This window comes from Streptomyces sp. NPDC054770, assembly GCF_053611985.1.
On sequence record NZ_JBSHBL010000031.1, the window covers coordinates 54,574 to 110,770 of the forward strand.

Below are 56,197 nucleotides of genomic sequence, written 5' to 3' on the forward strand. Positions count from 1 at the left end.
GTGCTTCATGGAGTGGTCTCCGAAGGATTCCGTGCGTGTCCGAGGACGTGTCAGGGAAAGGGAGCGGCCGGACATCGACGAACCGGAAACCGGCCGTCCCCCTTGTCAGGTCCGGACGCTACGGCTCCGCCGCCACTTACGCATCCGAATGCCCGATCCCTGCCCGTGCGGACCACCGCACGGATCCCCAAAGGGCAGTAAAACAGGCCCAGTTGACACTCACCCCGGCCAGACGATCGCCTGCACCTCGCTGTAGGCGTGCAGCGCGTAGGAACCCACGTCCCGGCCGACCCCGCTCCGCTTGAAGCCCCCGAACGGCGCCTCCATGTTCCGGCCGACGGTGTTGATCCCGACCCCGCCCGCCCGCAGCCGCCGTGCCACCCGGAAGGCGCGGGCCACGTCCCCGGACCAGACGTAGTCGATGAGGCCGTAGTCGGAGTCGTTGGCGAGGGCGATGCCCTCCTCCTCGTCGTCGAAGGGGACGACGGAGACGACCGGACCGAAGATCTCCTCGCGGGCCACCCGCATGTCGTTCGTGCAGTCGGCGAGGAGGGTGGGGGAAACATAGAACCCCCGCTCCAGCAGCGGGCGTTCACCGCCGGTCAGCACCGTCGCGCCCTCCTTCCTGCCGAGTTCGACGTACGACTCGACGCGCGCCCGGTGCTCGGCGGTGATCAGCGGCCCGACCACCGTGTCCGGCGCCGCCGGGTCGCCGACCGTCAACCGGCCCGCGTACGCCACCAGTTGGTCCACCAGCCGGTCGTACAGCCCCCGCTGCACCAGCACCCGGGTGGGCGCCGTACAGATCTGCCCGCTGTAGAAGGAGAAGGTCGTCCCGATCCCGGCCACCGCCGAGCCGACGTCCGCGTCCGCGAAGACGACCGCCGCGCCCTTGCCGCCCAGCTCCATCAACTGCCGTTTCATGTCCCGCCCGCACACCTCGGCGATGCGCTGCCCGACGGCGGTGGAACCGGTGAAGCTCACCATGTCGACGTCGGGGGACGCCACAGCCGCCTCGCCGACGGCGGTGGAACGACCGGAGACGACGTTCACCACGCCCGGCGGAGCGCCCGCCGCCTCCAGCGCCTCCGCCATCCGGTAGACGGACAGGGGGTCCTGCGGGGCGGGCTTCACCACCACCGTGTTGCCCATCGCCAGCGCCGGCGCGACCTTGCCCGCCGGGTTGGCCCACGGGTTGTTGTACGAGGTGATGCAGCTGACCACCCCGACCGGCTGGCGCACCGCCAGCGCACCCATGACACCGGCCTTCCCCATCGGCCCGGCCTCGTTGATCTGCGGCGGGATCGCCCACTCGGCGGGCTCGACGGTCGCGTACCGCCGGAACCGGGCCGCGGCCACCCCCACCTGCATCGCCCGGGCGGTACCGGTGGTCGCGCCGGTCTCGGCGCGGGCGAGGTCCGCGTACGCGCCCAGCTGTCCGCGGATGATGTCGGCGGCCCGGCCGAGCACCGCCGCCCGCTCCCCCGCCGGCGTCCGCGACCAGGCCCCGAAGGCCTCCCGGGCAGCCGCACAGGCGGCCAGCACCTGCTCCCGGGAGGCCTCCGGCGCCCAGCCCACGGTCTCCTCGGTCGCCGGGTCGACGACCTCGTAGTGCCCGTCGTCCGGATCCGTCCACCGGCCCCCGACGAACAGCCGCTGCCCGTCCGCCGCCGCACTGACCGGGTGCCCACTCACCGGGTGCTCACCGTCCTGGTGTCCCGCCCGGACCGCAGCACCTTCCCCGGTACGGCACCGCTCACCACGTCGTCCCGGATGGCCTCGACGCCGTTGACCCAGACCGCCCGCACCCCGATCGCCTTCGCGTCCAGGCGCGGACTGTCTCCCGGCAGGTCGTGCACCAGGGTGGCCTGGCCGGCGGCGATCCGCTCCGGGTCGAAGAGCACCAGGTCCGCATGCCAGCCCTCCGCGATCCGCCCCCGCTCCCGCAGCCCGAAGAGCCGGGCGGGATCGTCGGTCAGCATCTTCACGGCCTGCTCCAGCCCGAGCAGTTTGCGGCCGCGCAGACAGTCACCGATGAAGCGGGTGGTGTACGGCGCCCCGCACATCCGGTCCAGATGCGCCCCCGCGTCCGACCCGCCGAGCAGCACGTCCTCGTGCTGCCAGGTCTCGGCGCGCAGCGCCCATGAGGCGGGGTCGTTGTCGGTGGGCATGGGCCACAGGACGGTACGGAGGTCGTCGGCGGCGCAGATCTCGACCAGGGTGTGGAAGGGGTCCTGGTCACGGTCCTGTGCTATGTCACATACCACCCGCCCCGTCAGCCCGGCGTTCGCCTCGCTGTACGTGTCCCCGATGACATACCGCCCGAAGTTCGCCAGCCGCCGGAAGACACCGGCCTCCTTGGAGTGGGCGCGCTCCAGCATCTCCGCCCGCACCCCGGGGTCGCGCAGCTTCTCGATCCGCTCCGGAACGGGCAGCCCGAGGATCGGCCCCCACCCGGGTATCAGGTTCAGCGCGCAGAAGGTCCCGAGCGACATGTTCATCGGCGTGAGGATCGGCATGGTCAGCGCGACGACCCTGCCGCCCGCCTTCCGGGCCCGCTCGCTCGCCTGGAGCTGCCGCGGCACCCGCTCCGGCACGGCGGCGTCGACCGTCAGCACGTTCCAGTTCAGCGGCCGCCCGGCCACCGCGCTCATCTCGGCGAACAGCTCGATCTCGGCGTCGCTGAACTGGTCGAGGCACCCGGCGACGATCGCCTCGATCTGCGTCCCCTCGTGCTCCCCGACGGCCTTCGACAGGGCCAGCAGCTCGGCGGGGAGCGCGTGCCGCGAGGCCACCGGCTGCCCGTCCCCGTCGGAGTGGGTACTGGACTGGGTGGTGGAGAACCCCCACGCCCCGGCGTCCATGGCCTCGTGCAACAGCCGCACGATCTCGGCGAGTTGCTGCTCGCTCGGCTGCCCGCCGACCGCGTCCGCCCCCATCACGTACCGGCGCAGCGCACAGTGCCCCACCATGAACCCGGCGTTGACGGCGATCCGCCCTTCGAGGGCGTCCAGGTACTCCCCGAAGGAGTTCCAGCTCCAGGGCGCCCCTTCCTCCAGGGCGACCAGCGACATGCCCTCCACCTTGGACATCATGCGCCGCGTGTAGTCGGCGTCGGCGGGACGTCCCGGGTTCAGTGGCGCGAGGGTGAACCCGCAGTTCCCGGCGGCGACCGTGGTCACCCCGTGATTCAGCGAAGGCGTCGCATACGGGTCCCAGAAGAGCTGGGCGTCGTAGTGCGTGTGCGGATCGACGAACCCGGGCGAGAGGACGAGTCCGCCGGCGTCCTCGACGGTACGGGATTCCTCGGCGACCGTGCCGATGACGGCGATCCGGCCGTCGCGGATGCCGACGTCGGCGGTGTAGGCGGGCGCGCCGGTTCCGTCGACAACGGACGCGCCCTTGATGACGTGATCGAGCATTGGGCTCACCTCTTGGTATGCGGCGGGACTGCTTGCCTAGGGGCGCGGGGAACTGCGCGACCAGCCACACACGACCCGCACCCGCCTACGACGCTCAAGCCCCTTGACGGAACCGCGTAGTCCGGTGCACAGGATCCGTATCGATCTTCGGAATCACGTGCTCCCCGATCAGCCGAATCGTCTGCAGCGTCTCCTCCTTCGGCACCCCCACCGGCAGCCCGAAGCTCAACTGGTCGGCGCCGGCCTGCTCCCACCGCTTGCACTGCCGCAGCACCTCGTCCGGGTCGCCGCAGATCAACAGCTCTTCTTCCACGAGCAGTTCGACGAACTCGGGCGTGTACTCCGGCAGCGTCTCCGGCCACACCGGGAAGCCCTCGGGCCGCGGGAAGGTGTCGTGGTACCGGAACACCAGCGAGGGGAGGTAGTGCAGCCCCCCGGACGCCGCGATCCGGATCGCCTCGTCGTGGGTCGGCGCACAGATCGCCGTGGTCGTCACCATGACGTTGTCGTTGACGAAGTCCCCGACCGGCTCGGCGTCGACGATCGCGGTCTTGTACTGCTCAAGGACCCACTCCATGTCGGAGACCTTCTGGATGCTGAACCCGAGCACCCCGAGCCCCTTCTTCGCCGCCATGGCGTACGACGGCGGCGACCCGGCCGCGTACCACATCGCGGGGTGCGACTTGCCGTACGGCTTCGGCAGGACCTTCCGCGGCGGCAGCTGCCAGTGCTTGCCCTGGAAGCCGACGTACTCGTCCTGGAGCCACATCTTGGGGAACTCGGCGATGGTCTCTTCCCAGATCTCCTTGGTGTAGTTCATGTCGGTCACGCCCGGGATGAACCCGAGGATCTCGTGCGACCCGGCCCCGCGTCCGCTGCCGAACTCGAAGCGGTTTCCGGTGAGATGGTCGAGCATGGCGACCTTCTCGGCCACCTTCACGGGGTGGTTGACCTGGGCGAGGGGGTTGAAGATCCCGGAGCCGAGGTGGATCCGCTCGGTGGCGTGCGCCAGGTAGCCCAGGTACACGTCGTTGGCGGACAGGTGGGAGTACTCGTCCAGGAAGTGATGCTCGGAGGCCCAGGCGTACTTGAAACCGGACTGGTCCGCCTGGATGACGTACTCGGTCTCCTCCATCAGTGCCTTGTGCTCGGCCAGCGGGTCGGTCTCGGCTCGCTTGCCCACGTATCCCTGTACAAAGAGCCCGAATTCCAAGGCGGTTCACCGTCCCAAGTTCAGGTTGGTCCTAGGAGTGCTACGACTTTCGAGTCCCCACGACTTTCTGACGTAGCGTCAGATTCGTCAATAGATGACGGACCGTCAGATGACACTGACCCCCGCCAGCCACCCCCCGTCGATCACGAACGGCTGCCCGGTGATGTACGACGAGTCGTCCGAGGTCAGGAAGAGCGCCAGCTTCGCCACCTCCTCCGCCCGGCCGATCCGGCCCAGCGGGACGAGCTTGCGGTAGAGCTCGTCCAGCGCGCGGCTCATCTCGGCGGGGTCGGCGGTCGGGTCGAGCCGGGCCGGGTTGGACATCGCGGTGTCGATGGCGCCGGGGCAGATCGCGTTGACGCGTATCCGCCGGCCGGCGAGTTCCAGCGCGGCGACCCGGGTGAGCCCGAGCACCGCGTGCTTGGTGGCGGCGTAGGTGCCCACGGCGGCCATCCCCGTCAGGGCCGTGTAGGAGGCCGTGTTGACGATGGTCCCGCCGTCGTCCAGCTCGGGCGCGACCGTCTTCATGCCCAGGAAGCAGCCCACCTGGTTGACCTGCACGACCTGCATGAACTCGTCGAGGGGCGTGTCGACGAGCGCGTTGAAGCGCAGGATGCCCGCGTTGTTCACCAGCCCGTCGAGGCGGCCGTACGACTTCTTCGCGGCGGCGACGGCGGCCTGCCACTCCGCCTCCACCCCCACGTCCAGATGGACGTAGGCCGCCCCGATCTCCTTGGCGAGGGCCTCGCCCTGGTCGTCCAGCACATCGGCGACGACGACGCGCGCACCCTCGGCGACGAAGAGCCGCGCCTCCTGCTCGCCCTGCCCGCGCGCCGCCCCGGTCACGATGACGACCCGCCCGTCCAGCTTCCCCATGCCACTCCCTCAGGTGAGCCGGGGCGCGACATCGGCCCCGAACGCCTCGATCTGGTCGATGAGTTCGGCCCGGCTCCGACTGCGGAACCGCACCTGGATCTGGTGCACGCCCATCGCGCCGTACGCCCGCAGCGACTCGGCGATGGCCTCCGGGGCACCGGTGAGGGTGCGGCGGCCGACCTCCCAGGCGGGGGCGCCGACGTACAGGGGCTCGGCGATCGCGCCGATCGTGAAGGGGCGGCCGCTGTCGCCGCGCAGGCGCCTGATCCGCTCGATCTGCGCGGGCAGCCGGTCCCGGGGGTCGCCCTGGGGCAGCCAGCCGTCACCCCTGAGGGCGGCACGGCGAACGGCGGCGGGGGACGATCCGCCGACCCAGAGGGGGACGTGCACCTGCGTCGGCCGGGGCCGCTGCCCCAGCCCTTCGAAGTCATACGCCTTCCCGTGGTGCTCCGGGAACTCCTCCGGTCCGAGGGCCGCCCGCAGCGCGTCGATCGTCTCGTCCAGTACGGCTCCGCGCTGCTCGAAATCGACCCCGAGCGTCTCGAACTCCTCCCGTACGTGGCCGGCCCCGACGCCGAGGATCAGGCGGCCGCCCGACAGATGGTCGAGGGTGGCGTACTGCTTGGCGGTCAGCAGCGGATGCCGGAGCCCGACGACGGCGACGTGGCTGAGCAGCCGTACGCGCTCGGTGACGGCGGCGACGTGGGCGAGGGTGGCGACCGGGTCGTACCAGACGGTGCTCATGGCGTCCGCCAGCCGGCGCGGAATGGCCACGTGGTCGCACGCGGCGACGTACGCGAACCCGGCGCGGTCGGCGGCGCGGGCGATCGCGACGAGGTCGGCGGGAGAGGCGGCGGCCTCCCAGACCTCGGCGTAGATGGTGCTCTGGGACTGGACGGGGAGCTGGATGCCGTAGGCGAGGCTTTCCCCGGGCGGGACGGACACGACGACCCCCTCAGCGATGACTGACGGAACGTCAGATGACGACCGCTGGGGCACATCGTCGTAGCTGATGCATCGTCAGACAAGAGGCAGCCCCGACGGAAACCTGTCCGCAGGGGCCGCCCGGGTCGCGCGTCGGGTGTCAGCGGGCGAAGTCGCCGCCGAAGTTGGCGTCGGTGACGGGCGCGCCGAGGGTGACGGGCCCGAACGAGACCGCGCCGGAGGCCGTCGGGCCGGCGGTGGTGGAGCGGAAGGCCCAGACGGCGCCGTCGAAGGTGTTCTCGCCGGGGGCGCCGACGTACAGGTCGGCGCGACCGTCGTTGTTGGTGTCGACGAGCGCGGTGTGACTGCCGAAGAAGTCGTTCTGCTCGGCGGTACCGGGGACACCTGCGGTGTTCTGGTTGAAGGACACGGCACCGGCGCCGGTCAGCCCGCCCCTGCCGCCGCGCAGCACGGTCACCGCGCCCGCCGAGGCGGCCTTGCCGATGCCCTCGTTCGGGGAGCCGGCGGCGACGTCCGCGTAGCCGTCGCCGTTGACGTCGGCGACGGAGATGCCCCAGCCGAAGCCGTCACCGAGCTCGGAGGTGCCGGGCACGCCGGCCGTGTTCTGGTCGATGACCGTCGTGCGGGAGGTGTCGGGCCCGGCCGCCGAGCCGTACAGGACGCCGACCTGGCCACCGATGCGATCCGAGCCGGCCTGGGTCTCCCCCGAGCCGTCGAGGGGACGCCCGATGACGAGGTCCGCGTATCCGTCCTTGTTCACGTCGCCGATGCCGAGGCTGGAGCCGCCGGGGACCCGGCTGCCGTCGGCCTTCTTCAGGATGACCGGGGCGTCGAAACCCTGCTTGGTGCCGTGCAGGTAGGACACGCTGTAGAGCTCGGGCTCCCCGTCCTCGCCGTAGTAGTGGACGAGTCCGACCAGGTCGGTGATGCCGTCGTGGTCGACGTCTCCGGCGGCGACGTCGTCGGTGGCGTAGTCCAGGTCGAAGGAGAGGCCACCGGAGTGCGCGGCACCGGTGGTGCGAGTGAACGGACCCTTCAGCAGCCGGGTCGTCAGGGCCACGTCGAGGTGACCGTCACCGTCGAAGTCGCCCACGGCGGGGTGCGAGGGGTCGACCCGGTCACCCTCGGCACCGGTCGCCACGACCTCGCCGCCGGACAGCCCGCTCTTCCCGCCCCAGACGACGGTCAGCGTGCCCGCGTTCTGCACGGTACCGACGTCCTCGCCGCTCGCGCCGACGACCAGGTCCGCGTATCCGTCGCCGTCCAGGTCGCCGAGGGCGAGGCCGGAGCCGAAGAAGTCCTGGGTCTCGGCGGTGCCGGGTATGCCCGCCGTGTTCTGGCTGATGACCTGCCGGTGCGTGGTGTCCAGCCCCTTCGAGGAGCCGTACACGACGCTCACGTACCCGGCGCGGGCGTGCCCGCCGACCTTGCCCCAGGAGGCGGCGATGGCGAGGTCCACGTAGCCGTCGCCGTTGAAGTCGGCGCGCACGCTCTGGGCGCCGGCCGACTGCGTACCGGCCGCGTGCGCGCTCACGGGTCCGACGACGGCCCCGGCGACGGCCAGGGCGGCCACGAGCCCGAGGCGGGAACGAAACCTGCGCTTGCCCATATGGAACCCAACTCCCGTTGACGAAAAAGCAGTGGACCAACGGAAGGAGTCAAGATCCTCACGCCGTCTCCCGGTACGACTGTCCCGACGGCGCCGGGGTTGCCCTGGAAGCGGGTCGGAGTTTCCCGCCCGTTAACCGGCGGCTCCGGTCGCTGCGGCGGCTCCGGGCCACAGGCCGTCCTCCGTCAGCCCCAGCAGGTCGATCGCGTTCCCCCGTACGATCCGCTCGACCACGTCCGCGGGCAGGTGCCCCATCTGGGACTCGCCGACCTCCCTCGACTTCGGCCAGGTGGAGTCGGAGTGGGGGTAGTCGGTCTCGTACAGGACGTTGCCGACGCCGATGGAGTCCAGGTTCCTGAGCCCGAAGGCGTCGTCGAAGAAGCAGCCGTAGACGTGGCCGGCGAAGAGCTCGGAGGGCGGCCGGTGCACCTTGTCGGCGACGCCGCCCCAGCCCCGGTTCTCCTCCCAGACCACGTCGGCGCGCTCCAGGATGTAGGGGATCCAGCCGATCTGGCCCTCCGCGTACATCACCTTCAGGTTGGGGAAGCGCTCGAACTTGCCGCTCATCAGCCAGTCGACCATCGAGAAGCAGCAGTTGGCGAAGGTGATGGTGGAGCCGACGGCGGGCGGGGCGTCGGCGGAGGTGGAGGGCATCCTGCTGCTGGAGCCGATGTGCATGGCGACGACCGTGCCGGTCTCGTCGCAGGCGGCGAGGAACGGGTCCCAGTCGTCGGTGTGGACGGAGGGCAGCCCGAGGTGCGGGGGTATCTCGGAGAAGGCGACGGCGCGGACCCCGCGGGCCGCGTTGCGGCGGACCTCGGCGGCGGCCAGGCCGGCGTCCCACAGGGGGATGAGGGCGAGGGGTATCTGACGGCCTCGGGCCAGCGGGCCGCACCACTCCTCCACCATCCAGTCGTTGTAGGCCTGGACGCAGAGCAGGGCCAGTTCGCGGTCCTTGGCCTCGGTGAAGGTCTGCCCGCAGAAGCGGGGGAAGGTCGGGAAGCAGAGCGCGGACTGGACGTGGTTGACGTCCATGTCGGCGAGCCGCTGCGGCACGTCGTACGACCCGGCCCGCATCTGCTGGTACGTGATCACCTCCAGCCTGATCTCGTCCCTGCTGTAGCCGACGGCGGTGTCGAGGCGGGTGAGGGGGCGGTGCAGATCCTCGTAGATCCACCAGTCGCCGATGGGGCCGTCCTCGCCGGGCCTGCCCATGACCGGCTTGAAGCGGCCGCCGAGGAAGCTCATCTCCCTCAGCGGGGCCCGGACGATGCGGGGCCCGGTGTCCAGGTACTTCTTCGGGAGGCGGGACTGCCAGACGTCCGGCGGCTCCACGGTGTGGTCGTCGACGGAGATGATCAGCGGAAAGGTGCCGTCCTGGGTGTCCATGGCGCTCACGGTAGCGCCGATCTGACGAACCGTCAGCTATCGGACGACGGTTTGCCGGACCGCCGACCGGAAGTCGCGCGCCCCCGGACCGCCCGCGACGTCCGCCGGGCCCCCGGGCCGCACGCGGCCGCCGGATGGTCCGCGCGGACGCGGATCCGTCCGCGGAATCGTTCCGCCACGAACCGGGCCTGCTCACGGAGGTGACTGCCGTGTGAAGACTGTGTGGACCACCGTGTGTCGCCCTGTGATCGGTGTCTCCCCCGGCTGACGCAACCCGCCCGAACAAGGCAGACTGACGGGGTGAATCGGGATGTCTAGGGGGACCGGCATGGACGGTGGACCACGGGTGCCGGAGCAGCGGCGCGCCCCCTCCTCGGCGGAGGCCGCGGCGTTGCGCTTCAGTGTGCTCGGTCCGGTACGCGCCTGGCGCGAGGAGCAGCCGCTGAACACCGGCTCTCCACAGCAACGTGCCCTGCTCGCCGCCCTGTTGCTGCGCGAGGGCCGGACGGCGACCGCGGCGGAGCTGATCGACGCGCTGTGGGGTGCCGAGCCGCCGTCACAGGCGCTGGCGGCGGTGCGCACGTACGCGTCCCGGCTGCGCAAGGTCCTGGACCCCGGGGTCCTGGTCAGCGAGTCCGGCGGGTACGCGGTGCGCGGGCTCGGCGAGGGCGCCCTGGACCTGGCGGTCGCCCAGGACCTGGCGGCGGAGGCGGAGAAGGCGAAGAGCGCCGGGGACCTGCACCAGGCACGGGAGGTGCTCGGGCGGGCCCTGGCCCAGTGGGACGGCGAGCCGCTGGCCGGAGTGCCGGGGCCGTACGCGGAGACCCAGCGGGTCCGCCTGGAGGAGCTGCGGCTGCAACTCCTGGAAACCCGGCTGGACATGGACCTGGAACAGGGCTGCCACGCGGAGGCGGTGTCCGAGCTGACGGCCCTCACCGCGGCCCACCCCCTGCGCGAGCGCTTCCGCGAACTCCTCATGCTCGCCCTGTACCGCAGCGGCCGCCAGGCGGAGGCCCTCGCGGTGTACGCGGACACCCGCCGTCTGCTCGCCGAGGAACTCGGCGTCGACCCCCGTCCGGGCCTCCGGGACCTGCAACAGCGCATCCTCCAGGCCGACCCGGCCCTGGCGGAACACTCGGCCCCGGCCGCGGAACCCGCCGCCGTCCAGGTCCGCCCCGCCCAACTCCCGGCCACCGTGCCCGACTTCACCGGCCGCTCCGCCTTCGTCGCGGAGCTGGGCGAGGTGCTGGCGTCGGCCGAGGGCCGGGTGATGGCCGTATCGGCGCTGGCGGGCATCGGGGGCGTGGGGAAGACGACACTGGCCGTGCATGTGGCCCACCAGGCCCGGTCCGCCTTCCCGGACGGCCAGTTGTACGTGGACCTGCAGGGGGCGGGCCCGCGGGCGGCGGAGCCGGAGACGGTCCTGGGTTCCTTCCTGCGCGCCCTGGGCACCCCCGACTCCGCCATCCCCGACTCCCTGGAGGAGCGTTCGGCGCTGTACCGCTCGGTCCTGGACGGCCGCCGGGTCCTCGTCCTCCTCGACAACGCGAAGGACGCCGCCCAGGTACGCCCCCTGCTGCCCGGCACGGAGGGCTGCGCGGCCCTGGTCACCGCCCGGGTACGGATGGTGGACCTGGCCGGGGCGCACCTGGTGGACCTGGACGTGATGTCCCCCGACGAGGCGCTGCTGCTCTTCACGAAGATCGTCGGCGTGGAGCGGGTCGCCGCCGAGCGCGAGGCCGCCCTGGACGTGGTGGCGGCCTGCGGCTTCCTGCCCCTGGCGATCCGGATCGCCGCGTCCCGCCTCGCGGCCCGCCGCACCTGGACGGTCTCCGTCCTGGCGGCGAAGCTCGCCGACGAACGCCGCCGCCTCGACGAACTCCAGGCCGGCGACCTGGCCGTGAAGGCCACCTTCGAACTCGGCTACGGCCAGCTGGAACCGGCCCAGGCCCGCGCCTTCCGCCTGCTGGGCCTGGCCGACGGCCCGGACATGTCGCTGGCGGCGGCCGCGGCAGTGCTCGATCTCCCCCTGGAGGCCACGGAGGACCTCCTGGAGGCCCTGGTCGACACGTCCCTGCTGGAATCGGCGGCTCCGGGACGCTACCGCTTCCACGACCTGGTCCGGCTCTACGCGCGTGCGTGCGCGGAACGCGACGAACAGCCCCCCAGCGAAAGCGAGGTGGCCATGTCCCGCCTGCTGGACTTCTACCTGGCGACGGCGGCGGGGGTGTACGCGATCGAGCGGCCCGGGGACCGGCTGGTGAACCATCTGGAACCGACCTCCTACCCGGGCCTCGTCTTCACGTCGCCGCGCGCGGCCCAGGACTGGCTCTACAACGAGGCCAACTGCGTCATGGCGTGCGTCCGGCAGTCCGCCGGTCCCCAGGGGCTGCGCCGAGCCGTCGACCTCCTGTGGGCCGTCAAGGACCTTGCCGAATCGGGAGCCAACGCCCGCGAGTACGAGGTCGCCGCGACGACCGTACGGGACGCCGCCCACGCCGCGAGCGACACCCGCGCCGAAGGGCGCGCCCGCACCACTCTGACCAACGTGCATCTGGTCGCAGGCCGCTTCGACGACGCGGACGCCGAGGCGCGCCTCGCCATGAAACTGGCCGCCGACGCCCACGACCCACTGCCCAACTGCTGGGCGCCCAACGACCGCGGCATCATCGCCATCTACCAGAACCGGCACGCCGACGGCGAGACCTATCTCCAGCAGGCCATCGACAACTTCCGGGCCGACGGCAACGACGTCGGCGAGGCCAGCGCCCTGTGCAACCTCTCCCGAATCCGGCTGGCCATGGGACGGACCGCGAGCGCGATCGAACTCGCCCAGCAGGGCATCGACATCTACGACCGTATGGGTCTGACCCTGCGGCTCGCCAACGGCCGCTACGCGCTGGGTATCGCGCTTACCCAGGCCGGGCGCCTGACCGAGGCGCTCGACCAGCTCACCGACTCGCTGGCCCTGTTCCACGACAACCGGCAGCCCCTGTGGGAGGGCGTCACGCACTTCCGGATCGCCGAAGTGCACTTCGCAGCGGACCGCTTCGCCCTCGCGGCACAGCACGCGGAGCAGGCGATAGCGCTGCGCGGCATCGGCGGCGAGTGGCGTCGCGGGACCGTGCTCACGGTCCTCGGCAAGGCCCTGGCCAGGCTCGGGCAGCCCGACCGCGCGAACGCCTGCTGGCGCGAGGCCCTCTCCATCTACGAACAGCTAGGCTCCGCCGAAGCGACCGAGGTACGCGCCCTGCTGGCCCCGGCTCCGGCCGCGTAGGCCTTGTTCCAGCAGGGGCGCTCGGCGCCGTTCATCGTTCGTTTATCGCGGTTCGACACTCTTACATCCATCGATCCGTCGCGTCGGGGGGCAGGCGGATCGCGGAGGGGCCACACCATTTAGGGTGAACGGCCCGCACGCCCGTCCGACGGCACCCGGGGGAGCTGTCGGACGGGCTACTTCCAGCTTTCAGCACGACTTGCCGGAGTTGATGATCATGCCGCAGGACGAGAAGACCACAGACGTAATCAAGCCGCTCGATAACCACGCCTCCCTCATCGAGGAGGACCTCCTCGACGCCTCGAAGGCGGCCGCCACTGTGACCGCGACGCCGTCCGAGGACGACGACGAGATCACCACCCTGGACAACCACGCGTCGAGCGAGCCGGCCACGGCCGCTCTCCTGGACAACCACGCATCCGGCGAATCCGCCTGACCTCACACGACGGGGGACCGGCCGTGGCGAGCGGCCCAGCACGGGGGATCGCGGGGGACATATCGGCCGCGGCGGCACCGAGGGGGAGCCGCCGCGGCCGACGCGTGCTCAAGGAGAGGTTCAGGTCAATGCGTGGCGTGAACCGTTCGAACCGCTCGAACAGTTCATCCTCTGAATTAACGTCACTTGTGTTCGGACTCCCCTCCCAACAGGAGTAGAAGTGACCCGTACCAAGAAGATCGTGGCCACCGCAGCCCTCGTGCTCGGCGCAACCGCCGCCGCTGCGAGCCCGGCGCTGGCCGAGAACCACGCCACCGTGGTCACTCCGGCCGAAAACCACGCCACCGTAGTCACCCCGGCCGAAAACCACGCCACCGTAGTCACCCCGGCCGAAAACCACGCCACCGTAGTCACCCCGGCCGAGAACCACGCCACCGTGGTCTCGGTGTAAGGCCATAGGGGAACGAGAAACGCTCATCGTCTGACGGGGCCGGTTCCTCAACGGCCCCGCCAGACACCACCTCGCGCATGCCTGCACGGGCCGGCCGACCCCTCAAGCAGCGTCATGGACCTGGTCATGCAGCGGGTGTCTGCGCAGCAAACCCCAGTGGCCGTGACCCGTCACACTTCGCGGCAATCCTTCGGCGTGAAGCCAGCCACAGCAGTGGCAGAGCCGGCGCGATGTCGGTCAAGCTCACCATGCCGCGCCACGCCACATCCCACCTGCGGGTTGCCCAACTCGCACCACACCGTCTTTCCCGCCGCCCCCTGCTCCACACCCCACCGCAGCACCAGGGCGTCCAGCAGGGCCAAGCCTCTTCCGGACTCGTCGGCATCCGCGGCGGAGATCAGTACCAGAAGTGCCCGCGGGTCGCGATCGGTGACCTCGACCCGCGTACGGCCCCCGGACTGAGCCACCCTCACCCGGACCGGGGTCCCCTCGCCCAGATGCCGGATCACGTTGGTCACCAGTTCCATGACGCACAACTGGACTTCGGCACACCTCATGCCCAGCCCCTCCCGCACGGCGCGACGCAGTTCGGGTACCGCCTTCGGGACCGCGAGCAGGTCGAGTTGAAGGCATACGCCGGTCAACTCCCGGCCGCCTTCCGAAGAACCTGCGCCAGCTTCTGAGCCGTTGTGGTGTTGCAGTTGCCGAGCGCGATCAGGCCGGCCTGCGTCCCGTACGACGCGGTGAGGCTCGGCAGGTCCACGCGGAGGGAGGGAAAAGTAATCCCGTGGGCGGCGAGGGCATCGCGGAGGTCCTCCGCGCAGAGGGTCATGTCGTAGGCACTTGGAGCCGAGGAGTGGTGTGGGGGCATGGTCGCGAGCCGCCTTCCCGTGCACTCTGTAGTGAAACGATCACAGAATGCGTCCACCCCGGTACCTTTTGACGAGCTCTCGGCTGCGCAAGCGCAACTGGCAAACGGCGGTGATGAGCTACGCCCTCACACAAGGACCCCGATGCGTCGGCGAACGTCCCCTCCTTCTACGGCGCCGAGTTGCGCTAACAGCGAGAGCCGGCCGGCCTGACCCTGGAACAGCTGGCCGAGGGAAGCTTCAGGGGCGTGCCCTTCCTCAGCCAGATCGAGCGCGAGGAGCGATGCATGCCGCTCGACCTCGCCCGGCACGTCGACAAGGTGCTGAAGACGGACGGGTTTTTCGAGCGCCGCTGCGAAGACGCCCGCCGGGCAAGGCAGTCGGGGCACGCGGAGTACTTCGCGGACGTGGCGGAGATGGAGCAGCGGGCGGAGACCATCGAGGACTGGGCTCCGATGTTGGTGCCAGGGTTGTTGTAGACCCCCGCCTACGCCGAGGCGGTCGTGCACACGTCGCTGCCCTGGCTGACGCCCGAGACGGTCGACAAGCAGGTACGGGCCCGGTTGAAGCGCGCGGAGATCTGGAAGCAGGAGGAACGGCCGTCGTTCTGGGCGGTCCTCCACGAGTCCCTCGTCCGCAAGCCTCTCCTCCCTCCGGCGGAGATGGCGGTGCAGTTGGAGCACATCGCTGAGGTCATCCGCTCCACGCAGGGCGTTCTGCAGATCCTCCCGGAAACGGCACACACCCATCCGTTCATGATGGGCATGATGCGAGTGATGACCTTCTCGGACGCCTCGCCGGTGGCCTATACCGAAGGTCTCCACAATGGCCAACTCATCGACTATCCACCGCTCGTGAAGGACTACCGCAGGTCGTACGATCTGCTCAGGGTCGCGGCACTCCCGCCAGAGACGTCCCTGGCCATGGTCGAACAAGCGGCGGAAGACTACCGAGATGGCAAGCACCGGGATTGACCTGAGCAACGCCGTGTGGCGCAAGAGCAGTTACAGCAACGGCAGCGGCGGTGAGTGCGTCGAGGTCGCCGTGGACATCCCCGACGCCACCCCCATACGTGAGTCGAAGCAGGTCGGTGACGGCCCCGTACTCCTCTTCCCCGACCCCGCCTGGGCCGCGTGCGTGGCGGAGCTGACGCGCTGAGCGCAGGTTCGCTCCGGTCGGTCACGGGGTTGTCCACAGGTTCGCGAGACGGGTCGACGTCTCCGGGACACTGGACTCGTGGAACGCGAGGAACTGGGGTCGCTCGTCGACGAGGGAGTGCTGCTCACCTCGCGCGCGCTGGCGGCCGGGTGGCCTCGGCGCACCCTCTTCCGCCGACTGGAGGCGGAGGGGTGGGGCCGAGTGCGGGCCGGGGCCTGGACTGAACCAGGGGCGCGGATCGACCGGTGCATGCAACTGAAGGCGACCCAGCTCCTCCATCCGAAGTTCGTCGTCAGCCACCGCTCGGCGGCCCGCCTCTGGCAGATCGAGACGCTGAACTCGGATCAGCGCGCGGAGCTGGAGTTCACCGATCCGGAGCTCGGCTTCCGGCAGTCCGTCACCGGCATACGTGTGCATCGGGTCCCTGTCGCCGAGGCCGAGATCGTCGAGCGCCGGGGACTGCGGGTCACCGATGTGCCGCGCACTCTCGCCGATCTCCTCCGCGCTGGCCCCAGGGACGATGCCGTCGTCGCCGTCGAATCCGCGCTCGGCTACCGCCGGGTCGGCACGGAACGCCGGGCTCCGCTCACCGCTCCGGCCGCCGTCTCCCTCGCCCTCGAAGCTCCGCTCCGTGGCGCGGGCAGGGCCCAGACCTGGCTGAGCCTCGTCGACCGCGGCTCCGGCTCCCCCGCCGAGACGGTCGCCCGCCTGCACATGCACGACGCTGGCCTCCGCCCCGAGACCCAGGCGGAGGTGCGGCCCCGGGGCGGCTCCCGCCGTTACCTCGACTTCCTATTCCGGGCCGAGGGACTGGCCGTGGAGATCGAGGGCTACGCCTACCACGGCACACGAGAGGCCCACCGCAGGGACGTCTCCCGCTTCAACCAGATCCTCCAGTGCCCCGAAGTCCGACGCCTGCTCCGCTTCACGGCAGAGGACGTCTTCCACCGCCCGGCATGGATGATCACTGAGATCCACACAGCACTGGCCACCCTCGCCCGACTGTCGTAGAGCGGGAATTGGAGGATCCGTGCCATGGCCAGGTTCCCGCCTGCCCGCGTTCTCTTGGGCTTCGCGTCGCACCGCCGACACGGATCCTCCAATTGACGCGGGCTCAAGGGAGTGAGGGGGCTAGCCGGCCCGCAACTCCCCCTTCACCACCTTCCCGCCGGCGTTCCGCGGCAGCTCCGCCACGAACTCCACCAGCCGCGGCACCTTGTAGTTCGCCATCTCCCGCCGCGCCCAGGCGATCAGGTCGTCGCTCGTGAGGACCGCGCCCGGCCGCCGCACCACGAACGCCTTGCCGACCTCGCCCAGCCGTCCGTCCGGGACGCCGATCACCGCCGCGTCCGCCACATCCGGGTGCAGGCCGAGCAGTTGCTCTATCTCCGCCGGGTACGCGTTGAAGCCGCCGACGATGAACATGTCCTTCAGCCGGTCGGTGATCCGCAGGTTCCCGGCCGCGTCCAGGACGCCGACGTCGCCGGTGCGCAGCCAGCCGTCCTCCGTCAGCGTCTCGGCCGTCGCCGCCGCGTCCTCGTAGTAGCCGCGCATGACGTTGAAGCCGCGGACCAGGACCTCGCCGGCCTCGTCCACCCGGACCTCCGTGCCGGGTATCGCCCGCCCCGACGTGGTCGCGATCACCGTCGGGTCGTCGCCCTGGCGGCACATGGTCACGATCCCGCTCGCCTCGGAGAGGCCGTAGGCGGTCAGGACCGTCTCGACGCCGAGTTCGCCGCGCAGGCGTTCCACGAGGAGGAGGGGGACGACCGCCGCGCCGGTCACCACCAGGCGCAGGGCGGAGAGGTCGTGGGTGTCGCGGGCCGGGTGGTCGAGGAGGGACTGGTGCAGGGTCGGGGGGCCGGGGAGGACCGACACCCGCTCCGCCGCGATGTTCGCGAGGGCCGTCTCCACGTTGAACACCGGCTGCGGGATCATCGTCGCCCCGCGCATCAGGCAGGCGATCACCCCGGCCTTGTAGCCGAAGGTGTGGAAGAAGGGGTTGACGATCAGGTAGCGGTCGCCGGTGCGCAGGCCCGCCAGGTCCGCCCAGACCTCGTACGCCCGGAGCGTCTGGGCGTGCGTGATCATCGCGCCCTTGGGGCGGCCCGTCGTACCGGACGTGAAGATGATGTCGGACAGAAAACCACCGTCCAACGCGCCCTCCCGAGCCGCGACCTCACCGGCCCCCACGCCCTCCCCGCCCGCCAGGAAGTCCTTCCAGGCGCGGAAGTCCGCCGGTGCGTCGTCCGACAGCACCACCACGTCCCGGAGGGCGGGCAGCCCCGGCAGCGGGCCCCGGCCGCCCCCCTCCCCCGCCGCCCTGCGCAGCGAGGCCACGTACGAGGTCCCCAGGAAGGTCCCGGTCACGAACAGCAGCCGGGCGCCGCTGCGGCGCAGCACGTCCGCCGCCTCCGTCCCCTTGAAGCGGGTGTTCAGCGGGACCAGCACCCCGCCCGCCGACACCGCGCCCAATGCCGCGACGATCCAGTCCAGGGAGTTCGGCGCCCAGATCCCCACCCGGTCGCCCGGCTCCACGCCGGAGGCGATGCACGCGGCCGCGGCCCGTGCCACCCGGGCGCCCAGTTCGGCGTACGTGATCCGGGTCCGGCCGTCGACCACGGCCTCGACGTCCGGGTACCGCTGCGCCGCCGACCGCACCAGCCCCGGAACCGTCCCCCACTCCATGTCACCGCGCACAACCGGCCTCCCCGGACGCATAGCTGACTGACCGTCAGATTAGCTGTAGCCTGACGACCTGTCAGCAAACCGCGACAGCCGTGGAGGTACGGGCACATGGCCGGTCTCAGGGGCATCAAGGACGCCACCGCCATCGTCGGGATCGGGCAGACCCCCTTCGCCAAACGGCTCGACGAGGACGAGAAGACCCTCGCCTGCCGGGCCGTCCTCGCCGCCCTCGACGACGCCGGCATCGCGCCCGGCGAGGTCGACGCCCTGGCCTCCTTCACCATGGAGGAGACCGACGAGGTGGAGCTGGCCAAGGCGGTCGGGTTCGGCGACCTGACCTTCTTCAGCAAGGTGGGGTACGGCGGGGGCGGTTCCTGTGCCACGGTCGCGCACCTGGCGACGGCGATAGCGAGCGGGCAGGCCACGGTCGGCGTCGCCTGGCGGTCGCGCAAGCGCGGCTCCGGCCCCCGCCCCTGGACCAACACCACCGTCCAGCTGCCGACCCCCGCCCAGTGGACCCGCCCCTTCGGCCTGCTCCGGCCCGCCGACGAGATAGCCATGCTCACCCGCCGCTACCTGCACGAGTACGGCGCCACCCGCGACCACCTCTTCAACGTCGCCCTCGCCTGCCGCAACCGCGCCAACCAGAACCCCGCCGCCGTCATGTACGACCGCCCCCTCACCCGCGAGATGTACATGACCTCGCGCTGGATCAGCGAGCCCCTCTGCCTCTTCGACAACTGCCTGGAGACGGACGGGGCGCTGGCATGTGTCGTGGTCAGCAGCGAACGCGCCCGCGACTGCCGACGCAGGCCCGTCCACATCCACTCCGCCGCCCAGGGCCTCCCCGCCCAGCACCACGGCATGGTCAACTACTGGAACGACGACCCCCTCACCGGCCCCGCCTGGACCGCCGCCCGCCACCTCTGGAAGCACGCCGACCTCACCCCCGAGGACGTCGACGTCGCCCAGATCTACGACGCGTTCACCGCCCTGATACCGCTCTCCCTGGAGGGGTACGGCTTCTGCGGCCGGGGGGAGGGCGGGGCGTTCACCGAGGGGGGCGCGCTGGAGATCGGCGGGCGGCTGCCGATCAACACCGGCGGCGGGGGGCTCAGCGAGGCCTACGTGCACGGCTTCAACCTCATCACCGAGGGCGTCAAGCAGCTGCGCGGCACCAGCACCGCCCAGGTGCCCGGCGCCGCGACCTGCCTGGTCACCGCCGGCGAGGGCGTCCCGACCTCCGCCCTCCTCCTCACCAACCGGAGCTGAGATGCTGCGACCGGCCACCGACACCGACAGCGCCCCCTTCTGGGAGTACGCGGCCCGCGGCGAACTCCGCGTCCAGGCCTGCGCCGACTGCCACGAACCCCGCTTCCCGCCCCGGCCCTGCTGCCCGCACTGCCAGTCCTTCGCGAGCGAGTGGCGGCCGACGAGCGGGCGGGGCCGGATCTGGTCGTACGTCGTCCCGCACCCGCCGCTGCTTCCCGAGTACGCGGCGCAGGCTCCGTACAACGTCGTGGTCGTGGAACTGGACGACGCGCCCCGGATACGGCTGGTGGGGAACGTGGTGAGCGAGGCGGGCGCCCCCCTCGACTCCCTGCCTCCCGACCGGATCCGGATCGGCGCCCGGGTGCAGGCGGTCTTCGCGGACGGTCTCCCGCAGTGGGTCCTGGAGCGGCCGTGAGCCTCTGCCTGGACACGGACAAGGACACCGGCGTCGCCGTCCTCACCCTCGACCGCCCCGAGCGGCTCAACGCCATCGACCTCGCGACCGCCGGCGAACTCGTGCGTGCCTGGCGGGCGTTGCGCTTCGACGACACCGTGCGGGCCGTCGTCCTCACCGGCGCCGGCGGGCGCGCCTTCAGCACCGGTCTCGACCGGGACGCCGTCGTGCCGCAGCCGTCCTCGCCGTACAGCCAGGACGATCCGCTGATCGCGATCGGTCCCAAGACGAACGACCTGTGGAAGCCGGTGATCGCCGCCGTTGCCGGGATGGCCTGCGGGGGTGCCTTCTATCTCCTCGGCGAGGCGGACTTCGTCGTCGCCGACGAGACCGCCGCCTTCTTCGACCCGCACACCTCCTACGGCATGGTCAGCGCGTACGAGTCGGTGCTGATGGCACAGCGGATGCCGTACGGGGAGGTGGCCCGGATGGTGCTGATGGGCAACGCCGAGCGGATGGGGGCGCGCCGGGCGTACGAGGTGGGGCTGGTGTCCGAAGTGACGTCGGCCGGGCAGGCGTTGGAGGCCGCCGTGCGCTGCGCGACCGCCATCGCCGGGTATCCGCCGCACGGTGTGCAGGGCAGCGTGCGGGCGCTGTGGGCGGCGAAGGAAGCGGCCCGCGAGCGGGGGTGGGCCGCGGCCCCGCACCTGATCACCCTGGGCAACCTGCCCGGCGAACGCCAGGCGGAACTCTTCGCCGACCGCCCGCGTACGACCCCGCGCACCCGCTGATCCACCGCGTGGCGGCACGGGGCACCCGGGCGTACCGTTCGCTGTGGGAGCCGACTCCCACCCCGAGTGACGGCCGCCGTGCACAGCCCTTCCGTGCGACCACTGGTACGACGGCCGTCCCGGGCAGCACCCGACCGCCGAAGAGGGCGCCACTCGATGCCGCCGGGCGGGTGCCGGTCCGTCGTGGCTTGTCGCGCAGTTCCCCGCGCCCCTGGGTCGGCTGCTCCCCGGCCCGCCGAGATGCACTGGCCGCGCCCACGCGGCGAAGCCGCAAATCGAATACGGCCCCGCGCCCCTGGGTCGGCTGCTCCCCGGCCCGCCGAGATGTACTGGCCGCGCCCACGCGGCGAAGCCGCAAATCGAATACAGCCCCGCGCCCTTAAAGGGGCGCTGCAGCAGCGCCCCATCTTTTGCTTTTAGGGGCGCGGGGAACTGCGCGAACGGCCCCCACGCGGCCGCACCCGCCCGTCAGGCGATCCCGGCACTCACGCCGTGCGCGCGGTCCCCGTGCCCTTCTCGGCGTCCAGGGCGTACACGCAGCGGTCCTTGCTGCACGCGTACACCACCCCGTCCCGCACCACCGGCGACCCGGTGATCTCGCCGCCCGTGGCCAGCTTCCAGCGCAGCCGGCCGTCGTCGGCCTTCAGGGTGTAGAGGAGGTGGTCGGTGGAGCCGAAGTGGATGCGGCCCTCGGCCACCGCCGGGGAGCCCACGACATCGCCGCCCGCCTGGAAGCGCCACTTGGGGGTGCCGGTGACCGCGTCCAGCGTGTACAGGCCCTTGCCGCTGCCGACGTGGACATGGCCGGCGGCCACCAGGACCGGTTCGATCGAGGCGCGGGCCTCCGTCGCGATGCGCCAGCGGTCGCGGCCGTCGGTGGCGTCGAGGGCGTACACGGTGCCGAGGTAGTCGGCGAGGTAGATGCCGCCGCCGGTGACGGCGGGGCCGGGTACGTAGGCGGGCGGGGAGAGGAAGACGGCCGGCGCCTCGAAGTGCCAGCGGACCCGGCCGCTCGCGGTGTCGAGGGCGATCACGCGGGTGCCCGCGGAGGCGTACACGAAGCCGTCGTCGGCGTGGGTGAGGCGGACCGGGACGCCGCCGCAGGAGGCCGCGTCGCCGATCGGGTAGGACCAGCGTTCGTCGCCGGTACGGGCGTCGAGGGCGCGCAGGCGCGCGTCCTGCCAGACGTAGACCGTGCCGTCGTGGAGGGAGGGACCGGACTCGGGGGCCTCGAAGTCGGTCTGGGCGCCGGACAGCTCCCAGAGCTTCTGCCCGTTGGAGGCCTCCCAGGCCTGGACGCCGCCGCCCCGGGTGCCGGTGACGAGGGTGCCGCGGTCTGCCTTGAGGGAGTACACCCAGGCGTCCGTGGACAGCCGCCACAGGTCGCCGCCCTCGCGGGCCTCCAGGGCGAACAGGGTGGGGCCGTCGGAGGCGTGGATACGGCCGTCCGCGACCGCCATGGACCAGGCGACGTCGCGGGTCTTGAAGCGGCGGCGGCCGGTGGCCACGTCGAGGGCGTGCACCTCGAAGGAGGTGACGTAGACGAGGTCGCCGTCGACGGACGGGGTGCCCCAGACGTCGTTGGACATCCGGAACCGCCAGGGCCGCCAGCCGGACGCGGTCTCCGGGGGCAGGACGGGCACCGGCGGTACGGCGGGGTCGGCGCCGTTGACGCCGGGGTGCGGGCGGGACCAGCTGGCCACCAGGCCGGCCTCGGGCGGCGGCGCCTTCACGGCGGCGGCGCGGGCGTCGGCGACGCGCGGGCCGGGGCCGATCGGCACCGGGGCACCGGCGAGCCGGACCGGCCCGGTGTCGGGGGCGCCGACGGGGACCGGGGCCGGGACCACGGGGTCGTAGGAGGGCGGCGGGGGCAGGACCGGGCGGCCGGCGCTGCGGGCGCCGGACGGGTTGGCGGAGGGTTTCACGGCCGGGCGGCCGCCGCGCCGTGACTCGATCAGCCCGACCGCCTTCTCCGGCAGCCACGCGGACGCCGTACCGCTGTCGTCGGAGCCGGAGCCGAAGAGGTGGGGTGCCAGCTGGGCCTGGAGGTCGGCCGGGTTGGGGCGGCCCGCGGCCTCCATCTGCATACAGGACTCGATGAGGGGGCGCAGCTCGTCCGGGAGGCCTTCGAGGTCGGGGCCCTCGCGCAGGAGCATGAAGACGGTCTCGACCGGGTTGGCGCCGTGGAAGGGCGGGTGGCCGGTGGCGGCGAAGACGAGCATGGAGCCGAGCGAGAAGACGTCGCTCGCGCCGGTGACGCTGCGGGAGTCCTTGGCCTGCTCCGGGGACATGTAGGCGGGGGTGCCGACCGCGACGTTCGTCATCGTCAGCCGGGTGTTGGAGACACCGGAGGCGATACCGAAGTCGATGACCCGGGGGCCGTCCTCGACGACGAGGACGTTGGAGGGCTTGAGGTCCCGGTGGACCAGTCCGGCGCCGTGGATCGACTGGAGCGCCTCGGCGACGCCCGCGGCGAGCCAGCGGACCGCCTGGGCCGGGAGCGGCCCGCAGTCGTTCACTATCTCTTCGAGGGAGGGCGCCGGCACGTACGCGGTCGCGAGCCACGGCACGGCCGCGCGCGGGTCGGCGTCGACGACGGCGGCCGTGTAGAAGCCGGAGACCGCGCGGGCCGCCTCCACCTCGCGGGTGAAGCGGACCCGGAACAGCTGGTCCTCGGCGAGCTCGGTCCGGACCGTCTTGATCGCCACGCGCCGGCCGGACGCCGAGCGCGCCAGATAGACCAGCCCCATGCCGCCGGCCCCCAGCCGTCCCAGCACCTCGAACGGCCCGATCCGCCGCGGATCGTGCTGCGTCAGCTGATCCACCACTTGCCTGCCACCTCCCCGTACCGGCCTCGTCCATCCACATATGTACGCGACCCCGTGCAGCGTCTCACCACCGCACCGCCGTGGCGGCACGCACCCCGATTCTTCCTGGCCCGGGCACAGGTTGCGAACCCGGTGATTAATCAGGGTGTCTCATGACAAAGTGAGACATTTATCTGCTGAGTGTCTGCCAAGACCCGGCTGTTTCCGGCCTCAGCGTTCCAGCAGTGCGAAGGACGCCCCTTGATTGTCGGTCACGACGGCCACTTTTCCGTACGACGTCTCGAAGGGCGGCGCCTGGACCCGGCCGCCCAGCTGCTGCACGGCCCGCACCGCGGCCGCCACGTCCCCGGTGCGGAAGTGGACGACGAACTGGGACGGCATCCCGGCCGCGAACACCTCGGTCACCGGGGCGCGGCCGAAGTCCGGGTCGGCGTCGGCGCCGAAGAGGGCGTCGGTGAAGAGGTGGCCGTAGAAGGTGTTCGCCGTCTCGGTGTCGCTGGTGTAGAGCTGCGCCCAGGCGAAGGTGCCGGGGGCGTGCCGGACGCCGAAGCCGGGGTGGCGCGCGGCCTGCCAGATGCCGAAGACGGCGCCCGTGGGGTCGGCGGCCAGGGCGGCGGTGCCGAGGTCGCGGACGGGCGCGGGGTCGTTGACGATCTGCCCGCCGGCCGCGAGGATCCGGCGGGCCAGGTCCCGGGCGTCCGGGGTCGCGAAGTACACCGTCCACACGGTGGGCATCCGGCCGTCCCGCTTCCGGGCCAGCCGGGCGACGGCCGCACCGTCGAGCCGGGCCCACACGGCCCCCGCGCCGGCGTCCTCGAAGGTCCACCCGAAGAGCCCGCCGTAGAACCGCTTGCCCGCCTCGACGTCGGAGAGCTGCACGTCCGCCCAGCACGGGACGCCCTCCGCGTATCCGGATGCCCTGTTTTCGGCCATGTCGTCAAAGTAACCGCCCGGCCCGCGCCGCGCAGACCAGCCGCACCCGCCCGGAGTGACCGGCGCTTTCCCTCCTGTTTCCCTTCCGTGCAGTCACCCCGTACACCAGTGCACCCCATTTGCAGTCGGCCGAATCGCGCTCCGATCACCCCTCGGTAAGCTGACGGCATGACAGGACAAGTGCGTACCGTCGACGGCCGCGTGGCCGGCCGGCGTGGGCAGGCGACCCGGCAGAAGCTGCTCGACTGCCTCAGCGAGATGCTCAGCTCCTCCCCTTACCGGGACGTCAAGGTCATCGATGTCGCCCGGAAGGCGGGTACTTCGCCCGCGACCTTCTACCAGTACTTCCCGGACGTCGAGGGCGCCGTCCTGGAGATCGCCGAGCAAATGGCCACCGAGGGCGGCCAGTTGACCGAGCTGCTGGCCGGGCGCTCCTGGGTCGGCAAGGCCGGCTGGTCGACCGCGCAGGAACTCGTGGACGGTTTCCTGGAGTTCTGGCGCAGGAACGACGCGATTCTGCGCGTGGTCGATCTGGGAGCGGCCGAGGGGGACAAACGGTTCTACAAGATCCGTATGAAGATCCTGAACTCGGTGAACAACTCCTTGACCGACTCCATCGCGGAGTTGCAGTCCAAGGGCCGGGTCGACAAGGACGTGAACCCGGCGGCCGTGGCCGGTTCGCTGGTCGCGATGCTCGCGGCCGTCGCCGCGCACCAGAAGGGTTTCCAGACCTGGGGTGTGAAGCAGGCCGAACTCAAGCCGAACCTGGCGCTGTTGGTGCATCTCGGCGTGACCGGGAAGAAGCCCACGAAGTAGCCCGCGCCCTGGGTCCTGTCTGGCAGGCGGTGGTTCACCCCGAGGTGGGCCGCCGCCTGTTCCGCTACGCCGGCAGCGGCCGGTCCCGGACCACGTGCTTCATCACCAGCGTCGAGGTGAGACGCTGCACGCCCGGCAGGGTCGCGAGCCGTTCGTCGTAGAGCCGCTGGAAGGCGGCGAGGTCGGCGGTGGCCACCCGCAGCAGGTAGTCGGGTTCGCCGAACAGCCGCTGCGCGTCCAGGACATGGGGGATGTCAGCGAGCGCCCGCTCGAAGTCGGCGACCGTGTCCCGGTCCTCCTGCCGCATGGACACGAAGACCAGCGCCTCGAAGGTCAGCCCCACGGCGGCCGGGTCCACCACCGCCCGGTACCCGCTGATCGCCCCGGCCCGCTCCAGCTCGCGCAGCCGGCGGTGGCACGGCGAGACGCTCAGCCGCACCCGCCCGGCCAGCTCGGTCACGGTCAGCCGCCCGTCCTGCTGGAGCTCGGCAAGGATTTTCCGGTCCACGTCGTCCATGGGGAAGATTCTCCCCCGAGACAGCCACTCACGAGCAAATTTCGACAACACTTTCGGGCCGATCGCGCCTAATGTCCCCTCCATGGACACCGGACACCTGCTCTCCTTCCTCGCCGTCGACCTGCTGCTGGTCTGCGTCCCGGGCGCCGACTGGGCGTACGTGATCGCCGCCGGGGTGCGCGGCCGCTCGGTGGGACGCGCTGTCGCGGGCCTGATGGCGGGGTACGCGCTGCACACCGCGCTGGCGGTGGCGGGGCTCGCGGTGCTGGTGGCGGGTTCCCCGGGGCTGCTCACGGCGCTGACCGTGGCCGGCGCCGGATACCTGCTGTGGCTGGGCTGGAGCGTGCTGCGCCGCCCGGCGGTGCCGCAGGAGGCGGCGGCCGGGCCGGACGGCTTCTGGCGGGGCGCGGCGATCAGCGGCCTCAACCCCAAGGCGCTGCTGCTCTACCTCTCCGTGCTCCCCCAGTTCCTGGTCACCAAGGGCGGCCACCCGCCCATAGCCCTCCAGACGGCCGTGCTCGGCCTCCTCCACATGGCCAGTTGCACCGCCGTCTACCTGACCGTCGGCGTCCTCGCCCGCCGTCTGCTCTCCGCCCGCCCGAAGGCGGCCCGCGCGGTCACCCGCACCTCGGGGGCGGCGATGCTGGGCATCGGGGCGCTGCTGCTCGCCCAGCACGCGCTATGACGTGCCGGGCGTGAGCCGGAAGAGCCGGATCTCCCGGTCCACCCGCTCCTGGTAGGCGGCGTACGGCGGCCAGAACACCAGCAGCGCCCGCCAGGCGTCCGCCCGTTCCGCCCCCTCCAGCAGCCGGGCGGTGACCGGGATGTCCCGCCCCTTCCAGCTGATCTCGGCGGCGGGATACCGGAGGAGGTTGTACGTCCAGGCGGGATGGCCGGTGCGCCCGAAGTTGGAGCCGACCAGGAACCAGCCGTCCCCCTCGGGCATGCACGCCAGCGGCGTACGGCGGGGCTGCCCGCTGCGTGCGCCGGTGGAGGTGAGGATCACCCCGGGCAGCATCTGGGCGCTGAGCAGCACCCGGCCGCGGCTGAGCCGGTGCACGGCCCGGTCCAGGGCCGGGATCACGTGCGGGGCCACCTTGGCGAACCCCCGGGTGGCGGACACCTTCTGCACCAGCCGTTCGCCGATCACACCGCCACCTCCTCTCCCGCGAACAGCCCGGCCGCCTCGGCCGCGTGCGCGCGCAGCCGGTGCCCGGGCCCGAAGAGCAGCTCGTCGCCGGCGGCCCGCTTGAAGTACAGGTGCGCCTCGTGCTCCCAGGTGAAGCCGATCCCGCCGTGCAGCTGGATGCCCTCCCCGGCGGCGGTCCGCAGCGCCTCCAGCGCCTGCGCCAGCGCCAGCCCGCCGACCTGCTCCCCGTGAGCCGTCGCCCAGGCCGCGTAGTAGGCCGCCGAGCGGGCCGCCCGTACCGCCACGTACACGTCGGCCAGCCGGTGCTTGACCGCCTGGAACGACCCGATCGGCCGCCCGAACTGCTCCCGCTGCTTCACGTACTCCACGGTCCGCTCCAGCGCCCGGTCGGCGGCTCCCACCGCCTCGCCCGCGAGCACGGCGGCCGTGAAGTCACCGAGGGCGGCGAGCGCGGCCCGGACGTCGGTGTCCTCGTCGGACCCGAGCAACTCGGCGTGCACATCGCGCAGTTGCACCCGGCCCTGACCGCGGGTGGCGTCGAGGCCGGTCAGCCGGGTCCGTACGACCCCGGGGGCGTCCCCCGCCACCAGGAAGAGCAGGACGCGCGAGCGGGCGTACCCCCCGGTGTGCGCGGGCACGAGCAGCAGGCCGGCGCTGTGCCCGTCGAGCACCTGGTCTGCCTCCCCGTACAGCCGCCACCGGTCCCCGGTGCGCCGCGCCTGGACGCCCCCGGCCCGGCCGCCGCCCGCCCAGTCGGCGCCGGGCGGCCCGGTGAGCGCGAGGGCGGTGCCGAGCCGGGTGCCGGGGACGGCGAGGGCGGCGGTGCGGCTGCCGTCGGCGATCCCCGGGAGCAGCTCGGCGCGCTGGGCGTCGGTGCCGAGGGCGAGCAGCAGCGGGGCGGCGAGCACGGCGGTGGCCAGGAACGGGGTGGGGGCCAGGGCCCGCCCCAGCTCCTCGGCGGCCAGGGCGACTTCGGTGCGGGTGCAGCCGGCGCCGCCGTACTCCTCGGGAAGGGCGAGGCCGGGCAGGCCGAGCTGTTCGCCGAGGGCGGTCCACAGGCCGGGGTCGTATCCCTCCGCCCTGTCGACGGCGGCCCGCACGTCGTCCGTTCCGCAGCGCTTGTGGAGCAGTTCACGCAGGGCGCGCCGGATCTCGTCCTGCTCGTCGGTGAAGCGGGCGTCCATGACCGGACCTCCTGACGATCTGACGGCCCGTCATGCTAGGGGCGCCGGATGCAGATGCACAGGGGCGGAGGGGAGTAGATCTGATGTACCGTCAGATTCATGACTGGACCCCGCAAGGTCGCCGTGGTCGGCGTGGCCCTGTCCGACTGCGGCCGGGTGGACGACGCCACCCCCTACGCCCTGCACGCCCAGGCGGCCCGCCGCGCGCTCGCCGACGCGGGCCTTACCCGGGACGTGGTGGACGGCTTCGCGTCGGCGGGCCTCGGCACGCTGGCCCCCGTGGAGGTGGCCGAGTACCTGGGCCTGCGCCCCACCTGGGCCGACTCCACCGCCGTCGGCGGCTCGACCTGGGAGGTCATGGCGGCCCACGCGGCGGACGCGATAGCCGCCGGCCACGCCAACGCGGTCCTGCTGGTGTACGGCTCGACGGCCCGCGCCGACATCCGGGCGGGGCGGCGCACCGGGAACCTGTCCTTCGGCGCCCGCGGCCCCCTGCAGTTCGAGGTCCCCTACGGCCACACCCTCATCGCCAAGTACGCGATGGCCGCCCGCCGCCACATGATCGAACACGGCACCACGATCGAGCAGTTGGCGGAGGTGGCGGTCCAGGCCCGGGCCAACGCCGCACTGAACCCGGAGGCCATGTTCCGCGACCCGATCACGGTCGACGAGGTCCTGTCCGGACCGATGATCGCCGACCCCTTCACGAAACTTCACTGCTGCATCCGCTCGGACGGCGGCGCGGCGGTGCTGCTGGCGGCCGAGGAGTACGTACCGGACTGCCGTACCGCCCCGGTGTGGGTCCTCGGCACGGGTGAGTGCCTCTCCCACGCCACCATGTCGGAGTGGCCGGACTTCACGGTGTCCCCGGCTGCGGTCAGCGGCCGACTGGCCTTCCGGCGGGCCGGAGTCACGCCCGCCGACATCGACTTCGCCGAGATCTACGACGCGTTCACCTACATGACCCTCGTCACCCTGGAGGACCTGGGCTTCTGCGCGAAGGGCGAGGGCGGGGCGTTCGCGGCGAAGGGGCGGCTGCGGGTCGCCGGCGGGGAGCTGCCGGTGAACACCGACGGGGGCGGGCTGTCGGCCCAACACCCCGGGATGCGGGGGCTGTTCCTCCTCGTGGAGGCGGTACGGCAGCTGCGCGGACAGGCCGGCCGGCGGCAGGTGCGGCGGGCCGACGGGGGGCTGCCGGAGCTGGGGGTGGCGTCGGGGACGGGCGGCTGGTTCTGCTCGTCGGGGACGGTGGTGCTGGGGCGGGGGTGATCGCGAGGGCGGTCTCTCGCGGAGCGGCGGCAACTTCTCACGGAACGGCGGCAACCTCTTCCGCCCCGGCGGCAACTGTCGTACCGGAAGCTTCGATGTTCGAAGGACGTGCACCGCCGAATCGCGTAAGGATCCCTCCGTGGCCTCCTCCTCACATCGCCGCCGCCGGCAGCCGCAGCCGGACCGGGACTTCGAATGGCGCCCGGTCCGCGGTCCGTTGCTCGCGGTGGCCGCGGTCGCCGCCGTCGCCCTGGTCGTGACCCTGGTCGTGGCCTTCCGGCCCGGCGCCGCGGCCGGCGCCACCGGGCAGGACCGGGCGGTGTCCGGGTCCGTGTCGGACGCCGTGACGAGCGCGGCGGCGACACCCAAGACCCCGTCGTCGCCGAAGCCGTCCACGACGACCACGACGGCCTCCACGGCGGGCAGGCACACCACCCCGTCGCCGTCCGCGTCCGTATCGGTGCACCCGTCCGCCACCCCGGCCCGGCGCTCGGCATCCGGCGCCTCCTCCGCCACCACCACCGCCCCCGCGGCCGGCCGGATCCGCCCCGGCACCGCCTACCAGGGGGTCGCCACCTCCTACGACGTCGGAAACGGCGACGGCGCCTGCTCCTACGGCCCGACCTCCGACGTGATGACCGCGGCGATGAACACCGCCGACTACGAGACCGCGAAGGCCTGCGGGGCGTACGTCTCGGTCCGCGCGGCGAGCGGCACGTCCATCACCGTACGGATCACCAACGAGTGCCCAGCGCCCTGCACGGCCGGCCAACTCGACCTCAGCAGGCAGGCGTTCGCGAAGCTCGCCCCCCTCTCCGCGGGCCGGATCGCGATCACCTGGAGCCTGCTGAGCCCGGCCACCTCCGACACGGTCTCGATCCGCTACAAGACCGGTTCCACCCAGTACTGGTGCGGCATCCAGGCGATCGGCCACCGCAACCCGCTGGCCCGCCTGGAGGTCCGCACGAGCAGCGGCTGGCTGGCGCTGACCCGCACCGCGTACAACTACTTCCTCTCCGAGCAGGGCACCGGCTGCGGCGGCGAGATCCGCCTCACCGACATCTACGGCGAACAGCTCACCGTGCCGGCGCTCGCGGTACGCCCGGACGTGGTCCAGCGCACCGGGGTCCAGTTCGCCCGGCACTGACCGCCCTCGGTCAACCGCGTACCGGCACGATCCGGTGGCCGCGGCGGGACTCGGGGGCGTCGAGGAGGGTGACGCCGATGTGGTGGCGGCTGCGCACCCAGGCCGTGGGCGCCATGACGAGCCCGGCGACGACCACGCCGACCGGGAAGAGGACCGGCAGGGACCGGCCGCCGGGCAGGACCCTGCCGCCCTCGTGGAGGGCGTAGCCGAGGGCGGCGACGGCCACCACGAGGGAGAGCGCCGACACCACGGCCCACACCTGGCGCACCCGCCGGGTCCGCGCATGGTCGCTGACCTCGGCGAACACGGACACCGCGCAGACGGGACACTCCAGCTCCACCCGGTCCCGGCCCTCGGCCGGCCGGACCAGCCGGAAGTCCCGGGCGGCCCAGGTGACGGCCCGCGCCCTGGGCCGCCCGACATCGCCGCTTACGTGGCGTACAGCCACTTTCACGGTCTTCGGTCGCCTCATGCCGGACAGTGTGCGGCCGGGGCACAGGTGTTCGCAGGGATTTGCTCGGTTGTGCCCCGGGTTCGGCCGCCGGGACCCCGGACCTGACGCACGAGGTGGCTGATGGCACGGCTGCGGGAGGTACCGAGTGATACTCGGCACATGGCAGCAACGGATCTTCACGCGCTCCTGAGGTCGCTCCGCGTCTGGCACCCCGAGGCCACGGAGCTACGGCCGTTCGACCCGGCGTCGGCTCCGGAGGCACCGCTCGCCCTCTTCACCACCTGGTTCGCGGAGGCGGTGGCGGCCGGGCAGCAGGAGCCGCACACCGTGTCGCTGGCGACGTCGGACGAGGAGGGCCGGGCGGACGTACGGATCGTGATGCTGCACGGCGCGGACGCGCACGGCTGGTCCTTCGCGTCGCACGTGACCAGCCGCAAGGGGCGCCAGCTGGCCACCCGCCCGTACGCGGCCCTGGCCTTCTACTGGCCGGTCCTGGGCCGCCAGGTCCGGCTGCGCGGCCCGGTCACGGCGGCCCCGGCCGAGGAGAGCCAGGCCGACCTGCACGCCCGCTCGACGGGCGCCCTGGCGGCGGCCCTCACCGGCCGCCAGAGCAGCCCCCTGTCCTCGCTGGAGGAACTGCGCACGGAGTCGGAGGCGGCCTGGCAACGCGCCCACGCCGACCCGGCCGCCCCCTCCCCGACCTGGACCCTGTACCGGCTGCACCCGGAGGAGGCCGAGTTCTTCCAGGGCGACCCGGACCGCCGCCACGTCCGGCTCCGGTACGTCGCGGAGGCGGACGGGCGGTGGCGGAGGGAACTGCTGTGGCCGTGAGCGGCCGCCCTCACCGCGCCCTCACCGCGCCTTCGCCGCGAAGTCGTACACCGCCCAGTCCGCCACCTGCCGGTAGCCGATGCGCTGGTAGAGCGCGTTGCTGGTCCGGTTGGCGAGGTCCGCGAAGAGCAGGACCTCGGCGGCCCCCGCGGCCAGTGCCGCCCGGCCGACCTCCGTCGTCACCGCGCCGGCGTAGCCGCGGCCGCGCAGTTCCGGCGGGGTGTAGACGGGGGCGACCCGGATCTGGCCGGCGACCGCCAGGGTCACGCCGGCCATGGAGACGGGGGTGCCGTCGGGCGTCTCCCAGAGGGTGACGCCGTCGTAGGAGAGCCGGAAGTCGGCCCACTCCCCGCCGTCCCGGCTGTTCCCCGTGCCCGCGTCGGCCACGAACCCCTCGTACCAGCGGATCAGCAGGTCCCGGTCGGCCGCGCCGGCCAGCCTCGCCCGGCCCTCCGGCGCCGGGGAGGGGGCCGTCGGCTCGGCCAGCCGGTACAGGCGCATCGACTCCCGCAGCTCTCCCGGCACCCCCGTCCGCCGTTCCCACTCCGCCGCGAACGCCTCCGCCACGGCACGCTCGGCGGAGAACCCGGGCACCGGGTGGCCGAGGGCGAGGAGGCGGTCGACCAGCGCCTCGGTCTCGTCGGCCGTGACCGGGGTGGTGTGCAGGGTGTAGGGGGGCGTGTGGAGCAGCGCGGCGGCCACGCTGCCGTCGCTCCGCGCGAGGTAGCCGAAGAACGGCGGCCGGTCGCCGTAGGCCTGCGGTCCGCGCCTGCGGAGCTGCTCGGTCACCGTGAGGGGGATGGTGTGCCGGTCGGGCCGGGAGTGGAGGAAGTCCTGGGCGTGGGCGAGGAATTCGTCGACGTCGGGAGTGAAGTGCCAGTCGGATGCGTCTCTTTCGGGAGCCATGGTCGATGTTCCCGTCCCAACGCTGTGCCGGGCACCTGAATTTGGGCGCCTGTGACAGCATGGCGCCGTGTCGAACGTGGAGATCAACGGCCGGCCGGCGGACGTCGAGGACCTGCACCGGGTGGCGACGCGGAACTACGGGCACTTCACCGCCATGCAGGTGCGGGACGGGGCCGTGCGTGGTCTGGAGCTGCATCTGAAGCGGCTGGAAGGGGCCTCCCGTGAGCTCTTCGGTGTGCCGGGCGGCGATCGGGACCGGGACCGGCTCCGGGGATTCATCCGGCACGCGGTGCGCGGGGTGCGTGCCACGTCGGTCCGGGTGAGCGTCGTGCCCGGCGCGGGAGAGCCGTCCGCCCCCGGTGCGGGAGAGCCGTCGGCACCGGACGTCATGGTGTCGGTCACCGCTCCCGTGGCCGACGAGCCGGGCCCCGCCCTGCGGGTGCGCACCGTCGTCTACGAGCGTGAGCTGCCGCACCTCAAGCACCTGGCGACGATGGGGCTGACGTACCAGCGGCGCATGGCCCGGGAGGCGGGCTTCGACGACGCCCTGTTCGTGGGCCGGGACGGGTACCTGCGCGAGGGCTCCATCTGGAACGTCGCGTTCTGGGACGGGGAGCAGGTCGTGTGGCCCGAGGCCGCGGTGCTGCCCGGCATCACCATGCAACTGCTTCAGGGTGCGTCGGCGAAGGCCGGTGTGCCGTGGTCGACCCGCCGCCTCACCACCGACGACCTGCCTTCACTGCGTGCCGCCGCGGCGACCTACTCCCACTGCCCCGCCCAGCCGCTCGCCGGAATCGACGACGTCCCCTTCCCCGGCGACGGTGCCGCCCTGACGGACGCGCTGCGCGCCGCCTGGGCCGAGGTTCCCTGGGATTCGATCTAGGCGTCCGGGTCGGGTCCGGGGTCCGTCCGGGCCTCCAGGGCGGGGCCGGGGTCCGTGGCCAGGCGGGCGTGCAGGTGTACGTCGCGGAAGGCGTCCTTGCGGCCCGCCTCGAACATCGCGCCGCGCAGTGTCCCCTCGTACCCGTAACCGCACGTCACGGCTATCCGGCAGGACGCGTCATGGCCGAGGGCGTGGCCCAGCTCCAGGCGGTGGAGGTCCAGTTCGGCGAAGGCCCAGTCCGTCGCCAGGGCCAGGGCGCGGGTGGCGACCCGGCGGCCCCGCGCCTCGGGGAGGACCCAGTAGCCGACCCGGGCGGTCCGGAACGTGCGGTCGATCATGTTGATGCCGACGTGGCCGAGGGTCGTACCGCTCTCCGCGTCGGTGATCCGGAACGGCGCACAGGTGCCGTCCGCCGCCTGCTTCCGCTGCCCGGCCAGGGAGGCGCGGGCGCCCGCGAGGTCGGTCACCAGGACGAGCGGGGTGTTCCAGCGGCGGAAGTCCGGATCGGAACGGGCCCGCAGCCACGCCTCGACGTGGGCCTCCGCGTCCGGGTCCCAGCGGTCCAGCCGCAGGCCGAGGCCCTGGGGGGTGGCGTCGGGGCGGCGGGCGGCGGGCTGTTCGTCGGTGAAGGCCATGGGGGCTATTGAAACCCGGGCACCGGGTGGGGGCCCAGCAGGTTGCCGTATGCCTCCGGGCAGCAGGCCGGAGGGGTTCCTTTGCCCGGCCCGTCCCGGCTCAGTGCGCCGGCGCCGGGCGGAACACCGGGGCGCCCTCCCGGAAGGCGACCTCCAGTTCCAGTCCGGGGCGCAGGGCTTCCGGGTCGGCGGTCACCAGTTCCGTCATCATGCGCGGGCCCTCCGCGAGGTCGACCACGGCGGGCACATACGGGACGCGGTCGCCGAACGGCGGGAGGTCGTTGCGGTGGACGACGGACCAGGTGTAGAGGGTCGCACGGCCGGTCGCCCGCTCCCAGGTGACGTCCTCGCTCCAGCAGTGCGGGCAGAACTCCCGGGGGTAGTGGTGGGCCCGGCCGCAGGAGCCGCAGCGGCGGAGCAGCAGCCGGCCCGCGGCGGCCGCCTCCCAGTAGGGGCGGGTGAAGGCGTCCGGTTCGGGGCGGTCGTATCGCGGGGCCGGTGTGCGTATCCCGTCGGAACTCGTCGCATCCATGAATCTGACGTTACGTCAGTTCCTGAAGCGCAGCCTAGCCCCGGGTGGGGAAATCCTGTGCGTTCCCCATGGCCCTGTGGGTCCCCCATGAGATCCCGGCAAATTGTTGACGATTTTATCGGAGCGAGATTACGTTCGCAACCGCAAGGCCAAGGAGCCCGGATACGAGGAGCAGCAAGGTGAAGCACAGGGCAGTCAAGCGCAGGACCGTGGTCATGGGGATCGGCGCCACGGCCGGTGTCGCGGCAGTCGGCGGTATCGCCCTCAGCGCGCAGGCGTCGAGCAGTTCCTCCTCGTCCTCGGACTCCCTGACGTTCGACGCGGACGCGTATTCGAAGCTGACGACGACGATCACGGACACCGAGGGCACCCAGCACAATGTGACATACCACTTCTGGAAGGCGATCACCTACGTCGCCGACCCGGTGGACGCCACCTACCAGTCCCTGATCGTCAGCGCCCCGGTCGAGATCGACGGCACGACGGTCGACCCGAGCGACGCCCCGATCCTGCTCGCCAACTCGATCGGCGGCTACCTGCCCTCCTCGGTGGCCGACGCCACCGAGGTCGGCGGCGGCGGTTCGGCGATGGGCGGCGGTGCGGCGCCCAGCGGCGCGCCCACCGGTGCGGCGCCCAGCTCCTCCAGCAGCGCCGCCTCCAACGCCAACGGCAACACCAACGCCACCGGCGGCGCCACCTCCAGCAACCAGTTGCTCGCGCTGGCCGCCGGGTACGTCGTGATCGAGCCCGGCGCCCGCGGCCGTACCCTCAAGAACTCCGACGGCGAGTACTACGGCACCGCCCCGGCCGCGATCGTCGACCTCAAGGCCGCCGTCCGGTACATCAGGGCGAACAAGGGCCTGATCCCCGGCGACGTAGAGCGAATCGTTTCTGCAGGCACCAGCGCGGGCGGCGCCCTGTCCTCGCTGCTCGGCGCGTCCGGCGACAGCCCGATCTACGACAAGTACCTGAAGGAGCTGGGCGCGGCCGACGCCTCGGACGCGGTCTTCGCGGTCGGCGCCTGGTGCCCGATCACCGACCTGGAGCACGCCGACGGCGCCTACGAGTGGAACTGGGGCACCAACGACCTCGCCACCGGCAAGCAGGTCGACCAGTCCGTCTCCAAGGACCTGAAGGCCCGGTTCGCCGAGTACCAGGCCGGTCTGAAGCTGCGCGGCCTGAACCGTTTCGGACCGCTGACCGCCCGCAACTACGACGACTACCTGGTCGAGCAGTACCTCCAGCCGTCGGCCACCAGGTACCTCGCCGCACTCTCGGACTCGGACCGCGAGACGTACCTGGCGAAGAACACCTTCATCACCTGGTCCGGCGGCGAGGCCACCTTCGCCTGGGACGACTTCCTCACCCACGTCGGCGCCCGCAAGAAGGACACCCCGGCCTTCGACGCCTTCGACCTGTCGGCAGGCGAGAACAATGAATTCGGAGCGGGTACGACGGAGACCCGCCACTTCACGGCGTACGGCGCGAAGAATGACTCCACCGGACTCAGCACCAAGCGGGTCGCCGCCGACATCCCCGAGAAGCTGAACCTGATGAACCCGATGTACCACCTGGTGGAGAAGGTCAACGACCGCCGCTCCAAGCACTGGTGGATCCGCCTGGGCACCAGCGACTCCGACACCTCGCACGTCATCTCCGCGAACCTGGCGGCCCGCCTGGACAACCTCGGCGACGACGTCAACCACCTCTACTACTGGGACGAGGGCCATGGCGCCAACACCGACCCGGGCGACTTCATCACCTGGATCGCCTCGGTGACGGGCTACGGCAAGGGCAAGAAGGGCAAGCGGAATTAACAGGCCACCGCGGAAGTAAGAAGCTCTCACAATCGTGATGGCGCTCTCGAAGCCGCGATAGCCTCCCGGAACGCGGTGTCCTTTTTCCCGTCTGTCTAAGGACGCCGCCCACCCGTGACGTCGGGCCCCAGCGCACCGGGGCCCGATGTCACGGGCCTTTCACTTTTCGGACCGGTTTCCGGCCGGTTTTCCGCCAGATGAGGTGGGCTACGTCACAAGTCCCACCCACTTCTCCTACGGGTGTGATCAATCCGCAACCAATTCCGGTCTTGACCGAGACCCATCAACGTGGAGCGTGATTACGCTCCCGCTCATGGCCGTGTTTTCCCCCACCGTTTCGCCCGTGTACGTCATCGGCGCCGGCCCCGGAGGTCTCGCCGCCGCGTACGCGCTGCGAGCCCGGGGCATCCGCGCCGTGATCCTGGAGAAGTCCGACGACGTCGGCGCGTCCTGGCGCCGCCACTACGACCGTCTCCGCCTCCACACCACCCGCCGCCTGTCCGCGCTCCCCGGGCTGCCCATGCCGCGCCGCTTCGGCCGCTGGGTCTCCCGCGACGACGTGGTGCGCTATCTGGAGAAGTACGCCGAGCACCACGAACTGGAGATCGTCACCGGCGTCGAGGTCTCCCGCGTGGAACGCCCGGCGGACGGCGACGGCTGGCTGCTGCACGCCTCCGGCGGGCGTGAGCTGACCGGCTCCGCGGTGGTGGTCGCCACCGGCTTCAACCACACCCCGCACATCCCCGACTGGCCGGGCCGGGACGCCTTCGGCGGCGAGTTCCTGCACGCCGGCGCGTACCGCAACGCCGAGCCCTTCGCCGGCCGGGACGTCCTCGTCGTCGGCATCGGCAACACCGGCGCCGAGATCGCCGTCGACCTGACCGAGGGCGGTGCCTCGCGGGTACGGCTGGCCGTCCGCACGGTCCCGCACATCGTGCGCCGCTCCACCGCCGGCTGGGCCGCCCAGTACAACTCCATCCTGGTACGGCGGCTCCCGACGGCCCTCGTCGACCGGCTGGCCCGCACCATGGCCAAGGTCAGCGTCCCCGACCTGGCCGCACACGGCCTGCCCCGCCCGGACAGCGGCCTCTACAGCCGGGTGAAGCAGGGCGCCATCCCGGTCCTGGACGTCGGCCTCATCGACGCGGTGCGCCGGGGGAAGGTCGAGATCGTGGCCACCGTCGACGGTTTCGAGGACGGCAAGGTCGTCCTCGCCGACGGCACCCGGATCACCCCCGACGCGGTGATCGCCGCGACCGGATACGTCCGCGCCCTGGAGGGCCTGGTCGGCCATCTCGACGTCCTCGACGACCGCGGCCGCCCGCGCACCCGCGGCCCCCGCGCCCCGAAGAACGCCCCCGGCCTCTACTTCACCGGCTACACCAACCCCATCAGCGGCAACCTCCGCGAACTGGCCATCGACGCGGAGAAGATCGCAAAGGCGGTCGCCAAGCGGCAGCGGTCGGCGTAGACAGCCTCAACCCGCTTACGTAGCACGCCTGTTGCCCGTGTGACGCAGGCGACGGGAGCCGTTTGTTACCGGCGGTAGCATCGCGCGCGTGCCCAGGACCAGAATGTGAGCCCTGCTCAACTTTCCGGCTCCACCCCTCTCGCTCAGCACGGAGGACGCACGTGGCACGTGAAAGACAGCTGTCTCCCCGGCCCTCTTCCCAGCTCTCCCGCCGCTCCCTCATCGGCGGTGCCGCCGCCGGAGCCGCCGGGGCCGTCGGGCTCACCGCGGCCTCCGCCGGTACGGCATCCGCGGCCACCGCCTCCCGCACCGTCGACGTCGCGATCGTCGGCGGCGGCATCGCCGGCCTCACCGCGGCCCGCGACCTGGTGGCCGGCGGCAAGACCGTCGCCGTCCTGGAGGCCCGGGACCGGGTCGGCGGCCGGGTGGTGAACCTGAAGCTGGCCAACGGGGGTGCCACCGAGGGCGGCGGCGAGTTCATCGGCCCCACCCAGAACCGCATCAAGGCCCTCGCCGACTCCCTCGGCGTCGCCACCTTCACCACCTACAACACGGGGAACAACCTCCTCTACAAGGACGGCAAGCGCACCCCGTACGACACCAGCGGCCTGCTCGGCTCGGTCCCGCCGGTGGACGCGGCCGGCCTCGCCAACGCGGCGATCGTGCAGTCGGAGCTGGACAGCATGGCCGCGCAGGTCCCGGTGGACGCCCCGTGGACCGCCGCCAAGGCCGCCGAGTGGGACAAGCAGACCTTCGAGAGCTGGCTGAACGCCAACGCGATCGTGCCCTCGGCCAAGTTCCTGCTGGACCTGGCCTGCACGTCGATCTTCTCGGCCCAGCCCCGTGAACTCTCCCTGCTCTATGTCCTCTTCTACATCGCCGCCGCCGGTGACGAGTCCAACGCCGGCACCCTGGAACGCCTCACCGACACCGCGGGCGGCGCCCAGGAGTCCCGTTTCGTCGGTGGCTCCCAGCAGGTCCCGATCAAGCTCGCCGCGACCCTCGGCGACCGGGTGGTGCTGAGCGCGCCGGTCCGCTCCATCGTCAAGTCCGGCGGCTCGTACGTCGTCACGGCCGACGGCATCACCGTCAACGCCACCCGGGTGGTCGTCGCCCTGCCGCCCCCGCTCGCCGCCCGGATCAGCTACGACCCGCTCCTGCCGGCCGCCCGCGACCAGCTCACCCAGCGGATGCCGATGGGCTCGATCGGCAAGGCCATCGCCGTCTACGACACCCCGTTCTGGCGCGCCGACGGCCTCAACGGGCAGGCCGTCAGCGACTCCGGCGTGGTCCGCTCGACCTTCGACAACTCCCCGCCGGACGGCTCCTACGGCGCCCTGATGGGTTTCATCGAGGCCGACGAGATGCGGGCGTACGACACCGCGAGCGAGGCCGACGTCAGGACCGCCGTGCTGGCCGACTACGCCAACTACTTCGGCGACAAGGCCGAATCACCCACCTCCTTCGTGCTCCAGCGCTGGGACAATGAGGGCTTCTCGCGGGGCGGCCCGGTGGCCTACGCGCCGCCCGGGGTGCTGACCGGGTACGGGACCGCGCTGCGGCAGCCGGCGGGCGGGATCCACTGGGCCGGGACGGAGACGTCGACGTTCTGGACCGGGTACATGGACGGGGCGGTGCGGTCGGGCGAGCGGGTGGCGAAGGAGGTACTGGCCGCCCTCGGCTGAGAAGGCCGAGCGGGCCGAGCGGGCCGCGAAGAAAGGAGGACCGCTTCCGGCCTCAACTTTCTGCCTCAACTTTCCGTGCAGAGCAGTTCCTGACGCAGTGTCAGTTCAGTAATCTGACACTGCGTCAGTTAATTGTGCTGTCCACACAGGAGCGGGCGGAACGATGCTTGGATCAACCCACGGCACCCTCACCACCGACTCCCGCCGGGCCCGGGTCATCGCCTGCGGTGAGCAGCGTCCCGGGCCGGCCGTGCACGGCCGCACGGCCGACGCGGACGAGCTGGACGTCAGCGGGCGGCCGCTGTACGCGGACGTACCGGATCTGGACAGGTTCTTCCGCCCCGAGTCCGTCGCCGTGGTCGGCGCCTCGGACGCCGAGGGGCGGCCCAACACCGGCATCACCCGGCAGCTGCTCGACTGGGCCGCGCGGGTCGGGGCCCGGGTGCACCCGGTGCATCCGACCCGCCCGTCGGTCTTCGGCATCGCCTGCGTGCCCTCCGTCGCCGACCTGCCCGAAGAGGTCGACCTCGCCGTCCTCCTGGTCGCCGACCCCCTTCCGCTGATCGAGGAACTGGCCGAGGCCAAGGTGAAGTTCGCGGTGGCCTTCGCCTCCGGGTTCGCGGAGACCGGCGAGGAGGGCGCCGCGGCCCAGACCCGCCTGGCAGCGGCCGTACGGAGCTCCGGGCTCCGGCTGCTCGGCCCGAACACCAACCTGAACGCCTTCGAGCGCTTCCGCGACGACCTGGACGGCCCCGCGATCGCCCTGATCACCCAGTCCGGGCACCAGGGGAGGCCGGTCTTCGCCGCGCAGGAACTCGGCATCCGGCTCTCGCACTGGGCGCCGACCGGCAACGAGGCCGACCTGGAGACCGCCGACTTCATCTCCTACTTCGCCGAGCGCCCCGAGGTCGGCGCCATCGCCTGCTACGTCGAGGGCCTCAAGGACGGCCGCGCCTTCCTGCTCGCCGCCGACCGCGCGGCCCGCCGCCATGTGCCGGTGGTCGCCGTGAAGGTCGGCCGCACCGAGGCCGGCGCCCGCACCGCCGCCTCCCACACCGGCAAGCTGACCGGCGCGGACGACGTGGTGGACGCGGCACTGCGCCAGTACGGGGTGATCCGCGTCGACGGACTCGACGAACTCCAGGACACCGCCGCCCTGCTGGCCCGGGCCCGGCCGCCGCGCGCCGACGGCGTGGTCGTCTACTCGATCTCGGGCGGCACCGGCGCGCACGTCGCCGACCTGGCCTCCGGCCTGGGCCTGAAACTGCCGGTGCTGTCCGAGGCCCGGCAGGCCGAACTGCACCAGTGGATACCGGAGTACCTGAGCGTGGCCAACCCCGTCGACAACGGCGGGCACCCGGTGGGCGACTGGCGCGGCCGGAAGATCATCGACTCGATCCTCGCCGACCCCGAGGTCGGGGTGCTGATCTGCCCGATCACCGGCCCCTTCCCGCCGCTCAGCGACAAGCTCGTCCAGGACCTGGTCGACGCGGCCGAGGCGACCGACAAGCTGGTGTGCGTGGTGTGGGGATCGCCGGTCGGCACCGAGGCCGCCTACCGCGAGGTGCTGCTCGGCTCCTCCCGGGTGGCCGCCTTCCGCACGGTCGGCAACTGCCTCACCGCCGTCCGCGCCTACCTCGACCACCACCGTTTCGTCAGCACCTACCGCTCCCCCTTCGACGAGGCCCCCCGCACCCCGTCCCCCTCCTACCGCAAGGCGCTGGCGCTGATGCGGCCCGGGCAGCAGCTGAGCGAACACGCGGCCAAACAGCTGCTGCGCGCGTACGGCATCCGGGTGCCGCGCGAGCAGCTGGTGACCAGCGCGGCGGCGGCCGTACGCGCGGCCGGGCTGGTCGGCTACCCGGTGGTGATGAAGGCGTCCGGCGGCCAGATCGCCCACAAGACGGAGCTGGGCCTGGTGAAGATCGGGCTGACCTCGGCCAGCCAGGTCCGGGACGCCTACCGCGACCTGACCGACATCGCCCGCTACGAGGGGGTCGCCCTGGACGGCGTGCTGGTCTGCCAGATGGTGGAGCGGGGCGTGGAGATGGTCGTCGGGGTCACCCACGACGACCTCTTCGGGCCGACCGTGACCGTGGGGCTCGGCGGGGTGCTGGTCGAGGTCCTGCACGACGCGGCCGTACGGGTGCCGCCGTTCGGCGAGGACCAGGCCCGGGACATGCTCGCGGAACTGCGCGGGCGGGCCCTGCTGGACGGGGTCCGGGGCCGCCCGCCGGCCGATCTGGACGCCCTCGTCGAGGTGGTCCTCCGCGTCCAGCGGATGGCCCTGGAACTCGGCGACCAGCTCGCCGAGCTCGACATCAACCCGCTGATGGTGCTGGAGCAGGGCCAGGGCGCGGTGGCGCTGGACGCGCTGGCGGTGTGCCGCTGATGGACACCGTCCGGTACGTGACGGCGGAGCGGGTCGCCCACCTCACCCTCGACCGCCCCGACGCCCTCAACGCGATCACCCCCGACCAGCGGGACCACATCATCGACCTCCTCGCCGGGGCGTCCGCGGACCCGGGGACCGGAGCGGTGGTCATCACGGGCACCGGCCGCGGTTTCTGCGCGGGCGCCGACCTCCGCGGTACCGCCACGGCCGAACGGATTCCGGGCGACGTGGCCCGCACCATCCGGCTCGGCGCCCAGCGTCTCGTCGCCGCCGTCCTGGACTGCGAGAAGCCGGTGATCGCGGCGGTCAACGGCACCGCCGCCGGCCTCGGCGCCCATCTGGCGCTCGCCTGCGACCTGGTGCTGGCCGCCGAATCGGCCCGTTTCATCGAGGTGTTCGTGCGCCGCGGCCTGGTCCCCGACGGCGGCGGCGCCTACCTGCTCCCCCGCCTGATCGGCCCGCAGCGCGCCAAGGAACTGATGTTCTTCGGCGACGCCCTGTCCGCGCCGGAGGCCGAACGCCTGGGCCTGGTCAACCGGGTCGTCCCGGACGCGGACCTGCCCAAGACGGCCCGCGACTGGGCCGCCCGCCTGGCCGCCGGCCCCACCCGTGCCCTCGCCCTGACCAAGCAGCTGGTCAACGCGTCCCTGGACACCGACCGGGCGTCCGCGTTCGCCGCCGAGGCGGCGGCCCAGGAGATCAACATGACGACCCGGGACGCGCAGGACGGCGTACGGGCCTTCGTGGAGCGCAGAACCCCCGATTTCCAGGGCCGATGACAGCGGCACCCGGGACGGCCGCACCTCTTCCAATCTGACGGTCCGTCACCTTCAATGGAGAGGTGATGGGACACGCAGGGGCGGCCGCGGCCGCCGTCCGTTATCTGAGGTCGGTTCCCGGGGCGGGGGCCGTGGAGGCGTTGCCGCGCCCGGAGTTGCGGTGCGTGCGCGCGGACGAGCGGGCGCCGGTCGACCAGACGGAGTTCCGGCGCGTGCTCGGGAACTTCGCGACCGGGGTGACCGTGATCACCGCACCGGCCGCCGAGGGCGAGCCCTCCCCCGCCGGTTTCGCCTGCCAGTCCTTCTCCTCCCTCTCCCTGGACCCGCCCCTGATCTGCTTCATGGTCGGCCGTACGTCGGCCACCTGGCCGCGCATCGCCCGCGCCGGCGTCTTCTGCGTCAACGTCCTCGGCGCGGGCCAGGGCGAACTGTGCCGCGCCTTCGCGGTGAGCGGCACGGACAAGTTCGCCGGCGTCACCTACGACGCGGCCCCGGTCTCCGGCTCCCCCCGGCTGACCGGCGCCGCCGCCTGGATCGACTGCGCGATCCACGCCGTGCACACGGGCGGCGACCACCTGATCGTGGTCGGCCGGGTGAACGCACTGGGCACGGGCGACGACCCGGACCGGGCGCCGCTGCTGTTCCACCGGGGGCGGTTTCTCTGAGCCGTCTGCGGCGTGCGCCCGGCTACCCCGCCTGCCATTCCCGGGCGCTGGCCGCGTAGACCACGCGGCGGGCCCGGTTGAGGTTGCCCAGCGGCCGGAACTCCGCCGGGGCGTGCCGGGTCGCGCTCAGGGTGAACCCCGCGGCGGTCCTCGCCGGCACATGGGCCGGGATCGCCACCGCGTACGGGTCGACGACGACGTCCACCACGACCGGACCACCGGTGTGCGCCGGCGCCGCCGCGAGCCCCTGCACCAGGTCACCGGGTTCCTCGACGCGGATGCCCTTGGCGCCCATCGCCTCGGCGACGGCGGCGAAGACGCCGAACTCCTCGTTGCGTACATGCACGAAGTCGACCTGGCCGTCGCGGCGCAGCGCGTCGATCACCGGGTTGAGCGCGTCACCCACGATCCCGTAGCAGCGTCGTACGCCGGCGCTGACCAGCGTCTCCCACAGGCCGTCGGCCCCTGTCCTGGACAATGCACACCTTCCGTTCTCGGGGCCGGCCGGTCAGACCGGGTCGCCGGTCGCGGGGTCGAGGACTCCGGAGCGCGGGTCCAGCGCCCAGCCGAGAGCGAAGTCGGCCACCGCCTCCCACCCGGGCTCGCCACAGGTGAAGTGGTCGCGCCCCTCGAACACGGTGTGCGCGGTGATCGCCGCCGAGTGCTTCACGTTCTTCTCGTAGTTCTGCCGCTGGACGACGGGAGGCAGGATGTGGTCGCTGCCACCGGAGACGAACAGCAGCGGCGCCCGGTCGTCGGCGGCGAAGTCGAAGGTGGTGGCCGCGTGGCGGGTGACGGCCGCGAGACCGCCCTGGAAGAGGATGCGGGCCGGCGTCGGCGCCGCGTAGCGGTCGTAGGCGCGCCGGGAGGCGTCCTCGTCCAGGGTGTTGGTGAAGGCGTAGTGGAACTGCTCGGCCGTCAGCGGGACGGCCCGGTGCGCGTTCGCCGGGTCCTTCAGGACCGGCAGCACCGAGCGGAGCTCCGACAGCGGCATCGCGTTCACGCCCTTGACCGCCGCACCGTCGATCGACACTCCGGCCGCCCCGAGCCCGGCACCCACCAGAAGCTGGGCGAAGGTCCCGCCGAACGAGTGCCCCATGATGATCGGCGGGGTGTCCAACTCCTGGATGACGCCGGTGAGATGGTCCAGCACTTCGCGGACCCCGACCCCGGAGATCGCGGAGGCGTCCTTCCGGAGCGCCGCGACCCCGGCCTCCCCGGGCTCGATCCCCGGGTATCCGGGAGTCAGCACGGTGAATCCGCGCTCCTCGTACCGGGTCGCCCAGTGCTCCCAGGCGAGCGGCGTCATCCACAGACCGTGTATCAGGACGATCGTGTCCGCAGCGGTAGTCATGCCCGCATCTCCTCCATCGCGGTACGGGTGCCGGCAGGGCGGGAATCCCGGCTCTGCCGGACCCTGCCGCCGGACAGCGTGGCACCTGACAGGTTGTGCACGGGGACAAGAAGTCGGCCCGCCGTTGGGCACCATGACGACTCCTGCTGCGAGGGAGTGGGCCGGAACCGGTCCGGGGCCGGTCGGTGCGGGTGGGCGGCCCGGTCACGCGGAGCGAGGCGCGGTACGCGCGCCTGTCGTCTCCGCCCGGACGACGGCCGGCCGGGCCGGCTCCCGGTGGGCATGCCGGTCGAGGTCGAGGCCGGACAGCTTCTCGATCCGGTTGATGCGGTAGAGCAGAGTGTTGCGGTGGGCCGGGAGGGCTGCCGCGGCCGCGGTCCGGTTGAAACCGTGCGCGGCCAGGCACGTCAGGGTCTGGGACAGCGTTCCGGAGGGATCCTCGGCATCGAGCCGCCCCAGTACCCGCCGCATGACACCGTCGGCGAGCCGGGGGAGTTCGCGAGCATGACCTCCGTCAGGAAGTCGTCGAGGCGGATCCGCCCCCCGGCGCCCCGCCCGGCTCCCCAGGGTGACCAGGTCGTGCAGGGTGGCGACCGTTTCCGCCGGCGCCCCCGGCCAGTCGGCACATCTGCCAGGTCGCGGGCCGGCTGATGAGTCATCAGGTCGGTGTCCAGGCCGTGGAGTACGCCGCGTAACCGACCGGCCGCCGCAAAGCCGGCGTCGGCGCGGGGCGTGGCGTACATGCGCGTCACCTTCCAGAGGGCTCGATGCGGTCCGGCGTGCCCCGGCGCGTGTGGTGGCCTGTGCGGTCAGGCGTCGTGTTCACCGTCGGCACCGGTGATCAGCGCTCCGGCTCCCGCTGCGGGTGCGCGTCGGTCGGCGGGAGCAGGAAGCGCCACGCGTTCAGCACCCCGCTGACGAACGCCACGGCGGAGGCCGGCAGCAGCAGGTAGAGGCCGGCGTCGTCGCCGAAGGCCAGCAGGGCCCCGCAGGCCACGAACAGCAGCATGACGACCACGTTGGTGCCCCGGCGGTCGAAGATGTCGGCCAGGCGCCCGTCGTCGACGGGCGACTCACGCTTGTTCCGCCCGATGGCCAGCAGGCTCAGGCTCGCGCCGATCCCCATGGCGATGAGCTCGGCGCCCAGAACCCGGTCGGGCTGGCCGGGCACGAGCAGGACCGTCGCCATGAGCAGCGGCGCGATGAACAGCACCAGGGTCTGCGCCGCGCCCGCCCGCAGGCCCGGGTGCCGGGCGATCCGGCCGGCGTTCACCGACACCGCGACGAACAGCAGCCCGGTGAGGGCGGCGCTGGCTCCTCCGGCCATCACGGCGAAGCTCTCCCAGTCGGCGGAGACGCTCATATCCCGCGCACCCCCGGCAGCGACGGCCGAGGGCAGGCCTCGGGCCGGTGCCGGACCGCCCGCTGCCGGGTGCCGCGCGAAGTGGCTTCCGTGACGCGTTCGGGCCGCGTCCCGGCCGGCGTCTGCCGCGAAGTCGCCTCGGGGGCCCTGACCGACCTCCGGCACGGATCAAGCTCGGGCACAGGATCCCCTCCCGCATGGATGTTCTGCCGCCATTCAACGCCCTCCCGCCTTGTGCCCGGGCACGAATACGCGCCCGGCTTCTGGACCAGCCCGTCGGCCGCCGCCCCGAGCCGGCCGCGGGGCAGCGGCTCGTCCTCGGCCAGCAGCAGCCGCGGGTCTTCGAGGAACGCCTTCCAGTCGAATCCGGGCGGTGTCAGCCCGGTGACCCGCAGCCCCTCGGTGAAGGCCAGCGACCCCGCCGCACGCAGCCGGAACGCGAGATCGGCGTGCGCGGCGACCGGCGCTCCGGCGAGCTGCGCGGTGAACGGCCGGTACGGCTCCACCAGGTCGAAGCCGAGCCGGGCGGCCCGGTCCCGGTCCTCGATCGTGACGGGCAGCTGGGCGCAGAGCCGGTCGAACAGGGTACGGGCGCGCCGGTCACCGGCCGTGGACGGCGCGTCCTCCTGGTCCGCGTAGGCCCGCGCGGACACGTCCACGACCAGGTCGAGGTAATCCTCCAGACAGCTCCAGACCGTCTCCGAACGAGCGAGCAGCAGCGCCCGGTCGGCGTCCGTCGACAGGTCCAGCAGCGCCTCCCAGAACATGCGCGCCCCGCGGCGGTAGACCAGGATGCTGTCCTCGATCGGCTGCCCGGACATCGCGCGGGCGCGCAGGAACTCGTGCGGCTCGGACCGGAGGTGGTCGTCCGGCGGCAGGCCGTTGACCAGCCAGCGCAGGACGAGGTCGACGTTCCAGCGAACCACCGCGGCCCGGTCCACCGGCCACTGGAAGTCGGTGTATGCGGGGAGCCGGCCGAAGCCGGCCTCCATCCGGCGCACCACGACGCCCACGTCGAAGCCCTGCAGAACACTCCGCAGGCCACCGTCGGCGTTGCCTGCGCCGGACGGGCGATACACGTTCACCCGGCGATCCTTCCGCACCCGCACCCGGCACCGGCCCCACCGCGGAAGCGCACCACCGGACCGGGGTGCTAGGCCGCCACGGCACCGAGTCCGCCGGCCGCGGCCACCGGCCGCCGCCGGATCAGCAGGGCCATCAGGGCCGCCGCCGCGCACAGGGTGCCGGAGGCGTACCAGACCATGTCGTACGTCCCGAAGGCGTCGCGGGCGACGCCGCCGAGGTAGGCGACGAGGGCCGCGCCGATCTGGTGGGAGGCGAGGACCCAGCCGAAGACGATGGCGCTGTCGTCGCCGTACCGCTCCCGGCACAGGGCCAGGGTGGGCGGGACGGTGGCGACCCAGTCGAGGCCGTAGAAGATGATGAAGAAGATCATCGAGGGGTGGACCGACGGGCCGAGGAGCATCGGCAGGAACAGCAGGGAGATGCCGCGCAGGGCGTAGTAGACGGCGAGCAGGCGGCGCGGTTCGAAGCGGTCGGTGAACCAGCCGGAGGCGATGGTGCCGACGACGTCGAACACGCCGACCACCGCGAGCAGCGAGGCCGCCGTCGTGACCGGCAGGCCGTGGTCGTGGGCGGCGGGCACGAAGTGGGTCTGGACCAGGCCGTTGGTGGACGCCCCGCAGATCGCGAAGGTGCCGGCGAGCAGCCAGAAGGGCCCGGTGCGCACGGCGGAGAACAGGACCGTGAGGGTACGGCGGGCGGCCCCGGTGACCGGTGCCGGCTTCGGTACGAACTCGGCCGCGCCGTACGGCTTCTGGCCCACGTCGGCCGGATGGTCGCGCAGCAGCAGCCAGACGAAGGGGACGACCGCGAGGGCGGCGAGGGACACGGTGACGGCGGCCGGGCGCCAGTCGTACGTCTCGACCATCCAGGACAGCAGCGGGAGGAAGATCAGCTGCCCTGAGGCGGAGGCGGCGGTGAGGATGCCGCTGACCAGGCCGCGCCGGGTGGTGAACCAGCGGTTGGTGACCGTGGCCGCGAAGGCGAGCGCCATCGAGCCGGACCCGAGGCCGACCAGCAGGCCCCAGCAGAGCATCAGCTGCCAGGCCGCCGTCATCCACACGGTCAGGCCCGAACCGAGCGCGATGACGGTCAGCGCGACGGCCACCACCCGGCGTATGCCGAAGCGGTCCATCAGGGCCGCCGCGAAGGGCGCGGTGAGCCCGTACAGCGCGAGGTTGACGGAGACGGCCGCGCCGATCGTGCCGCGCGACCAGCCGAACTCCGTGTGCAGGGGGTCGATGAGCAGGCCGGGCAGGGAACGGAAGGCGGCCGCGCCGATGATCGTGACGAAGGTGACGGCGGCGACGAACCAGGCACGGTGGATGCGCGGCGAGCGGGTCGGCTGTGCGTCCTGGAGGGCTGCTGCGGCTTCGCTTGTCTGGGTCACGCCATAAATATCCGGCCACCGGCCTCGCTCCATCGAGTGGCCCGAAGGACAGCATTCGCTAGGATCGGGCCATGAGCAGTGACCCCGGCTTCCGCCCGCACCGGGTCGTCGTCCTCGCCCTCGACGGCCTGCTCCCCTTCGAGCTGGGCATCCCGCACCGCATCTTCGGCCGCCCCAAGGACGCCCGGGGCCGCCTTCTCTACGAGGTCGTGACCTGCTCGGTCCGCCCGCCCGGGCCGGTCGACACCGATGCCGACTTCGCGATCCACGTGCCGAACGGCCCGGAGACGCTGGCCACCGCCGACACGGTGATCATCCCGGCCTCGTACGAGCTGGGCCCGGTCTTCGAGGAGGGGGTCCTCACCCCCGAGCTGGCCGCCGCCCTCGCCCACATCCGCCCCGGCACCCGGCTCGCCTCCATCTGCACGGGCGTCTACGTCCTGGCCGCCGCCGGCTACCTGGACGGCCGCCCGGCGACCACGCACTGGGCCGAGGCCGACCACCTCCAGCGGCTGTTCCCGCGGATCGAGGTGGACGCGGACGTCCTCTTCATCGACGACGGCGACATCCTCACCTCCGCCGGGGTGGCCGCCGGCATCGACCTGTGCCTGCACATGGTCCGCCGCGACCACGGCACGGCCGTCGCCAACGAGGTGGCCCGCCGTACGGTCGTCCCCCCGCACCGGGACGGCGGCCAGGCCCAGTACATCCACCGCCCGGTCCCCGACCCTCAGGTGGCCACGACCACCTCGGCCCGCTCCTGGGCCCTGGGCCGGCTCCACGAGCCCGTGCAGCTGCGCGACATGGCCGAGCAGGAGGCCATGTCGGTACGGACCTTCACGCGCCGCTTCCGCGAGGAGACCGGCATCAGCCCCGGCCAGTGGCTCACCCAGCAGCGCGTCGAACGCGCCCGCCACCTCCTGGAGTCCACCGGCCTCTCCGTCGACCAGGTGGCCCGCGACGCCGGCTTCGGCACCGCCCAGTCGATGCGCCAGCACCTACAGGCGGCCCTCGGCGTCACCCCGACCGCGTACCGCCGCACCTTCCGGGCCCAGGCGGGCACCGGCGACAGCCCTGGCGGTGTCGGCGCCCCGCGCTGATCTCCCGGCCCGCCACACCTCGCCCCACCAGCCGAGCACACTGAGCACCAGGGTCACCCCGACCTCGGCCAGGACGGCCGTGGACGGCGCCGCCACCCGCAGCAGCGCCCCGGCGAGGGAGCCGGTCGCCGCGTAACCGGCGCCCGCGGCCGCGTACATGACGGAGTAGCCGGCGGCCAGGGCACTGGGCGGAAGGACCTCGCGCAGCGACAGGTTGCGGGTGAGCATCGCGGCTGACTGGAGCATGCCGCCCATGACGAGCACGGCCGCGATCCCGGCCGTGTGCGGTATCAGCGCGGCGAGCGTCACGCACCCCGCCGTGCCGGTCATCAGGAGCACGCTGTGGGTGCGCAGCAGGCCCGGCCAGGCGCGCAGGCCGTGCAGGAACGCGCCGAGCCCGCCGCCCACCGCCATCCCGGCCAGCAGCGGACCCGACCGGCCGACGTCGATCCCGCGCTGTTCGAGCAGGGCGGGCAGCACGAGTTCGGACAGCCCGAGCAGGGTCAGGCTGGCCGCGCCCGTGATGTACACGGGCCAGGCGCCGGCCAGGACGCGGACGAGGGGCGCGGCGGTCCGCCCGGCCGGGCCCCAGGCCGCCGGCAGGAGCCACAGCCCGAGGACCGCCGAGGCCATGAGGGCGGCGGCGAGCCGCAGCGGGACGGCGGGGGCGACACCGAGGGCCAGACCGGCCACCGCGGCCGGGGAGACGGCCCACACGGCGGCCGTCAGTATCGACTCGACGGACAGCGCCTGCGCCGCCGCGTGCTCCGGGACCAGCGTGGTGAGCAGGGTGCGCAGGCCACCGGTGGCGGCGGCCGGCGCGGCACCGGCAACGCACGCGAAGGCGGCGAGGACGGCCGGGGGCGCGGCCGGGAAGCCGCCGAGCCCCGCGAATCCGGCGGCCCCGACCGCGAGTCCCACGGTCAGCTGCGCACGGGCCCGCTCGGGACGCAGCCGCATCCCGAGTACCGGGGCGCCCGCGATCTCGCCGATCACGTAGGCGGCCGCGAGCAGCGCGCCCAGCGAGTAGCCGCCGGGCCGCTCGCGCACCAGGAACACCAGGGCCAACGGCGCCATGGCGACCGGCATCCGGGCACCCACGGCGGTACCGGCCCAGGTCAGGACCTGCTTGGACGCGACGTCACGGTAGGTCATGGGACGACCGTAGGAGGCGGCACCGACAACGACGACAGGTTTTCCACCGCTGTGGACAACCCGCCCCCGCGCTCCTAGAACGTGAGCACCCCCCGCGCCACCCGTCCCGCCTCCGCGTCGGCCCGGGCCTTCTCGAAGTCCTCCACCGGGTACGTCTCGGTCACCAACTCGTCGAGCAGCAGGCTTCCTTGGCGGTACAGCCCGGCGTAGAGGGCGATGTCGTGCTGGGGGCGCGAGGAGCCGTACCGGCATCCCAGGATGGACTTGTCGAGGAACATGGAGGCGACGGCGAAGGACGCCTCGGCGGTGGGGGCGGGCATGCCGAGAAGGACGGCCTGGCCGTGCCGGTCGAGGAGGTCGACGGCCTGCCGGACCAGTTCGACCCGGCCGACGCACTCGAAGGCGTGGTCCACCCCGGTCGGCAGCAGGTCCTTCACGCCCTCCGTCGAGGTCAGGAAGTCCGTCGCGCCGAACTGCCGGGCCGCCTCCTCCTTGGCCGGGTTGGCGTCCACGGCCACGATCCGCAGCGCGCCCGCGATCCGCGCGCCCTGGATGACGTTCAGACCGATCCCGCCGGTGCCGATGACCAGCACGGTGTCGCCGCGGTCGACGCGGGCGCGGTTCAGTACGGCGCCCACACCGGTCAGCACCCCGCAGCCGATGAGGGCGGCCGAGGTCAGCGGGATGTCCTTCGGTATGCGTACCGCCTGGACGGCCTTCACGACGGTCCGTTCCGCGAAGGCCGAGTTGCACGCGAACTGGTGGACGGCCTGGCCACCGCGCGTGAACGGCTTCTGCGGGCGCCCTATGGCCTTGCGGCACATGGTGGGCCGCCCCCGGTCGCAGTCGGCGCAGGCACCGCAGTTGGCGAGGGTGGACAGCGCGACATGGTCCCCCGGCGCCACATGGCTGACGCCCACACCGACGGCCTCCACCACCCCGGCGCCCTCATGGCCCAGCACCACGGGAACGGGGAAGGGTATGGTCCCGTCCACCACAGACAGATCGCTGTGGCACAGCCCGGCCGCCGACACCGCGACCAGCACCTCCCCCGGCCCCGGCTCCCGCACGTCCAGATCGTCGACGACCTGCACCTGTTTCCCGTCGAAAACGACTCCGCGCATCACGACTCGACCCCCTTCGGTTCCCTCGGCAGACCGAGCACCCGCTCGGCGATGATCGTGCGCTGGACCTGGTCCGAGCCGCCGTAGATGGTGTCGGCCCGGGAGAAGAGGAACAGGTTCTGGGCAGCGTCCAGTTCGTACGGCGCGGCGGCCGACCAGCCGGCCGGGCCGACGCTCGCGGCCGCGCCCCGCACCAGCACGGCGAGCTCACCGAGCCGCTGGTGCCAGCCGCCCCACAGCAGCTTGGCCACGCTGGGCGCGCCGGGCTCCGCGGCCGAATTCCCCAGTGTCCTGAGGGCGTTCCACCGCATCACCCGCAACTCGGCCCACTGCCGCACCAGTCGCTCGCGTACGACGGGATCGTCGGCGGCCCCGCTCTCCACGGCGTCCCGCACCACTCGCCCCAACTCCTGTGCGAACCCGATCTGCTGGGCGAGCGTGGACACCCCGCGCTCGAACCCGAGCAGGCTCATGGCCACGCGCCAGCCGTTGCCCGCACCGCCGACGACGTGCTCCGCGCGCGCGTGCGCCCCGTCGAAGAAGACCTCGTTGAAGTCGCTGGTGCCGGTCATCTGCCGGATCGGGCGGACCTCGATACGGCCCGGCTGGTCCATCGGCACCAGCAGGAAGCTCAGCCCGTGATGCCGCCGCGAGCCCGCCTCGGTCCGCGCCAGCACGAAGCACCAGTCGGCCTCATGGGCGAGCGAGGTCCAGATCTTCTGCCCGGAGACCCGGTATCCGTCCCCCTCCCGCACCGCCACGGTCCGCACACCGGCCAGATCGGACCCGGCGCCGGGCTCGCTGTACCCCTGGCACCAAAGCTCCTCGCCTGCGGCGACGGCCGGCAGAAAGCGCGCCTTCTGCTCTGCGCTGCCATGCACGATGAGCGTCGGAGCCAGCAGGTTCTCCCCGATGTGCCCGGACCGCGGCGGCGCGACCGACCGCGCGTACTCCTCGGCCCAGGCCACCTGCTGAGTGAGCGTGGCAGTCCGATTCCCGTACCCCCCCTCCGCCCACCCGATCCCGATCCACCCGGCGCCCCCGAGCGTGCGCTCCCAGCTACGCCGGTCCACATCACTCTTGACGTTCGCACCGAGCCACTCCCGGACTTCCCGGCGAAACTCTTCATCCTCCGGCGCAAAGCCGAAATCCACGGTGACCTCCAGAGATGCGTCGGAGCTACGGCCGTACGAAAACCGCCGAACACCGCCGTAGCGGCTGACCGCCGTCGCGGCGGAGAGAAGAGAGGAGCCGGCAGGGGGTGGGTGGGAAGAGCAGGAGGACCGGCCCGGGAACGGCCGCGAGGGAACTGTGAGCCGCCCGAGATCCACACCTGCCGAACCGAGCGCCACAAAGCGAAGGGCTGCGGGGAAACGGAGGGCCGAAGGCGGGAGACAGGAGGCGGAAGACGGAAGGCGGGAGTTGGGAGGCGGGAGTTGGGAGGCAAGGAACCGAACTTCTGAACCCCGCGGGGGCGCAACCCCCCAGGGGCGCGGGGAACTGCGCGAGCAGCCACGACGGCGCCGCACCCGCCCACCCACCCACCGCGACCCGCACAGCGCACAGCGCACAGCGCACAAACACGACCACCGGCAGCCACACCCACCCAGAGGCGCGAGGAACTGCGCGAGCGACCACGACGGTGCCGCGGCCGCGCACCGGTCGGGGCCCGCCACGGCGGTCAGGCGTCCGGACCCCACCCATGCGGCCCACCCCCCTTACGCGTTCGGCCGGTTTCCGCCCCGCGCAGCCGCCTCCATCGCCGCCAGCCGCGCCAGCATCGGCATCGGATCCGTCCCCACGCTCCCCGGCAGCGCCTGAGCGATCCGCTCCGGCGTCCAGGCGCCCCCGTCGGCGTACGCGGCCCGCAACTCCCTCGGCTGGGCCCACACCGCGATCTTCGGTCCGGCCACCGTGTAGACCTGCCCGGTGACCCCCGCCTCCCGCGCCGCGTCCGACAGCAGGTAGACCACGAACGCGGCCACGTCCTCCGGCTCGCCGATCTCCGTGAGCTCCGTCGGGACCCCCGCCGACATCCGGGTCCGGGCCACCGGCGCCACCGCGTTCGCGGTCACCCCGTACTTGTGCAGGCCCAGCGCAGCGCTCCGCACCAGCGAGATGATCCCGCCCTTGGCCGCGCTGTAGTTGGCCTGCGAGACCGAGCCCTGGTGGTTGCCGCTGGTGAAGCCGATCAGCGTGCCGGCGCGCTGCGCGCGCATCACCGCCGACGCCGCCCGGAACACCGTGAACGTGCCCTTCAGGTGGGTGGCGAGTACCGGGTCCCACTCCTCCTCGGCCATGTTGAACAGCATCCGCTCGCGCAGGATCCCCGCCACGCACACGACCCCGTCGAGCCGGCCGTACGACGACAGCGCGACGTCCACGACCCGCTGCCCGCCCGCCATCGTGGAGATGTCGTCGGCGACCGCGACCGCGTCCCCGCCCGCCGCCTCGATCTCCTTGACGACGGCCTCGGCGACCTCGCTCGTCGGCGAGGCGCCGTCGACCGCGACGCCGTAGTCGTTGACGACGACCTTCGCCCCCTCGGCCGCCGCCGCCAGCGCGACCGCCCGTCCGATACCGCGCCCCGCACCCGTCACGGCGACGACCTTGCCTGCCAAGAAGTTCCCCACGCCCGGCCCCTTCCCGCGGTTTCTGACGGACCGTTAGATTTTATGACCCGTCAGATGTGCGGACACAAGGCCTGGGGAGGACCCAGATGTCACTGCCGACGCTTCATCCCGCGTTCCACGACATCGCCAAGCGCGTCAACAACTGGGGCCGCTGGGGGGCCGACGACGAGATCGGCACGCTGAACCTGATCACTGACGAAGTGGTGCGGCTGGCGGCGGCGACCGTCCGGACCGGGCGGCGCGTCCCGCTCGCCCTGCCGCTCCAGCAGGACGGCGTGCAGACCGGGATGATCCCCGGACGGGTCAACCCCCTGCACGCCATGGTGCAGATCAACCAGGAACTCTTCGGCCCGGGGACCGTCGCGTGCAGCGACGACGCCGTGACCATGGGACTGCAGGCCGGCACCCACTGGGACGCGCTCACCCATGTCTCGCACTCGGGGAGGCTCTACAACGGCCGCCCGGCGGACACGGTGACCGCGCACGGCGGTGCCGAGTTCGGCGGGATCGACAAGGCGCGGCACATCGTCTCGCGCGGGGTGCTCCTTGACGTGGCACGCGCGCGGGGCGTGGACCGGCTGGCGGGCGGGCACGCGGTCACCCCGGAAGACCTCGACGCGGCCGAGGAGTTCGCCGGGACGAGCGTCCGCGGCGGCGACATCGTCCTGGTACGGACCGGGCAGGTGCAGGTGTACCTCGCCGGGGACAAGCACGGGTACGGCTACCCGTCGCCGGGGCTTTCGGTGCACACCCCGGAGTGGTTCCACGCGCGCGACGTGGCCGCCGTCGCGAACGACACCCTCACGTTTGAGATCTTCCCGCCCGAGATCGAGGACCTGTGGCTGCCCGTGCACGCCCTGGACCTGGTCGAGATGGGGATGCTGCAAGGCCAGAACTGGAATCTCGAAGAGTTGTCCACAGCCTGTGGAGAAACCGGCCGGTACGCGTTCCTGCTGTCGGCGATGCCCGAGCCGTTCGTCGGGGCGACGGGCACCCCGGTCTCCCCGGTGGCCGTCCTGTGAGCGGCACTCGCCGAAAGCCGGTGTCACGCCTGAGGCAGGCGTGACACCGACCCTCCCCCATTCCCCCCTGAATCCGAACGGCCGCGCGCACCGGCCCGCCCCGAGCCCGGTCCCGCGCGCCGCCGTCCGGCTCGACCCACACTCGACGAGGGCGTCCGTCAGGCAAGACCCTCGCCGTCCCCTCGCGGCGAATCGCAGACCTCAAGCGTGAGCACACGGTCACAAGGCGTCAACACCCCGCCGGGGTTTTACGACTTATGCCCCGGTTCACCATGGGCGCGCACGG

General features: G+C 72.3%; 52 protein-coding genes and 1 pseudogene (1 of these 53 cut by a window edge). 23 read left to right on the top strand and 30 right to left on the bottom strand.

Features of this window, described 5'->3' with window-relative positions; all coding sequences use genetic code 11:
- From ACWGKQ_RS25730 to ACWGKQ_RS25765, 8 genes are all read right to left on the bottom strand, one after another.
- Nucleotides 1–9 carry the beginning of a DUF3455 domain-containing protein gene (locus tag ACWGKQ_RS25730; protein WP_453294298.1) on the bottom strand. The gene continues 546 nt to the left of window position 1, outside the view, so 9 of the gene's 555 nt are visible here — the first part of the coding sequence; it begins with the start codon at nt 7–9; its stop codon lies beyond the left edge, outside the window.
- A 210-nt stretch (nt 10–219) separates the two neighbouring features.
- Nucleotides 220–1,695 (bottom strand): aldehyde dehydrogenase family protein, encoded by a 1,476-nt coding sequence (locus tag ACWGKQ_RS25735; protein ID WP_453294299.1) that lies wholly within the window; start codon nt 1,693–1,695, stop codon nt 220–222.
- Nucleotides 1,692–3,422 (bottom strand): N-acyl-D-amino-acid deacylase family protein, encoded by a 1,731-nt coding sequence (locus tag ACWGKQ_RS25740; protein ID WP_453294300.1) that lies wholly within the window; start codon nt 3,420–3,422, stop codon nt 1,692–1,694. The genes ACWGKQ_RS25735 and ACWGKQ_RS25740 overlap by 4 nt, the downstream gene beginning before the upstream one ends.
- Nucleotides 3,423–3,516: 94 nt before the next feature.
- A complete protein-coding gene (locus ACWGKQ_RS25745; protein ID WP_453294301.1) occupies nt 3,517–4,635 on the bottom strand; it encodes an LLM class flavin-dependent oxidoreductase in 1,119 nt (372 codons plus the stop codon).
- Nucleotides 4,636–4,740: 105 nt separating this feature from the next.
- Entirely contained in the window at nt 4,741–5,511 is a 771-nt protein-coding gene (locus ACWGKQ_RS25750) for an SDR family NAD(P)-dependent oxidoreductase (protein ID WP_453294302.1), read from the bottom strand.
- A gap of 9 nt (nt 5,512–5,520) precedes the next feature.
- Nucleotides 5,521–6,456, bottom strand: a complete 936-nt coding sequence (locus ACWGKQ_RS25755) for an LLM class F420-dependent oxidoreductase (protein ID WP_453294303.1) — start codon at nt 6,454–6,456, stop codon at nt 5,521–5,523.
- A gap of 139 nt (nt 6,457–6,595) precedes the next feature.
- On the bottom strand, nt 6,596–8,065 hold the full coding sequence (locus tag ACWGKQ_RS25760; protein ID WP_453294304.1) for an FG-GAP and VCBS repeat-containing protein: 1,470 nt from the start codon (nt 8,063–8,065) through the stop codon (nt 6,596–6,598).
- A gap of 132 nt (nt 8,066–8,197) precedes the next feature.
- Nucleotides 8,198–9,454 carry an amidohydrolase family protein gene (locus ACWGKQ_RS25765; protein WP_453294305.1) on the bottom strand — a complete coding sequence of 419 codons (1,257 nt, stop codon included), beginning with the start codon at nt 9,452–9,454 and terminating at the stop codon, nt 8,198–8,200.
- Between the two features lie 328 nt (nt 9,455–9,782).
- On the opposite strand from ACWGKQ_RS25765, the gene ACWGKQ_RS25770 reads away from it, so the two are divergent.
- From ACWGKQ_RS25770 to ACWGKQ_RS25780, 3 genes are all read left to right on the top strand, one after another.
- Complete coding sequence (locus ACWGKQ_RS25770) at nt 9,783–12,731, top strand: BTAD domain-containing putative transcriptional regulator (protein WP_453294306.1); 2,949 nt, start codon at nt 9,783–9,785, stop codon at nt 12,729–12,731.
- Between the two features lie 217 nt (nt 12,732–12,948).
- Nucleotides 12,949–13,167 carry a hypothetical protein gene (locus tag ACWGKQ_RS25775; RefSeq protein WP_453294307.1) on the top strand — a complete coding sequence of 73 codons (219 nt, stop codon included), beginning with the start codon at nt 12,949–12,951 and terminating at the stop codon, nt 13,165–13,167.
- Between the two features lie 220 nt (nt 13,168–13,387).
- Nucleotides 13,388–13,618, top strand: coding sequence for a hypothetical protein (locus ACWGKQ_RS25780; protein ID WP_453294308.1), 231 nt, complete (start codon nt 13,388–13,390; stop codon nt 13,616–13,618).
- 170 nt (nt 13,619–13,788) lie between these two features.
- On the opposite strand, the gene ACWGKQ_RS25785 is transcribed toward ACWGKQ_RS25780, so the two are convergent.
- Together ACWGKQ_RS25785 and ACWGKQ_RS25790 are read right to left on the bottom strand one after the other, a co-directional pair.
- A complete protein-coding gene (locus ACWGKQ_RS25785) occupies nt 13,789–14,145 on the bottom strand; it encodes an ATP-binding protein (RefSeq protein ID WP_453294309.1) in 357 nt (118 codons plus the stop codon).
- A 113-nt stretch (nt 14,146–14,258) separates the two neighbouring features.
- Nucleotides 14,259–14,489, bottom strand: a complete 231-nt coding sequence (locus ACWGKQ_RS25790; protein ID WP_453294310.1) for a hypothetical protein — start codon at nt 14,487–14,489, stop codon at nt 14,259–14,261.
- A 207-nt stretch (nt 14,490–14,696) separates the two neighbouring features.
- On the opposite strand from ACWGKQ_RS25790, the pseudogene ACWGKQ_RS25795 reads away from it, so the two are divergent.
- The 3 genes and pseudogenes from ACWGKQ_RS25795 to ACWGKQ_RS25805 all read left to right on the top strand — a co-directional run bounded on the left by ACWGKQ_RS25795 (nt 14,697) and on the right by ACWGKQ_RS25805 (nt 16,656).
- Nucleotides 14,697–15,461: pseudogene (locus ACWGKQ_RS25795) on the top strand (DUF5753 domain-containing protein).
- On the top strand, nt 15,442–15,645 hold the full coding sequence (locus ACWGKQ_RS25800; RefSeq protein ID WP_453294311.1) for a DUF397 domain-containing protein: 204 nt from the start codon (nt 15,442–15,444) through the stop codon (nt 15,643–15,645). The pseudogene ACWGKQ_RS25795 and the gene ACWGKQ_RS25800 overlap by 20 nt, the downstream one beginning before the upstream one ends.
- A gap of 78 nt (nt 15,646–15,723) precedes the next feature.
- On the top strand, nt 15,724–16,656 hold the full coding sequence (locus ACWGKQ_RS25805) for a hypothetical protein (protein ID WP_453294312.1): 933 nt from the start codon (nt 15,724–15,726) through the stop codon (nt 16,654–16,656).
- A 120-nt stretch (nt 16,657–16,776) separates the two neighbouring features.
- Here the strand turns inward: ACWGKQ_RS25805 and ACWGKQ_RS25810 are convergent, their stop codons facing one another.
- Nucleotides 16,777–18,345 carry a FadD3 family acyl-CoA ligase gene (locus tag ACWGKQ_RS25810; RefSeq protein WP_453294313.1) on the bottom strand — a complete coding sequence of 523 codons (1,569 nt, stop codon included), beginning with the start codon at nt 18,343–18,345 and terminating at the stop codon, nt 16,777–16,779.
- A gap of 96 nt (nt 18,346–18,441) precedes the next feature.
- On the opposite strand from ACWGKQ_RS25810, the gene ACWGKQ_RS25815 reads away from it, so the two are divergent.
- From ACWGKQ_RS25815 to ACWGKQ_RS25825, 3 genes are read left to right on the top strand one after another with little or no spacing between them, the layout of a single operon-like run.
- A complete protein-coding gene (locus ACWGKQ_RS25815) occupies nt 18,442–19,605 on the top strand; it encodes a lipid-transfer protein (protein ID WP_453294314.1) in 1,164 nt (387 codons plus the stop codon).
- Nucleotide 19,606: 1 nt separating this feature from the next.
- On the top strand, nt 19,607–20,020 hold the full coding sequence (locus ACWGKQ_RS25820; protein ID WP_453294315.1) for a Zn-ribbon domain-containing OB-fold protein: 414 nt from the start codon (nt 19,607–19,609) through the stop codon (nt 20,018–20,020).
- Entirely contained in the window at nt 20,017–20,790 is a 774-nt protein-coding gene (locus ACWGKQ_RS25825) for an enoyl-CoA hydratase/isomerase family protein (protein WP_453294316.1), read from the top strand. The genes ACWGKQ_RS25820 and ACWGKQ_RS25825 overlap by 4 nt, the downstream gene beginning before the upstream one ends.
- A gap of 485 nt (nt 20,791–21,275) precedes the next feature.
- Here ACWGKQ_RS25825 and ACWGKQ_RS25830 read toward each other — a convergent pair whose 3' ends face one another.
- Together ACWGKQ_RS25830 and ACWGKQ_RS25835 are read right to left on the bottom strand one after the other, a co-directional pair.
- On the bottom strand, nt 21,276–23,618 hold the full coding sequence (locus tag ACWGKQ_RS25830) for an outer membrane protein assembly factor BamB family protein (RefSeq protein WP_453294317.1): 2,343 nt from the start codon (nt 23,616–23,618) through the stop codon (nt 21,276–21,278).
- A gap of 210 nt (nt 23,619–23,828) precedes the next feature.
- Nucleotides 23,829–24,551 (bottom strand): VOC family protein, encoded by a 723-nt coding sequence (locus tag ACWGKQ_RS25835; RefSeq protein ID WP_453294318.1) that lies wholly within the window; start codon nt 24,549–24,551, stop codon nt 23,829–23,831.
- 180 nt (nt 24,552–24,731) lie between these two features.
- Here ACWGKQ_RS25835 and ACWGKQ_RS25840 point away from each other — a divergent pair, with 180 nt between their 5' ends.
- Nucleotides 24,732–25,367 (top strand): TetR family transcriptional regulator, encoded by a 636-nt coding sequence (locus ACWGKQ_RS25840; protein ID WP_453294355.1) that lies wholly within the window; start codon nt 24,732–24,734, stop codon nt 25,365–25,367.
- A 64-nt stretch (nt 25,368–25,431) separates the two neighbouring features.
- Here the strand turns inward: ACWGKQ_RS25840 and ACWGKQ_RS25845 are convergent, their stop codons facing one another.
- Nucleotides 25,432–25,884, bottom strand: coding sequence for an Lrp/AsnC family transcriptional regulator (locus tag ACWGKQ_RS25845; protein WP_403052983.1), 453 nt, complete (start codon nt 25,882–25,884; stop codon nt 25,432–25,434).
- 82 nt (nt 25,885–25,966) lie between these two features.
- Between ACWGKQ_RS25845 and ACWGKQ_RS25850 the strand changes: the two genes are divergently transcribed.
- Nucleotides 25,967–26,569 (top strand): LysE family translocator, encoded by a 603-nt coding sequence (locus ACWGKQ_RS25850; protein ID WP_453294319.1) that lies wholly within the window; start codon nt 25,967–25,969, stop codon nt 26,567–26,569.
- Here the strand turns inward: ACWGKQ_RS25850 and ACWGKQ_RS25855 are convergent.
- Nucleotides 26,564–27,034 (bottom strand): nitroreductase family deazaflavin-dependent oxidoreductase, encoded by a 471-nt coding sequence (locus ACWGKQ_RS25855; protein WP_453294320.1) that lies wholly within the window; start codon nt 27,032–27,034, stop codon nt 26,564–26,566. The two genes, ACWGKQ_RS25850 and ACWGKQ_RS25855, sit on opposite strands and share 6 nt — an antisense overlap.
- Nucleotides 27,031–28,218, bottom strand: coding sequence for an acyl-CoA dehydrogenase family protein (locus ACWGKQ_RS25860; RefSeq protein WP_453294321.1), 1,188 nt, complete (start codon nt 28,216–28,218; stop codon nt 27,031–27,033). The genes ACWGKQ_RS25855 and ACWGKQ_RS25860 overlap by 4 nt, the downstream gene beginning before the upstream one ends.
- Nucleotides 28,219–28,317: 99 nt before the next feature.
- On the opposite strand from ACWGKQ_RS25860, the gene ACWGKQ_RS25865 reads away from it, so the two are divergent.
- Both ACWGKQ_RS25865 and ACWGKQ_RS25870 read left to right on the top strand, forming a co-directional pair.
- Nucleotides 28,318–29,487, top strand: coding sequence for a thiolase C-terminal domain-containing protein (locus ACWGKQ_RS25865; RefSeq protein WP_453294322.1), 1,170 nt, complete (start codon nt 28,318–28,320; stop codon nt 29,485–29,487).
- 139 nt (nt 29,488–29,626) lie between these two features.
- Nucleotides 29,627–30,634, top strand: coding sequence for an expansin EXLX1 family cellulose-binding protein (locus ACWGKQ_RS25870; protein WP_453294323.1), 1,008 nt, complete (start codon nt 29,627–29,629; stop codon nt 30,632–30,634).
- Nucleotides 30,635–30,644: 10 nt separating this feature from the next.
- Here ACWGKQ_RS25870 and ACWGKQ_RS25875 read toward each other — a convergent pair whose 3' ends face one another.
- Nucleotides 30,645–31,106: a hypothetical protein gene (locus tag ACWGKQ_RS25875; protein ID WP_453294324.1), complete on the bottom strand. Its 462-nt coding sequence runs from the start codon at nt 31,104–31,106 to the stop codon at nt 30,645–30,647.
- A gap of 141 nt (nt 31,107–31,247) precedes the next feature.
- On the opposite strand from ACWGKQ_RS25875, the gene ACWGKQ_RS25880 reads away from it, so the two are divergent.
- Nucleotides 31,248–31,919 carry a pyridoxine/pyridoxamine 5'-phosphate oxidase gene (locus tag ACWGKQ_RS25880; protein ID WP_453294325.1) on the top strand — a complete coding sequence of 224 codons (672 nt, stop codon included), beginning with the start codon at nt 31,248–31,250 and terminating at the stop codon, nt 31,917–31,919.
- Between the two features lie 21 nt (nt 31,920–31,940).
- On the opposite strand, the gene ACWGKQ_RS25885 is transcribed toward ACWGKQ_RS25880, so the two are convergent.
- A complete protein-coding gene (locus ACWGKQ_RS25885; protein WP_453294326.1) occupies nt 31,941–32,825 on the bottom strand; it encodes a GNAT family N-acetyltransferase in 885 nt (294 codons plus the stop codon).
- 67 nt (nt 32,826–32,892) lie between these two features.
- Here ACWGKQ_RS25885 and ACWGKQ_RS25890 point away from each other — a divergent pair, with 67 nt between their 5' ends.
- Nucleotides 32,893–33,708 (top strand): aminotransferase class IV, encoded by an 816-nt coding sequence (locus tag ACWGKQ_RS25890; RefSeq protein WP_453294327.1) that lies wholly within the window; start codon nt 32,893–32,895, stop codon nt 33,706–33,708.
- Here ACWGKQ_RS25890 and ACWGKQ_RS25895 read toward each other — a convergent pair.
- Both ACWGKQ_RS25895 and ACWGKQ_RS25900 read right to left on the bottom strand, forming a co-directional pair.
- Nucleotides 33,705–34,343 carry a GNAT family N-acetyltransferase gene (locus ACWGKQ_RS25895; protein WP_453294328.1) on the bottom strand — a complete coding sequence of 213 codons (639 nt, stop codon included), beginning with the start codon at nt 34,341–34,343 and terminating at the stop codon, nt 33,705–33,707. The two genes, ACWGKQ_RS25890 and ACWGKQ_RS25895, sit on opposite strands and share 4 nt — an antisense overlap.
- A 100-nt stretch (nt 34,344–34,443) precedes the next feature.
- Nucleotides 34,444–34,875: a Zn-ribbon domain-containing OB-fold protein gene (locus ACWGKQ_RS25900; protein ID WP_453294329.1), complete on the bottom strand. Its 432-nt coding sequence runs from the start codon at nt 34,873–34,875 to the stop codon at nt 34,444–34,446.
- Nucleotides 34,876–35,090: 215 nt separating this feature from the next.
- On the opposite strand from ACWGKQ_RS25900, the gene ACWGKQ_RS25905 reads away from it, so the two are divergent.
- The 6 genes from ACWGKQ_RS25905 (at nt 35,091) to ACWGKQ_RS25930 (ending at nt 43,687) form a co-directional block, all read left to right on the top strand.
- Entirely contained in the window at nt 35,091–36,692 is a 1,602-nt protein-coding gene (locus tag ACWGKQ_RS25905) for a subtype B tannase (RefSeq protein WP_453294356.1), read from the top strand.
- Nucleotides 36,693–37,005: 313 nt separating this feature from the next.
- A complete protein-coding gene (locus tag ACWGKQ_RS25910; RefSeq protein WP_453294330.1) occupies nt 37,006–38,163 on the top strand; it encodes a flavin-containing monooxygenase in 1,158 nt (385 codons plus the stop codon).
- A gap of 161 nt (nt 38,164–38,324) precedes the next feature.
- A complete protein-coding gene (locus tag ACWGKQ_RS25915; RefSeq protein WP_453294331.1) occupies nt 38,325–39,848 on the top strand; it encodes a flavin monoamine oxidase family protein in 1,524 nt (507 codons plus the stop codon).
- Between the two features lie 163 nt (nt 39,849–40,011).
- Nucleotides 40,012–42,240 (top strand): acetate--CoA ligase family protein, encoded by a 2,229-nt coding sequence (locus ACWGKQ_RS25920; protein ID WP_453294332.1) that lies wholly within the window; start codon nt 40,012–40,014, stop codon nt 42,238–42,240.
- Nucleotides 42,240–43,022, top strand: a complete 783-nt coding sequence (locus ACWGKQ_RS25925; protein ID WP_453294333.1) for an enoyl-CoA hydratase/isomerase family protein — start codon at nt 42,240–42,242, stop codon at nt 43,020–43,022. The genes ACWGKQ_RS25920 and ACWGKQ_RS25925 overlap by 1 nt, the downstream gene beginning before the upstream one ends.
- A 65-nt stretch (nt 43,023–43,087) precedes the next feature.
- Nucleotides 43,088–43,687, top strand: a complete 600-nt coding sequence (locus ACWGKQ_RS25930) for a flavin reductase family protein (RefSeq protein ID WP_453294334.1) — start codon at nt 43,088–43,090, stop codon at nt 43,685–43,687.
- Between the two features lie 22 nt (nt 43,688–43,709).
- Here ACWGKQ_RS25930 and ACWGKQ_RS25935 read toward each other — a convergent pair whose 3' ends face one another.
- The 6 genes from ACWGKQ_RS25935 to ACWGKQ_RS25960 form a co-directional block, all read right to left on the bottom strand.
- Nucleotides 43,710–44,165: a thiamine pyrophosphate-binding protein gene (locus ACWGKQ_RS25935; RefSeq protein WP_453294335.1), complete on the bottom strand. Its 456-nt coding sequence runs from the start codon at nt 44,163–44,165 to the stop codon at nt 43,710–43,712.
- A 30-nt stretch (nt 44,166–44,195) separates the two neighbouring features.
- Nucleotides 44,196–45,041 (bottom strand): alpha/beta hydrolase, encoded by an 846-nt coding sequence (locus tag ACWGKQ_RS25940; RefSeq protein ID WP_453294336.1) that lies wholly within the window; start codon nt 45,039–45,041, stop codon nt 44,196–44,198.
- A gap of 204 nt (nt 45,042–45,245) precedes the next feature.
- Entirely contained in the window at nt 45,246–45,512 is a 267-nt protein-coding gene (locus ACWGKQ_RS25945) for a helix-turn-helix domain-containing protein (protein WP_453294337.1), read from the bottom strand.
- Between the two features lie 370 nt (nt 45,513–45,882).
- Nucleotides 45,883–46,404 carry a hypothetical protein gene (locus ACWGKQ_RS25950; protein WP_453294338.1) on the bottom strand — a complete coding sequence of 174 codons (522 nt, stop codon included), beginning with the start codon at nt 46,402–46,404 and terminating at the stop codon, nt 45,883–45,885.
- The gene (locus ACWGKQ_RS25955; protein WP_453294339.1) at nt 46,401–47,489 is read right to left on the bottom strand and encodes a hypothetical protein; all 1,089 of its coding nucleotides are present in this window, start codon (nt 47,487–47,489) and stop codon (nt 46,401–46,403) included. The genes ACWGKQ_RS25950 and ACWGKQ_RS25955 overlap by 4 nt, the downstream gene beginning before the upstream one ends.
- A 68-nt stretch (nt 47,490–47,557) precedes the next feature.
- Entirely contained in the window at nt 47,558–48,877 is a 1,320-nt protein-coding gene (locus tag ACWGKQ_RS25960; RefSeq protein WP_453294340.1) for an MFS transporter, read from the bottom strand.
- A 71-nt stretch (nt 48,878–48,948) separates the two neighbouring features.
- Here ACWGKQ_RS25960 and ACWGKQ_RS25965 point away from each other — a divergent pair, with 71 nt between their 5' ends.
- Nucleotides 48,949–49,977, top strand: coding sequence for a GlxA family transcriptional regulator (locus ACWGKQ_RS25965; RefSeq protein WP_453294341.1), 1,029 nt, complete (start codon nt 48,949–48,951; stop codon nt 49,975–49,977).
- Here ACWGKQ_RS25965 and ACWGKQ_RS25970 read toward each other — a convergent pair.
- From ACWGKQ_RS25970 to ACWGKQ_RS25985, 4 genes are all read right to left on the bottom strand, one after another.
- Nucleotides 49,876–51,132: an MFS transporter gene (locus ACWGKQ_RS25970; RefSeq protein ID WP_453294342.1), complete on the bottom strand. Its 1,257-nt coding sequence runs from the start codon at nt 51,130–51,132 to the stop codon at nt 49,876–49,878. The genes ACWGKQ_RS25965 and ACWGKQ_RS25970 overlap by 102 nt on opposite strands.
- A 74-nt stretch (nt 51,133–51,206) precedes the next feature.
- Nucleotides 51,207–52,256, bottom strand: a complete 1,050-nt coding sequence (locus ACWGKQ_RS25975; RefSeq protein WP_453294343.1) for a Zn-dependent alcohol dehydrogenase — start codon at nt 52,254–52,256, stop codon at nt 51,207–51,209.
- The gene (locus tag ACWGKQ_RS25980; RefSeq protein WP_453294344.1) at nt 52,256–53,410 is read right to left on the bottom strand and encodes an acyl-CoA dehydrogenase family protein; all 1,155 of its coding nucleotides are present in this window, start codon (nt 53,408–53,410) and stop codon (nt 52,256–52,258) included. The genes ACWGKQ_RS25975 and ACWGKQ_RS25980 overlap by 1 nt, the downstream gene beginning before the upstream one ends.
- Before the next feature lie 564 nt (nt 53,411–53,974).
- On the bottom strand, nt 53,975–54,889 hold the full coding sequence (locus ACWGKQ_RS25985) for an SDR family NAD(P)-dependent oxidoreductase (RefSeq protein ID WP_453294345.1): 915 nt from the start codon (nt 54,887–54,889) through the stop codon (nt 53,975–53,977).
- Nucleotides 54,890–54,975: 86 nt separating this feature from the next.
- Between ACWGKQ_RS25985 and ACWGKQ_RS25990 the strand changes: the two genes are divergently transcribed.
- Entirely contained in the window at nt 54,976–55,911 is a 936-nt protein-coding gene (locus tag ACWGKQ_RS25990; protein ID WP_453294346.1) for a cyclase family protein, read from the top strand.
- Nucleotides 55,912–56,197: the final 286 nt, after the last annotated feature.

Excerpts from the sequence above, each read along its gene's own strand:
- ACWGKQ_RS25740 (WP_453294300.1), bottom strand. The coding sequence starts at position 3,422 with ATGCTCGATCACGTCATCAAGGGCGCGTCCGTTGTCGACGGAACCGGC.
- ACWGKQ_RS25750 (WP_453294302.1), bottom strand. The coding sequence starts at position 5,511 with ATGGGGAAGCTGGACGGGCGGGTCGTCATCGTGACCGGGGCGGCGCGC.
- ACWGKQ_RS25760 (WP_453294304.1), bottom strand. The coding sequence starts at position 8,065 with ATGGGCAAGCGCAGGTTTCGTTCCCGCCTCGGGCTCGTGGCCGCCCTG.
- ACWGKQ_RS25765 (WP_453294305.1), bottom strand. The coding sequence starts at position 9,454 with ATGGACACCCAGGACGGCACCTTTCCGCTGATCATCTCCGTCGACGAC.
- ACWGKQ_RS25770 (WP_453294306.1), top strand. The coding sequence starts at position 9,783 with ATGGACGGTGGACCACGGGTGCCGGAGCAGCGGCGCGCCCCCTCCTCG.
- ACWGKQ_RS25775 (WP_453294307.1), top strand. The coding sequence starts at position 12,949 with ATGCCGCAGGACGAGAAGACCACAGACGTAATCAAGCCGCTCGATAAC.
- ACWGKQ_RS25785 (WP_453294309.1), bottom strand. The coding sequence starts at position 14,145 with ATGGAACTGGTGACCAACGTGATCCGGCATCTGGGCGAGGGGACCCCG.
- ACWGKQ_RS25790 (WP_453294310.1), bottom strand. The coding sequence starts at position 14,489 with ATGCCCCCACACCACTCCTCGGCTCCAAGTGCCTACGACATGACCCTC.
- ACWGKQ_RS25800 (WP_453294311.1), top strand. The coding sequence starts at position 15,442 with ATGGCAAGCACCGGGATTGACCTGAGCAACGCCGTGTGGCGCAAGAGC.
- ACWGKQ_RS25815 (WP_453294314.1), top strand. The coding sequence starts at position 18,442 with ATGGCCGGTCTCAGGGGCATCAAGGACGCCACCGCCATCGTCGGGATC.
- ACWGKQ_RS25820 (WP_453294315.1), top strand. The coding sequence starts at position 19,607 with ATGCTGCGACCGGCCACCGACACCGACAGCGCCCCCTTCTGGGAGTAC.
- ACWGKQ_RS25835 (WP_453294318.1), bottom strand. The coding sequence starts at position 24,551 with ATGGCCGAAAACAGGGCATCCGGATACGCGGAGGGCGTCCCGTGCTGG.
- ACWGKQ_RS25845 (WP_403052983.1), bottom strand. The coding sequence starts at position 25,884 with ATGGACGACGTGGACCGGAAAATCCTTGCCGAGCTCCAGCAGGACGGG.
- ACWGKQ_RS25850 (WP_453294319.1), top strand. The coding sequence starts at position 25,967 with ATGGACACCGGACACCTGCTCTCCTTCCTCGCCGTCGACCTGCTGCTG.
- ACWGKQ_RS25860 (WP_453294321.1), bottom strand. The coding sequence starts at position 28,218 with ATGGACGCCCGCTTCACCGACGAGCAGGACGAGATCCGGCGCGCCCTG.
- ACWGKQ_RS25865 (WP_453294322.1), top strand. The coding sequence starts at position 28,318 with ATGACTGGACCCCGCAAGGTCGCCGTGGTCGGCGTGGCCCTGTCCGAC.
- ACWGKQ_RS25875 (WP_453294324.1), bottom strand. The coding sequence starts at position 31,106 with ATGAGGCGACCGAAGACCGTGAAAGTGGCTGTACGCCACGTAAGCGGC.
- ACWGKQ_RS25880 (WP_453294325.1), top strand. The coding sequence starts at position 31,248 with ATGGCAGCAACGGATCTTCACGCGCTCCTGAGGTCGCTCCGCGTCTGG.
- ACWGKQ_RS25885 (WP_453294326.1), bottom strand. The coding sequence starts at position 32,825 with ATGGCTCCCGAAAGAGACGCATCCGACTGGCACTTCACTCCCGACGTC.
- ACWGKQ_RS25895 (WP_453294328.1), bottom strand. The coding sequence starts at position 34,343 with ATGGCCTTCACCGACGAACAGCCCGCCGCCCGCCGCCCCGACGCCACC.
- ACWGKQ_RS25900 (WP_453294329.1), bottom strand. The coding sequence starts at position 34,875 with ATGGATGCGACGAGTTCCGACGGGATACGCACACCGGCCCCGCGATAC.
- ACWGKQ_RS25905 (WP_453294356.1), top strand. The coding sequence starts at position 35,091 with ATGGGGATCGGCGCCACGGCCGGTGTCGCGGCAGTCGGCGGTATCGCC.
- ACWGKQ_RS25910 (WP_453294330.1), top strand. The coding sequence starts at position 37,006 with ATGGCCGTGTTTTCCCCCACCGTTTCGCCCGTGTACGTCATCGGCGCC.
- ACWGKQ_RS25920 (WP_453294332.1), top strand. The coding sequence starts at position 40,012 with ATGCTTGGATCAACCCACGGCACCCTCACCACCGACTCCCGCCGGGCC.
- ACWGKQ_RS25925 (WP_453294333.1), top strand. The coding sequence starts at position 42,240 with ATGGACACCGTCCGGTACGTGACGGCGGAGCGGGTCGCCCACCTCACC.
- ACWGKQ_RS25930 (WP_453294334.1), top strand. The coding sequence starts at position 43,088 with ATGGGACACGCAGGGGCGGCCGCGGCCGCCGTCCGTTATCTGAGGTCG.
- ACWGKQ_RS25940 (WP_453294336.1), bottom strand. The coding sequence starts at position 45,041 with ATGACTACCGCTGCGGACACGATCGTCCTGATACACGGTCTGTGGATG.
- ACWGKQ_RS25945 (WP_453294337.1), bottom strand. The coding sequence starts at position 45,512 with ATGCGGCGGGTACTGGGGCGGCTCGATGCCGAGGATCCCTCCGGAACG.
- ACWGKQ_RS25950 (WP_453294338.1), bottom strand. The coding sequence starts at position 46,404 with ATGAGCGTCTCCGCCGACTGGGAGAGCTTCGCCGTGATGGCCGGAGGA.
- ACWGKQ_RS25965 (WP_453294341.1), top strand. The coding sequence starts at position 48,949 with ATGAGCAGTGACCCCGGCTTCCGCCCGCACCGGGTCGTCGTCCTCGCC.
- ACWGKQ_RS25970 (WP_453294342.1), bottom strand. The coding sequence starts at position 51,132 with ATGACCTACCGTGACGTCGCGTCCAAGCAGGTCCTGACCTGGGCCGGT.
- ACWGKQ_RS25975 (WP_453294343.1), bottom strand. The coding sequence starts at position 52,256 with ATGCGCGGAGTCGTTTTCGACGGGAAACAGGTGCAGGTCGTCGACGAT.
- ACWGKQ_RS25990 (WP_453294346.1), top strand. The coding sequence starts at position 54,976 with ATGTCACTGCCGACGCTTCATCCCGCGTTCCACGACATCGCCAAGCGC.